The 55518-nt window shown below is 70.1% G+C and carries 58 protein-coding genes (1 of these 58 only partly in view); 30 read left to right on the top strand and 28 right to left on the bottom strand.

Going from position 1 to position 55518, the window contains the following annotated elements; genetic code table 11:
- Positions 1-89 precede the first annotated feature (89 nt).
- The gene (locus ABZU76_RS18585; protein ID WP_354870889.1) at positions 90-680 is read right to left on the bottom strand and encodes a TetR/AcrR family transcriptional regulator; all 591 of its coding nucleotides are present in this window, start codon (positions 678-680) and stop codon (positions 90-92) included.
- Between the two features lie 47 nt (positions 681-727).
- Between ABZU76_RS18585 and ABZU76_RS18590 the strand changes: the two genes are divergently transcribed.
- Complete coding sequence (locus ABZU76_RS18590) at positions 728-1504, top strand: class I SAM-dependent methyltransferase (RefSeq protein ID WP_354870892.1); 777 nt, start codon at positions 728-730, stop codon at positions 1502-1504.
- A gap of 1 nt (position 1505) precedes the next feature.
- On the opposite strand, the gene ABZU76_RS18595 is transcribed toward ABZU76_RS18590, so the two are convergent.
- Genes ABZU76_RS18595 through ABZU76_RS18610 form a run of 4 tightly spaced genes read right to left on the bottom strand, consistent with a single transcriptional unit; the run spans position 1506 to position 5375 of the window.
- Complete coding sequence (locus ABZU76_RS18595) at positions 1506-1700, bottom strand: ferredoxin (RefSeq protein WP_354870894.1); 195 nt, start codon at positions 1698-1700, stop codon at positions 1506-1508.
- Positions 1701-1740: 40 nt separating this feature from the next.
- Positions 1741-2946 carry a cytochrome P450 gene (locus ABZU76_RS18600; RefSeq protein WP_354870897.1) on the bottom strand — a complete coding sequence of 402 codons (1206 nt, stop codon included), beginning with the start codon at positions 2944-2946 and terminating at the stop codon, positions 1741-1743.
- A 10-nt stretch (positions 2947-2956) separates the two neighbouring features.
- Complete coding sequence (locus ABZU76_RS18605; protein ID WP_354870900.1) at positions 2957-4153, bottom strand: cytochrome P450; 1197 nt, start codon at positions 4151-4153, stop codon at positions 2957-2959.
- A 10-nt stretch (positions 4154-4163) separates the two neighbouring features.
- Positions 4164-5375: a cytochrome P450 gene (locus ABZU76_RS18610; protein WP_354870903.1), complete on the bottom strand. Its 1212-nt coding sequence runs from the start codon at positions 5373-5375 to the stop codon at positions 4164-4166.
- Between the two features lie 200 nt (positions 5376-5575).
- Here ABZU76_RS18610 and ABZU76_RS18615 point away from each other — a divergent pair, with 200 nt between their 5' ends.
- Both ABZU76_RS18615 and ABZU76_RS18620 read left to right on the top strand, forming a co-directional pair.
- Positions 5576-6208: a TetR/AcrR family transcriptional regulator gene (locus tag ABZU76_RS18615; RefSeq protein WP_220246246.1), complete on the top strand. Its 633-nt coding sequence runs from the start codon at positions 5576-5578 to the stop codon at positions 6206-6208.
- A gap of 237 nt (positions 6209-6445) precedes the next feature.
- Positions 6446-7015, top strand: a complete 570-nt coding sequence (locus tag ABZU76_RS18620; protein ID WP_354870906.1) for a DUF4232 domain-containing protein — start codon at positions 6446-6448, stop codon at positions 7013-7015.
- A 72-nt stretch (positions 7016-7087) separates the two neighbouring features.
- Here ABZU76_RS18620 and ABZU76_RS18625 read toward each other — a convergent pair whose 3' ends face one another.
- From ABZU76_RS18625 to deoC, 3 genes are read right to left on the bottom strand one after another with little or no spacing between them, the layout of a single operon-like run.
- Positions 7088-7972, bottom strand: a complete 885-nt coding sequence (locus ABZU76_RS18625) for an aldehyde dehydrogenase family protein (RefSeq protein WP_354870909.1) — start codon at positions 7970-7972, stop codon at positions 7088-7090.
- On the bottom strand, positions 7965-9398 hold the full coding sequence (locus tag ABZU76_RS18630; protein WP_354870911.1) for an aldehyde dehydrogenase family protein: 1434 nt from the start codon (positions 9396-9398) through the stop codon (positions 7965-7967). The genes ABZU76_RS18625 and ABZU76_RS18630 overlap by 8 nt, the downstream gene beginning before the upstream one ends.
- Before the next feature lies 1 nt (position 9399).
- Positions 9400-10374, bottom strand: a complete 975-nt coding sequence (deoC, locus tag ABZU76_RS18635; RefSeq protein WP_354870914.1) for a deoxyribose-phosphate aldolase — start codon at positions 10372-10374, stop codon at positions 9400-9402.
- 365 nt (positions 10375-10739) lie between these two features.
- Between deoC and ABZU76_RS18640 the strand changes: the two genes are divergently transcribed.
- Positions 10740-10976, top strand: coding sequence for a hypothetical protein (locus tag ABZU76_RS18640; RefSeq protein ID WP_354870917.1), 237 nt, complete (start codon positions 10740-10742; stop codon positions 10974-10976).
- A 67-nt stretch (positions 10977-11043) separates the two neighbouring features.
- Here ABZU76_RS18640 and ABZU76_RS18645 read toward each other — a convergent pair whose 3' ends face one another.
- Positions 11044-11670 carry a DUF1707 domain-containing protein gene (locus ABZU76_RS18645; RefSeq protein WP_220247358.1) on the bottom strand — a complete coding sequence of 209 codons (627 nt, stop codon included), beginning with the start codon at positions 11668-11670 and terminating at the stop codon, positions 11044-11046.
- 106 nt (positions 11671-11776) lie between these two features.
- Between ABZU76_RS18645 and ABZU76_RS18650 the strand changes: the two genes are divergently transcribed.
- Positions 11777-12223: a protein-tyrosine phosphatase family protein gene (locus ABZU76_RS18650; RefSeq protein WP_354870919.1), complete on the top strand. Its 447-nt coding sequence runs from the start codon at positions 11777-11779 to the stop codon at positions 12221-12223.
- Here the strand turns inward: ABZU76_RS18650 and ABZU76_RS18655 are convergent.
- Positions 12207-12446 (bottom strand): DUF397 domain-containing protein, encoded by a 240-nt coding sequence (locus ABZU76_RS18655; RefSeq protein ID WP_354870922.1) that lies wholly within the window; start codon positions 12444-12446, stop codon positions 12207-12209. The genes ABZU76_RS18650 and ABZU76_RS18655 overlap by 17 nt on opposite strands.
- 17 nt (positions 12447-12463) lie before the next feature.
- On the bottom strand, positions 12464-13312 hold the full coding sequence (locus ABZU76_RS18660) for a helix-turn-helix transcriptional regulator (protein WP_354870924.1): 849 nt from the start codon (positions 13310-13312) through the stop codon (positions 12464-12466).
- A gap of 118 nt (positions 13313-13430) precedes the next feature.
- Between ABZU76_RS18660 and ABZU76_RS18665 the strand changes: the two genes are divergently transcribed.
- The 4 genes from ABZU76_RS18665 to ABZU76_RS18680 all read left to right on the top strand — a co-directional run bounded on the left by ABZU76_RS18665 (position 13431) and on the right by ABZU76_RS18680 (position 16166).
- The gene (locus tag ABZU76_RS18665) at positions 13431-13631 is read left to right on the top strand and encodes a hypothetical protein (RefSeq protein WP_220246255.1); all 201 of its coding nucleotides are present in this window, start codon (positions 13431-13433) and stop codon (positions 13629-13631) included.
- A 5-nt stretch (positions 13632-13636) separates the two neighbouring features.
- Positions 13637-14260, top strand: a complete 624-nt coding sequence (gene upp, locus ABZU76_RS18670; RefSeq protein ID WP_220246256.1) for a uracil phosphoribosyltransferase — start codon at positions 13637-13639, stop codon at positions 14258-14260.
- 113 nt (positions 14261-14373) lie between these two features.
- Positions 14374-14913 carry an RNA polymerase sigma factor gene (locus ABZU76_RS18675; RefSeq protein WP_354870928.1) on the top strand — a complete coding sequence of 180 codons (540 nt, stop codon included), beginning with the start codon at positions 14374-14376 and terminating at the stop codon, positions 14911-14913.
- Positions 14910-16166 carry a hypothetical protein gene (locus tag ABZU76_RS18680; protein WP_354870930.1) on the top strand — a complete coding sequence of 419 codons (1257 nt, stop codon included), beginning with the start codon at positions 14910-14912 and terminating at the stop codon, positions 16164-16166. The genes ABZU76_RS18675 and ABZU76_RS18680 overlap by 4 nt, the downstream gene beginning before the upstream one ends.
- Before the next feature lie 31 nt (positions 16167-16197).
- Here the strand turns inward: ABZU76_RS18680 and ABZU76_RS18685 are convergent, their stop codons facing one another.
- The gene (locus tag ABZU76_RS18685; protein WP_220246258.1) at positions 16198-16803 is read right to left on the bottom strand and encodes a TetR/AcrR family transcriptional regulator; all 606 of its coding nucleotides are present in this window, start codon (positions 16801-16803) and stop codon (positions 16198-16200) included.
- A 203-nt stretch (positions 16804-17006) separates the two neighbouring features.
- On the opposite strand from ABZU76_RS18685, the gene ABZU76_RS18690 reads away from it, so the two are divergent.
- The 9 genes from ABZU76_RS18690 (at position 17007) to ABZU76_RS18730 (ending at position 26795) form a co-directional block, all read left to right on the top strand.
- Positions 17007-17408: a MerR family transcriptional regulator gene (locus ABZU76_RS18690; protein ID WP_220246259.1), complete on the top strand. Its 402-nt coding sequence runs from the start codon at positions 17007-17009 to the stop codon at positions 17406-17408.
- A complete protein-coding gene (locus tag ABZU76_RS18695; protein ID WP_354870934.1) occupies positions 17405-18385 on the top strand; it encodes an aldo/keto reductase in 981 nt (326 codons plus the stop codon). Before ABZU76_RS18690 ends, ABZU76_RS18695 begins: the two co-directional genes overlap by 4 nt.
- Positions 18386-18451: 66 nt before the next feature.
- Positions 18452-19453: an aldo/keto reductase gene (locus ABZU76_RS18700; RefSeq protein ID WP_354870936.1), complete on the top strand. Its 1002-nt coding sequence runs from the start codon at positions 18452-18454 to the stop codon at positions 19451-19453.
- 163 nt (positions 19454-19616) lie between these two features.
- Positions 19617-21170, top strand: coding sequence for an NAD(P)-binding domain-containing protein (locus ABZU76_RS18705; protein WP_354870938.1), 1554 nt, complete (start codon positions 19617-19619; stop codon positions 21168-21170).
- Between the two features lie 3 nt (positions 21171-21173).
- Complete coding sequence (locus ABZU76_RS18710; protein WP_354870941.1) at positions 21174-22217, top strand: alpha-hydroxy acid oxidase; 1044 nt, start codon at positions 21174-21176, stop codon at positions 22215-22217.
- Positions 22214-23599 carry a cytochrome P450 gene (locus ABZU76_RS18715; RefSeq protein ID WP_354870944.1) on the top strand — a complete coding sequence of 462 codons (1386 nt, stop codon included), beginning with the start codon at positions 22214-22216 and terminating at the stop codon, positions 23597-23599. The genes ABZU76_RS18710 and ABZU76_RS18715 overlap by 4 nt, the downstream gene beginning before the upstream one ends.
- Positions 23599-24879 (top strand): cation:proton antiporter, encoded by a 1281-nt coding sequence (locus ABZU76_RS18720; RefSeq protein WP_354870946.1) that lies wholly within the window; start codon positions 23599-23601, stop codon positions 24877-24879. Before ABZU76_RS18715 ends, ABZU76_RS18720 begins: the two co-directional genes overlap by 1 nt.
- Before the next feature lie 87 nt (positions 24880-24966).
- The gene (locus ABZU76_RS18725) at positions 24967-25614 is read left to right on the top strand and encodes a response regulator transcription factor (RefSeq protein ID WP_220246266.1); all 648 of its coding nucleotides are present in this window, start codon (positions 24967-24969) and stop codon (positions 25612-25614) included.
- A gap of 2 nt (positions 25615-25616) precedes the next feature.
- A complete protein-coding gene (locus ABZU76_RS18730; protein ID WP_354870948.1) occupies positions 25617-26795 on the top strand; it encodes a HAMP domain-containing sensor histidine kinase in 1179 nt (392 codons plus the stop codon).
- Positions 26796-26887: 92 nt separating this feature from the next.
- Here the strand turns inward: ABZU76_RS18730 and ABZU76_RS18735 are convergent, their stop codons facing one another.
- A complete protein-coding gene (locus ABZU76_RS18735; RefSeq protein WP_354870950.1) occupies positions 26888-27724 on the bottom strand; it encodes a class I SAM-dependent methyltransferase in 837 nt (278 codons plus the stop codon).
- Between the two features lie 157 nt (positions 27725-27881).
- On the opposite strand from ABZU76_RS18735, the gene ABZU76_RS18740 reads away from it, so the two are divergent.
- Together ABZU76_RS18740 and hisS are read left to right on the top strand one after the other, a co-directional pair.
- Positions 27882-28265 (top strand): hypothetical protein, encoded by a 384-nt coding sequence (locus ABZU76_RS18740; protein WP_354870952.1) that lies wholly within the window; start codon positions 27882-27884, stop codon positions 28263-28265.
- Between the two features lie 30 nt (positions 28266-28295).
- The gene (hisS, locus tag ABZU76_RS18745) at positions 28296-29591 is read left to right on the top strand and encodes a histidine--tRNA ligase (protein WP_354870954.1); all 1296 of its coding nucleotides are present in this window, start codon (positions 28296-28298) and stop codon (positions 29589-29591) included.
- A 113-nt stretch (positions 29592-29704) separates the two neighbouring features.
- On the opposite strand, the gene ABZU76_RS18750 is transcribed toward hisS, so the two are convergent.
- From ABZU76_RS18750 to ABZU76_RS18785, 8 genes are all read right to left on the bottom strand, one after another.
- Positions 29705-30499, bottom strand: a complete 795-nt coding sequence (locus ABZU76_RS18750) for an alpha/beta hydrolase (protein WP_354870956.1) — start codon at positions 30497-30499, stop codon at positions 29705-29707.
- Positions 30496-32163 (bottom strand): FAD-binding dehydrogenase, encoded by a 1668-nt coding sequence (locus ABZU76_RS18755; RefSeq protein WP_354870958.1) that lies wholly within the window; start codon positions 32161-32163, stop codon positions 30496-30498. Before ABZU76_RS18755 ends, ABZU76_RS18750 begins: the two co-directional genes overlap by 4 nt.
- Before the next feature lies 1 nt (position 32164).
- Entirely contained in the window at positions 32165-32785 is a 621-nt protein-coding gene (locus ABZU76_RS18760) for a TetR/AcrR family transcriptional regulator (protein ID WP_354870960.1), read from the bottom strand.
- 117 nt (positions 32786-32902) lie between these two features.
- Positions 32903-34051 carry an amidohydrolase family protein gene (locus tag ABZU76_RS18765; RefSeq protein WP_354870963.1) on the bottom strand — a complete coding sequence of 383 codons (1149 nt, stop codon included), beginning with the start codon at positions 34049-34051 and terminating at the stop codon, positions 32903-32905.
- Between the two features lie 2 nt (positions 34052-34053).
- Complete coding sequence (locus ABZU76_RS18770) at positions 34054-35157, bottom strand: MAB_1171c family putative transporter (protein ID WP_354870965.1); 1104 nt, start codon at positions 35155-35157, stop codon at positions 34054-34056.
- Positions 35154-35678: a hypothetical protein gene (locus ABZU76_RS18775; protein ID WP_354870967.1), complete on the bottom strand. Its 525-nt coding sequence runs from the start codon at positions 35676-35678 to the stop codon at positions 35154-35156. Before ABZU76_RS18775 ends, ABZU76_RS18770 begins: the two co-directional genes overlap by 4 nt.
- Positions 35675-36079: a helix-turn-helix transcriptional regulator gene (locus ABZU76_RS18780; RefSeq protein ID WP_354870969.1), complete on the bottom strand. Its 405-nt coding sequence runs from the start codon at positions 36077-36079 to the stop codon at positions 35675-35677. The genes ABZU76_RS18775 and ABZU76_RS18780 overlap by 4 nt, the downstream gene beginning before the upstream one ends.
- Positions 36080-36511: 432 nt before the next feature.
- Entirely contained in the window at positions 36512-36964 is a 453-nt protein-coding gene (locus tag ABZU76_RS18785; RefSeq protein WP_220246276.1) for an NAD(P)H-dependent oxidoreductase, read from the bottom strand.
- 85 nt (positions 36965-37049) lie between these two features.
- Here ABZU76_RS18785 and ABZU76_RS18790 point away from each other — a divergent pair, with 85 nt between their 5' ends.
- Positions 37050-37373 (top strand): hypothetical protein, encoded by a 324-nt coding sequence (locus ABZU76_RS18790; RefSeq protein ID WP_354870972.1) that lies wholly within the window; start codon positions 37050-37052, stop codon positions 37371-37373.
- Here the strand turns inward: ABZU76_RS18790 and ABZU76_RS18795 are convergent.
- Positions 37333-38964: a phospho-sugar mutase gene (locus ABZU76_RS18795; protein WP_354870975.1), complete on the bottom strand. Its 1632-nt coding sequence runs from the start codon at positions 38962-38964 to the stop codon at positions 37333-37335. The genes ABZU76_RS18790 and ABZU76_RS18795 overlap by 41 nt on opposite strands.
- A 4-nt stretch (positions 38965-38968) precedes the next feature.
- On the bottom strand, positions 38969-39508 hold the full coding sequence (locus ABZU76_RS18800) for a helix-turn-helix domain-containing protein (RefSeq protein WP_354870977.1): 540 nt from the start codon (positions 39506-39508) through the stop codon (positions 38969-38971).
- A gap of 103 nt (positions 39509-39611) precedes the next feature.
- Here ABZU76_RS18800 and ABZU76_RS18805 point away from each other — a divergent pair, with 103 nt between their 5' ends.
- Complete coding sequence (locus ABZU76_RS18805; RefSeq protein ID WP_354870979.1) at positions 39612-40490, top strand: TIGR03564 family F420-dependent LLM class oxidoreductase; 879 nt, start codon at positions 39612-39614, stop codon at positions 40488-40490.
- A gap of 33 nt (positions 40491-40523) precedes the next feature.
- The gene (locus tag ABZU76_RS18810; RefSeq protein ID WP_354870981.1) at positions 40524-41672 is read left to right on the top strand and encodes a glycosyltransferase; all 1149 of its coding nucleotides are present in this window, start codon (positions 40524-40526) and stop codon (positions 41670-41672) included.
- Between the two features lie 49 nt (positions 41673-41721).
- Here the strand turns inward: ABZU76_RS18810 and ABZU76_RS18815 are convergent, their stop codons facing one another.
- The 3 genes from ABZU76_RS18815 to ABZU76_RS18825 form a co-directional block, all read right to left on the bottom strand.
- Entirely contained in the window at positions 41722-42507 is a 786-nt protein-coding gene (locus tag ABZU76_RS18815) for a purine-nucleoside phosphorylase (protein WP_354870984.1), read from the bottom strand.
- Complete coding sequence (locus tag ABZU76_RS18820) at positions 42504-42929, bottom strand: ABA4-like family protein (RefSeq protein ID WP_354870987.1); 426 nt, start codon at positions 42927-42929, stop codon at positions 42504-42506. Before ABZU76_RS18820 ends, ABZU76_RS18815 begins: the two co-directional genes overlap by 4 nt.
- A 124-nt stretch (positions 42930-43053) precedes the next feature.
- Complete coding sequence (locus tag ABZU76_RS18825; protein WP_354870990.1) at positions 43054-44004, bottom strand: hypothetical protein; 951 nt, start codon at positions 44002-44004, stop codon at positions 43054-43056.
- 163 nt (positions 44005-44167) lie between these two features.
- Here ABZU76_RS18825 and ABZU76_RS18830 point away from each other — a divergent pair, with 163 nt between their 5' ends.
- On the top strand, positions 44168-44794 hold the full coding sequence (locus ABZU76_RS18830; RefSeq protein ID WP_220247362.1) for a MerR family transcriptional regulator: 627 nt from the start codon (positions 44168-44170) through the stop codon (positions 44792-44794).
- Between the two features lie 4 nt (positions 44795-44798).
- On the opposite strand, the gene ABZU76_RS18835 is transcribed toward ABZU76_RS18830, so the two are convergent.
- A complete protein-coding gene (locus ABZU76_RS18835; protein ID WP_354871583.1) occupies positions 44799-46514 on the bottom strand; it encodes a serine/threonine-protein kinase in 1716 nt (571 codons plus the stop codon).
- Between the two features lie 209 nt (positions 46515-46723).
- On the opposite strand from ABZU76_RS18835, the gene ABZU76_RS18840 reads away from it, so the two are divergent.
- The 5 genes from ABZU76_RS18840 to ABZU76_RS18860 all read left to right on the top strand — a co-directional run bounded on the left by ABZU76_RS18840 (position 46724) and on the right by ABZU76_RS18860 (position 54264).
- Complete coding sequence (locus ABZU76_RS18840) at positions 46724-48589, top strand: methylmalonyl-CoA mutase subunit beta (RefSeq protein WP_354870992.1); 1866 nt, start codon at positions 46724-46726, stop codon at positions 48587-48589.
- A gap of 82 nt (positions 48590-48671) precedes the next feature.
- Entirely contained in the window at positions 48672-50840 is a 2169-nt protein-coding gene (scpA, locus tag ABZU76_RS18845) for a methylmalonyl-CoA mutase (protein ID WP_354870995.1), read from the top strand.
- A 3-nt stretch (positions 50841-50843) separates the two neighbouring features.
- A complete protein-coding gene (gene meaB, locus ABZU76_RS18850; RefSeq protein ID WP_354870998.1) occupies positions 50844-51839 on the top strand; it encodes a methylmalonyl Co-A mutase-associated GTPase MeaB in 996 nt (331 codons plus the stop codon).
- Positions 51840-52447: 608 nt separating this feature from the next.
- Positions 52448-52762: a hypothetical protein gene (locus ABZU76_RS18855; protein ID WP_220246288.1), complete on the top strand. Its 315-nt coding sequence runs from the start codon at positions 52448-52450 to the stop codon at positions 52760-52762.
- A gap of 200 nt (positions 52763-52962) precedes the next feature.
- A complete protein-coding gene (locus tag ABZU76_RS18860) occupies positions 52963-54264 on the top strand; it encodes an amidohydrolase (RefSeq protein ID WP_354871000.1) in 1302 nt (433 codons plus the stop codon).
- A gap of 396 nt (positions 54265-54660) precedes the next feature.
- Here ABZU76_RS18860 and ABZU76_RS18865 read toward each other — a convergent pair whose 3' ends face one another.
- Positions 54661-55113 (bottom strand): gamma-glutamylcyclotransferase, encoded by a 453-nt coding sequence (locus ABZU76_RS18865; protein ID WP_220246290.1) that lies wholly within the window; start codon positions 55111-55113, stop codon positions 54661-54663.
- 131 nt (positions 55114-55244) lie between these two features.
- Between ABZU76_RS18865 and ABZU76_RS18870 the strand changes: the two genes are divergently transcribed.
- Positions 55245-55518, top strand: the 5' end (the start) of a protein-coding gene (locus ABZU76_RS18870) for an NAD(P)H-quinone dehydrogenase (RefSeq protein ID WP_220246291.1). It continues 1130 nt past the right edge of the window; only the first 274 of its 1404 coding nucleotides appear in the window; the start codon lies at positions 55245-55247; its stop codon lies beyond the right edge, outside the window.

Raw genomic sequence — 55518 nt, forward strand, 5'->3', positions numbered from 1 at the left:
TGTGGGGTTGGGTCCCAAACACCCCCCCGAACGCCACATTGGGTGCGTTCAACGCAACCAATGCCACATTGGGGCGGTGGGGGAAGGCGCTAGGGGAGGGCGTCGGACAGTAGTGAGGTGGTCATGCGGCGGACGGTGGCCGGTTCCGGTGGCGTGCCGGTGCGGTCGGCGAAGAGCAGGTGGCCCGTACCGACCAGGGTGGCGGCGAGGGTGTCGACGTCGGCGGCGGCGGAGAGGCGGCCGAGGGTGCGTTCGGCGGTGAGGTAGCGCGCCAGCATGAGGGCGGCGTCCGTGGCCAAGGGGACGCCGGGGCCGGGGCGGGCGGCGCGCAACCGCGAACGCAGGTCGTCGCGGAAGGTGATCAGGGCGACGATCGACACGGCGACCGACGAGAACACCTCGGTGAGTACGTCCGCGACCGTGTCGACGACCGAGCCGGTCCCGGCGGCCGCGACGAGCGAGTCCGAGCGGGCCTCCACGTGTGCGATGCGGTCCAGGACCAGCTCGGCCAGGAAGCCGTCGAAGTCGGTGAAGTGCTTGTGCAGCACACCTTTCGCACAGCCGGCCTCGTCGGTCACGGCGCGGCTGGTCAGGGCGCTGGGGCCGGAGCGCAGCAGGACGCGTTCGGCGGCCTCGAAGAGCTGGGTGCGCACGTCGCGGAGGTGGACGCCGGTCGGCAAAGCGAGACTCCTGGCTCTAGTGGGCACGTGCCCACTAGAGTGGGCGCATGCCCACATTACCGGAGCCGCATGAGTTGAGGGCGACCGCCGAGTCGTTCGGGATTGACGCGCAGCGCTACGACCGGGCGCGACCCCGGTATCCGGCCGCGTTGATCGATCGCCTGGCGGCGGCCGGGCCGAAGGTGCTCGACGTCGGCGCGGGGACCGGGATCGTCGCGAAGCAGCTGCAGGACAGGGGCAACGTGGTGCTCGGCGTGGAGCCCGACGAGCGGATGGCCGAGTTCGCGCGAAAGCAGAACCTCGACGTCGAAGTGGCCACCTTCGAGACCTGGGACGCGAACGGCCGCACCTTCGACGCCGTCGTCTCCGGGCAAGCCTGGCACTGGGTCGACCCCGTCAAGGGCGCCGAGAAGGCGGCCGAAGTGCTCAAGCCCGGGGGAGTGCTCGCGTTGTTCTGGCACCTCTTCGTGCCACCGCAAGACATCGCGCGGGCGTTCGGCGAGGCCTTCACCCAAGCCGTCCCGGAATCACCGATCAAGTTCGACGGGAAACGAGTCCCGACGCCCGACGCGTACCGGCCGTTGATCGAAAAGACCTTCACCGGCACCGATTTCGAAGAACCCCAGCGACACGAATACCACTGGCACCAGAACTACACCCGCGACGAGTACCTCGACCTGCTCCCCACCCAGGGCGGCCTCACGCGCGTGTCCGAAAAGCAGCGAAAGGCAGTACTGACCGCCGTGGGCGCCGTCATCGACGCTCGCGGCGGCCAGTTCGCCTGCGACTACACGACGGTGCTCTTCACCGCCGTGAAGAGGTGACTCAGTCCTGCAACGAGAGCGCCTGGCTCGGGCAGACGTTCACGGCCTCGCGGGCCTTGTCCACGAGCTCACCCTCGGGCGTCTCGTTGAGCACGATCACCGTGCCGTCGTCCTCGCTCTGGTCGAACAGGGCGGGCTCGGTGAGCACGCACTGGCCGGCGCCGACGCACTTGCCGGTGTCCGCGATGATCTTCATGACTTCCTCTTCCTGGCTCGTGGTGGGAGCAGACTGATCTCTACCAGGTCACCGGCAGCCGGTACAGCCCGTAGATCGACGCGTCTTCCTTGAAGGGCAGGTCGTCGACATCGGCGGCCAGCTTGAGACCAGGGATGCGGCGGAACAGCGTGTCGAACACGATCTGCAGTTCGGCGCGGGCCAGGTTCTGCCCGAGGCACTGGTGCGGGCCGAAGCCGAAGGCGACGTGGTGGCGCGCGCCCCGCGTGATGTCCAGCTTCGAGGGCTCGTCGAACACCGTCGGGTCCCAGTTCGCCGTGTACCCGAGCGCGAGCACACCTTCACCCGACCGGATGGTGATCCCGCCGAGCTCCACGTCCTCCACCGCGACGCGCGCGGTGGCCGTGTCGACGATCGTGAAGTAGCGCAGCAGTTCCTCCACCGCGTCGAGCGTCTTGCCGGGGTCGGCCTTGATCGCGTCGAGCTGCGAAGGGTTCTGCAACAGTCCGACGGTGCCGAGCGAGATCATGTTCGCCGTGGTCTCGTGTCCCGCCAGGAGCAGCAGGAACGACAGGCCGACGACCGCGCGGTGTTCGTATGTGCCTTCCTCGCGCAGCTTCACGATCTGCCGGCCCAGCAGGTCGTCGCCCGGGTCGGCCTCCTTGGTTGTGACGAGCTGGTCGAGGTAGCCGCGCACGCGCTCGAACGCCGTGCGCCGCTCCTCGAAGCTCACCGTGCGCTTGAGCAGCTTCGCCGTGTTCTCCTGGAAGAAGTCGTGCTCGGAGTAGGGCACGCCCAGCAGCTCGCAGATCACGAGCGACGGGACCGGCAGCGACAGTTTCTCGACCAGGTCGACAGGCCCTTCCGACGCGAGGATCTCGTCGATCAAGCCGTCGACGATCTCCTGGATCCGCGGCCGCATCGCGTTCACGCGCTTCACCGTGAACTCGCCCAGCACCGACTTGCGCGCGGGGCCGTGTTCCGGCGCGTCCATCGTGATCATGGTGCGCTCGGCGTTGGTCTGGCGGAAGACGTTGCCGCCCTTGACCAGGATCGGGAAGTTCGGGTTGAAGCGGTCGGAGGAGAAACGGCGGTCGTTGAGCACCGTCCGCACGTCCTCGTGCCGCGAGACCACCCAGGCGTCTTTGCCGTCGGGGATCTTCACGCGCGTGATCGGCTGTTCCTCGCGGATCTGCGTGTACTCCTCGGGCGGTGCGAACGGGCACTTTCGCGCCACCGGCAGTTCGATTTCCTCGGCCGTGGTCATCGCTCCTCCTTCACCGGGTCACGGGCAGTTCGTAAAGGCCGTAGATGAGCGCGTCGTCCTTGAACGGCAGGTCGTCGACGTCGACGGCCAGCTTCAAGGAGGGGATCCGGCGGAACAGCGTGTCGAACACGATCTGCAGTTCCGTCCGTGCGAGGTTCTGGCCGAGGCACTGGTGCGGCCCGAAACCGAACGCCACGTGGTGGCGCGCCCCGCGCTCGATGTCGAACGCCGACGAGTCCTCGAACGCCTCGGGGTCCCAGTTCGCCGCGTACGTCATCACCACCACGCCGTCGCCGGCGGGGATGGTGACGCCGCCGATCTCGACGTCTTCCTTCGCCATACGCGTGGTGTTGTCGACGATGGAGAAGTAGCGCAGCAGCTCCTCGACGGCGGTCAGCGTCTTGGCCGGGTCGGCTTTGATCAGCGCCAGCTGCTCGGGGTTCCGCAGGAACGCGACGGTGCCGAGCGAGATCATGTTCGCCGTGGTCTCGTGCCCGGCCGCGAGCAGCAGGAACGCGAGGCTGACGAGCTTCGCCCGGTCGTACGTGCCGTCTTCGCGCCGCTTCGCGATCTGCCGGCTGATGAGGTCGTCACCAGGGTCGGCTTCCTTTTTCGCGATGAGCTCGCCCATGTACCGCTGCACGCGCTCGAACGCGGCGCGCCGGTCGTCGGCCGAGGTGGCGCGATTGATGAGCTGCTTGGTGTTCTCCTGGAAGAACTCGTGGTCTTCGTAGGGGACGCCGAGCATTTCGCAGATCACGAGCGAGGGGACCGGCAGCGCGAGCTTCTCCACCAGGTCGACGGGCCCGTCGGCTTCGAGGATGTCGTCGATCAGGCCGTCGACGATCTCCTGGATCCGCGGCTTCAGCTCCGCGACACGCTTGACGGTGAACTCCCCGAGCACCGCCTTGCGTTCCGGGCCGTGCTGCGGCGCGTCCATCGCCAGCATCGTGCGCTCGGCCTCGGTGCGGCGGATGACGTTGCCGCCCGGGACGAGCGTCGGGAAGTCGGGGTGGAGGCGGTCGGCGGAGAACCGCGGGTCGTTGAGCACGGCCCGCACGTCCTCGTGCCGCGAGACCGTCCAGGCTTGCTTGCCGTCCGGGATCTTCACCCGGTGCACTGGCGCCTCTTCGCGCGTGGCCGTGTACTCCTCCGGCGGCGCGAACGGGCACTTCCGGGCGACCGGGAGTTCCTCCATCGTGCTCATGCTTCCTCCCTCACCAGGTGACGGGCAGACAGTGGAGACCGAAGATCGCGGAGTCGTGCTTGAACGGCAGCTGGTCGACCGGGGCGGCCAGCTTCAGGGTCGGGATGCGGCGGAACAGCGTGTCGAACACGATCTGCAGCTCCATGCGCGCGAGGTTCTGGCCGAGGCACTGGTGCGCGCCGAAGCCGAACGCCACGTGCTTGCGCCCACCACGGGTGATGTCGAGCTTTTCGGGCTCGGGGAAGGCATCGCCGTCGAAGTTGGCGGCGTAGCTCAGGCCCAGCACGCCCTCGCCGGCCTTGATCGTGACGCCCGCGATTTCCACGTCCTCGACCGCGACGCGGGTGGTCGCGAACTCGGCGATGGTGAAGTAGCGCAGCAGCTCCTCGACGGCGTCGAGCGTCTTGCCGGGGTCGGCCTTGATCGCCTCGAGCTGGTCGGGGTTCTCCAGCAGCGCGACGGTGCCGAGCGAGATCATGTTCGCCGTGGTCTCGTGACCGGCGATGAGCAGCAGGAACGCGAGCGACGTGAGGTCGTTGCGGTCGTACTCGCCTTCTTCGCGCTTCTTCGCGATCTGGCGGCCGAGCAGGTCGTCGGAGGGGTTCTCCTCCTTGCCCGCGACCAGCTTGTCGAGGTACTCCTCCAGGGCGAGAACGGATTCCAGCCGCTCGTCGGAGGTGACCTCGCGGTTGAGGATGCGCGAGCTGTGCTTCTGGAAGAAGTCGTGGTCGGCGTAGGGGACGCCGAGCTGCTCGCAGATCACGAGCGAGGGCACCGGCAGCGACAGCGCAGAAACCAGGTCGGCGGGCTGGTCGCCGGCGAGGATCGCGTCGATGTGCTCGTCGACGATCTCCTGGATGCGCGGCTGAAGTGCCTTCATCCGCTTCACAGTGAACTCGCCGACGACCTCGCGGCGCGCGGGGCCGTGCTCCGGCGCGTCCATGTTGATCAGCGACGGGTTGAGCTTGCGCTCGCGCCGCGGCGCCCCGTCGCGGAACAGGACCGGGAAGCCCGGGTTGAAGCGGTTGGAGCTGAACCGGGGGTCGTTCAGCATCGAGCGCACGTCTTCGTGCTTCGACAGCACCCAGGCGCGCTGGCCCGAGTCGAGCTCGACGAGCTTCGCGCGCTCGTCCTCGAAACGCTCGTATTCCGGCGGCGGCGCGAACGGGCACGTGCGCGCCATCGGGAAGCTGGCGAGCTCGGGTTCGGCAACTTCTGTCATGGTGTGATCCCCTTTTGGTGGTTTTGAACCTTTACGCAATGTATGTGGAGGATTACATTCCGGTTCATTTCCCACGGTACCGAAGCGGAGGATCTTCGTCCACTAGCAAAGGGGTGACGGGTTGTGGTCGCAGTGCGTGGAGCGCCGTCCATGCGAGAATTTGCGCGCGTAACGAGTTCCCGGCGAGCGGAAGGTGGGCCATGAGTGCGGATCCCCAGGTCCCCTTGCGTGCGGACGCGCGGCGCAACCGCGACCAGATCATCGCCGCGGCGCGCACGATCTTCGCGGAGTTCGGACCCGAGGTGCCGATGGAGGAGATCGCCCGCGCGGCCGGCGTCGGCGTCGGCACGCTGTACCGGCGCTTCCCCGACCGCGAAGCGCTGATCCGGGCGGTGGCCGTCGACAACTTCTCGCGGGTGCTGGACGACGCGCGCGAGGCGGCCGAGCAGGAGCCCACGGCTTGGCGGGCGCTGGTGCGGCTGCTGCACCAGTCCGTTGAGCTGCACCTTTCCGTGCAGCTGGCGATGTTGTCGAAGAAGGCGCACGAGATCCTCAAGGAAGACCCGGCGATCGCGAGGTTGCGCGAAGAGCTGCTGGTCGAGCTGGAAGCGATGGTGCAGGGCGCGCAGAACGAGGGGACGTTGCGCCCGGACGTCGCCGAGGGCGACGTGGCCATGCTGTTCGCGCTGCTGCTGCGGCAGCTGGAGTCCCGTTCGCCGGAAATCGCCCGGATGTCCACCGCACGCAGCATCGCGATCATGATCGACGGGCTGCAGGCCCGGCCGGGGACGCCGTTGCCGGGTCGGCCGCTGGGCCGGCACGACATCAACTGAACCACGCCGACGAGCTGAACGGCACCGGTCAACTGAACCGCGCCCGCGCGCGTGTTCACTCTTTGTGACGCTTCGGGGCGGCTGGGGTTGCGTTTCTGCGGCTGATCCCACAGCCGGACATCCCGCTTCTGGCGTGGACGTCTTTCCTGGTGAGAGCGACCGAGGGGAATGAATCACCAAAACGGTCGTTCTGCCGGGCGGAGAGGCTGCCCGGGATCGAACAGGGGAGAGTCCGAGATGACCACACGCAAGACCATCAGCCGCGTTGTCGCCGCCGTCGCAGTGGCCGGGATCGCCGCCGGGGCAACGGCTCTGGCTGCCGGCACCGCGAGCGCCGCGCCGGCTTCGGCTGCGTCGTCTGCTTCGTCGGTGCAGCCGTGCACGTCGAACCAGTTCACCTCGAAGCTCGTCTACGGCGGCGCGGGCGCGGGCAACCGCTACGGCGCCCTGCAGTTCACCGCCAACCCGGGCGAGCGCTGCTACCTGCCCGGCAACCTCGAGGTGGACCTCATCGGCGCGCACAACGTGCTGATCAACAACCAGGCCCCGGCCGACGCGCCCGCGGTGGCGCTCGTCGACGGTTCCTCGGCCTACGTGCCGCTGCACTGGACCGGCATCGAGCCCTACGCCCAGCAGCAGACGCCCAACGGGCTCAACGTCGTGGCGCCGTCCGACTCCAACCAGCACGGTGACTACATCAACCCGAACGTCAACGTGGACTGGACCCTCGGCGAGGTCGACGCCGACTCGGTCAGCCACACCATCGACGTCGGCGCGGTGACGCAGGGGCTCGCGCCGACTGCGTGACGGCTCTTGTTTCAGGGGCGGGCGGCACACCAGGGGGTGCCGCCCGCCCCTTTTCCGTTGGTCAGTCCGGGATCAGACGCCCAGCGGGTGCCAGACGGTCTTCGCCTCCAGGTACCGGCGCAGCCGCGAGAGGTCCGGCGTCGGCGTCCAGTCGGGTTCGGCGTCGGGGACCCTGAGCACGCGCTTGACCGTGCCCGCCGCCTCGCGCGCCAGCGTGATGCGGTCCTCCGGCGTGGCGCCGGTCGGGTCGAGCGCGTTGACGTCACCGTGCGAAGCCAGCCACGGGCCGAGCTCGGCCGCGCGGCCGGTCAGCACGTTGGCGACACCGCCGGGCAGGTCGGACGTCGCCAGGACCTCCGACAGCGTGATCGCCGGCAGCGGCCGCTCGGCGCTCGAGACGACGACGGCCGTGGAGCCACCGGCCAGCACCGGCGCCAGCACGCTCACCAGGCCGAGCAGTGACGACGCCTGCGGAGCGAGCACGCCGACCACGCCCGTGGGCTCGGGCACAGTGAACGAGAAGTACGGCCCCGCAACGGGGTTCGCCGCGCCGAGCACCGACGCGATCTTGTCCGTCCACCCGGCGTACCAGACCCAGCGGTCGATGGCGGCGTCCACAAGGGACTCCGCCTGGCTCGGCGCGAGACCTTCCGACGCGGCGACCTCGCTCACGAACTGCTCGCGCCGGCCCTCCAGCATCTCGGCGACGCGGTAGAGCACCTGACCGCGGTTGTAGGCCGTGGCGCCCGACCAGCCGGGGAACGCTTTGCGCGCCGCCACGACGGCATCACGCACGTCCTTGCGCGACGCGTGCGCCGCGTTGGCCAGGAACTTCCCCTGCGGATCGGTGACGGGGTAGACCCGGCCCGACTCCGAACGAGGGAAGGCCCCGCCGATGTAGAGCTTGTACGTCTTGGCGACGGATATGCGAGACTCGGACTGCTTTGAATCAGACATCGAGGTAGGCCTCCAGCCCAGTGCGCCCGCCCTCGCGGCCGAACCCGGACTCCTGGTAGCCGCCGAACGGCGCGGCGGGGTCGAAGCGGTTGAACGTGTTGGCCCAGACGACGCCGGCCCGGAGCTTGTTCGCCATCCAGAGGATGCGCGAGCCCTTCTCGGTCCAGATGCCGGCCGACAGTCCGTACGGCGTGTTGTTGGCCTTCGCGACGGCCTCGTCCGGCGTGCGGAACGTGAGCACCGACAGCACCGGCCCGAAGATCTCCTCGCGCGCGATCCGCATCGACTGGTGCACATCCGAGAACACCGTGGGAGCGAAGAAGAACCCGCGGTCGGGCACCGGGCACGGGCTGGTCCAGCGCTGCGCGCCCTCCGCGTCGCCCGATTCCACGAGCCCGCGGATCTTCGCCAGCTGCTCGGCGGAGTTGATGGCGCCGATGTCGGTGTTCTTGTCGAGCGGGTCGCCCATCCGCAGCGTCGAGACTCGGTAGCGCAGCTTTTCCATGACCTCCTCGGCCACGGATTCCTGCACCAGCAGCCGAGAACCCGCGCAGCAGACGTGGCCCTGGTTGAAGAAGATCCCGTTGACGATCCCCTCCACGGCCTGGTCCAGCGGCGCGTCGTCGAACACGACGTTGGCCGCCTTGCCGCCCAGCTCCAGCGTGAGCTTCTTGCGAGTGCCCGCCACCGTGCGCTGGATCAGCTTGCCGACCTCGGTGGAGCCGGTGAACGCGATCTTGTCGACGTCACCGTGTTCGACGATGGCCGCACCGATGTCCCCGGCGCCCGGCAGGATGTTCACGACACCCGGCGGCAGTTCGGCCTGCTGGCAGATCTCGGCGAACACCAGCGCCGTGAGCGGCGTGGTCTCCGCCGGCTTGAGGACGACGGTGTTGCCGGTGGCCAGCGCGGGCGCGATCTTCCACGCCAGCATCAGCAGCGGGAAGTTCCATGGGATCACCTGGCCCGCGACCCCCAGCGGCTTCGGGTTCGGGCCGTAGCCCGCGTACTCCAGCTTGTCGGCCCAGCCGGCGTGGTAGAAGAAGTGCGCCGCCGCCGTGGGGACGTCGGAGTCGCGCGATTCCTTGATGGGCTTGCCGTTGTCGAGCGACTCCAGCACGGCCAGCTCGCGCGAGCGCTCCTGGATCAGGCGAGCGATGCGGAAGAGGTACTTCGCGCGTTCGCTGCCCGGCATCTTCGACCAGACGGTGTCGTAGGCTTTGCGCGCCGCGCGCACCGCGGTGTCCACATCGGACACCGACGCCGTGCCGACCTCGGCGAGGATTTCCTCGGTGGCCGGGTTCACCGTCTTGAGCGGCTCGCCCGAACCGTCGACGAACTCGCCGCCGATGAACGGCCGGTAGTGGTCCTTGAGGTTCGCGATGTCGCGCGACTCGGGCGCGGGGGCGTATTCGAAGATGCCCATGTCAGTCCACCGTCACGTAGTCGGGGCCGCTGTAGTGGCCGTCCACCTGGGTGCGCCGCTGCAGCAGCAGGTCGTTGAGCAGGCTGGACGCGCCGAAGCGGAACAGGTCCGGGGTCAGCCACTGCTCGCCGGCCACCTCGTGCACGGCGACCAGGTACTTGATCGCGTCCTTCGCCGTGCGGATGCCGCCCGCGGGCTTCACGCCGCGCAGCTCGCCGGTCTGCTCGTGCCAGTCGTGCACCGCCTGCAGCATCACGTGGGTGACGGGCAGCGTCGCGGCGGGGGACACCTTGCCGGTGGACGTCTTGATGAAGTCACCACCCGCGAGGAGCGCGAGCCACGACGCGCGGCGGACGTTGTCGTACGTCGCCAGCTCGCCGGTCTCCAGGATCACCTTCAGGTGCGCTTCGCCGGACGCCACCTTGATCGCGCGGATCTCGTCGAAGACGTCCATGTAGCGGCCTTCGAGGAACGCGCCGCGGTCGATCACCATGTCGACCTCGTCGGCGCCGTACTCCACGGCCAGTCTCGTGTCAGCCAGCTTGACCTCACGACTGGTGCGCCCGGACGGGAACCCGGTCGCGACGCTCGCCACGTGCACGGCGCTGCCCTTGAGCGCGTCGACCGCGGCCTCGACCATGTCGGGGTACACGCACACGGCGGCCACGCGCGGGCAGTCCTGCCGCTCCGGGTCCGGGCGCAGGGCCTTCGCCGCCAGCCCGCGGACCTTGCCGCGTGTGTCGGCGCCTTCCAGCGTGGTCAGGTCGACCATCGAGATGGCGGTGTCGATCGCCCAGCGCTTGGCGTCTTTCTTGATGCTGCGTGTGCCCAAGGCCGCCGCTCGCTGCTCGACCCCGACCTGGTCGACGCCGGGCAGCCCGTGCAGGAACCGCCGCAGGCTCGCCTCGTCGCGAGTCACGTCCGCCAGCGGCGCCGGGGTGTCCGGCGCCGCGTTCGGGCTGGTGGTTGTGGTCATGCCTGTGAGTGTAGGTCGGCCACGTCCTGTGCCGGGTCACTCACGGAAATCTGTGGATGACTGCCCGGGGTCGGGTGGGTTGTCCACAGATCACGAAGGAGGTGTTGCGGGCCTGCGTGGGCCCGATGGCCGGTTCCTCTGTTCGGGTTACTTGCGACGGTTTGACCCCGCGGTGCCATCGTGCGAGGCAAGATCAACCGGCGGCGATACCCCCTCGGGTGACGCAGCGAGGAAACCGTCCCCGCATGGACGCGCACCTGTCGCAACGCTGAAACCGTTGGCGCAGGGGAAAGTTCCCTGCGGGCTTCGGCAGTTCGGTCGCTCACATCATGAGGGCACCGGCGATCACAGCCAGGGGAGAATCCATGACAGGCGTGACGAAGGGCCTCGGCCTGGGGGCAATCATCGTGATCACGGTCGGAGCGGTGGTGCTGTCTGTCGGATCCATCAGTTACCAGGCCTCTGACTCCGGAAATGGGGCGAACATCGGCGCCGACGTCGCGCTGACGTTCGGCCCCTATCTCGTCGCCCTCGGCCTGCTCTTGGGAATCGCGGCTGCCGTCGCCCACTTCACCAGCCGGGCACGCCAACCCCGCTCGTGATCAGTTCCCACGGGGTCGATGTCCACACCAGGTGGGCGTCGACCTTGTTGTGCTACCTGGCCTGCGTTCAGGATTCGATCTGCGGGTTGTCCTTCTTCGCCTTCTTGCGGTAGACGACCACGCCACCCCAGAAGGCGAGGCCGTTGATGGTCAGGGTGGGGGCTGTGGCCGGCGCGGGTGGGGCGCCGGATTTGTCTTCGAGGACGAAGCCGCCCATGAGGCCGAGGCCGGTGACGTCGACGTTGATGTCGTCGGGGACCGTGATCTCGATGCCGCCCATGATGGCGACGGCGGTGATGGTCGACTGTTTGTCGGCGAAGCGGGCGCTGCGCAGGTCGATCTCCGCGCCGCCCCAGAAGGCGACGCTCGTGTGCTGCGGCGGGAGTACCCAGCTGCCCTTGCGGATGGCGCCGGAGAGGACGCCGATCGAGACGTTGGAGCCCGGGTGGCCGCCGATGCGGCTGTCGGGGAGGCCGAGGGCGCGGCTGGTGGCCGGCTGCAGAGCTGTGGAGGGCGTGGTGGGCGTGGCGCCGATCGGCAGGTCGCGGGTCACGGGCTTCAGCTCGCCGATGGTCTTCGCCGCGTAGACGGTGGAGAGCCGTTCTTCGAGCTCGGTGATCGTGATGCGGCCCTCGGACAGGGCTTGGTGCAGAACCTGCGCGACCTGCTCGCGGTCGGCGTCGGAGGCCCGCATCTGGTCGGGGCTCGGAAGGGCTGCGTCGTCACTCACCCGGGGCAGCCTAGCCCGATCGGGGTCGCTCGGGGTCCATCGAACGACGGATAAGGGACAAGATGGGGCGATGGCATCTGCTCTGGTGGGGACCCTCGCACTGCCCGACGGCGCCCAGGTCCGCGGCCGCGGCCTCGGCCGGCCCGCGCCGGAAGGCCCGGCGCCTGGTTATGGTCTCTACCTGGGGTCGGGGCGATTGCGCCGCAAGTACGACGACGGGCTCACTTGGGACCACGACTGGATCCACTGGCCGGACTTCCTGCTGCCGCTGAACTGGGCTGATGCGCGGCGCAAGATCCTCGCGCTGCATACCCGCGCGCTGGCAGGGGAATCGGTAGAGGTGGCGTGTTACGGAGGGGTCGGCCGCACCGGCACGGTCCTCGCCTGCCTTGTCACGCTCTCCGGCCTCGGGGCCGACGACGCGGTGGCGTGGGTGCGCGAGAACCACCACCACCGGGCCGTCGAAACGGCCTGGCAGCGGCGGTGGGTTCGCTGGTTCGCTAGCGCGCGGAGCTGAGGAAGGCGACCCAGGCACCAGGCGAGACGGTCAGGTGACCACCTGCGCGGTCCTTGGTGTCCCGGATCCCGATCTCGACCGACGACGCGGCAACTTCGATGCAGTTGGACTGGTCGGTGCTGTGGCAACTCTTGTGCCAGGCCGCGAACTCGACGCAGTTGGACTCGTTGGTGGTGTAGGAGCTCTTGCGCCACGTGGCCTGGGTGAAGCTTGGGGCGATCATGGTTCGTACTCCTCCATCTAGGTCGGCTCGCCGATCATATCGGCAATCATCCGGGAGGAGTCGCTAGTTGACAGGGCGATCGAGCGAATGTCACGCCAGGTCAACTTGACTCTGTCGACAAAGTCATCCTCTTCAAGGAAGCTGCTGGTCCCGCGGCTCTCCACATGCGCGAGGGTCGGCTCATTGTCGAATTCGAGAAGGACGAACGGGCCGCTCAGGCCCGGATGCGCCCCGATCGCAAAGGGAACGATCTGCAACGTGACATTCGACCTTCTACCGAGGATCAGCAGGCGATGGATCTGGGCATGCATGGTCGCTTCATCGCCGATCGGCCGGTGAAGGGCCATCTCATCCACCAGAAGATGCACAATGGGCGCGTTGCTTCGACTGAGAATCAGCTGGCGCTTGGCCCTCGCGGCAACGAGGCTTTCGAGTTCTGCTTCTGTGAGCTTCGGATCGCCGCCGTGAAGTAGAGCGCGGGCGTACTCGGGGATCTGGGCGATGCCGGGGATCAGCAGGGTCTCGTAGTTCTTGATGGTCGAAGCCTGCTCCTCGAACCGGATCAGGTCCTTCCAGGTCGGTGGCAGCTTCCCGTTCACTTCATGCCAGTTGCGCTCTTCGCCACCCCTCACGAGGGCCATGAGCTCTTGCCGCAGATCCGACGGTGCTTGCAGGAAACCCAGGATCGCGGCGACGTCGTCGGGGTACAAGCCGCGGTCGCCCGTTTCCATGCGGCTGATTTTGCTCTCCGAGAAGTCCACGCCCTGCGCCACCTCTTTGCAGGTCATTTTGCGCAGCACCCGCAGCCGGCGCAGTTCCCCGGAAACTCTCCGCTGCCGAACGGAGACTCCTTTGTTCTTCGTCATGGGCACACTTTGTCCTCTTGCCACGGTGGCACGAAAGATCGCTCACCTGAAGGAAGGTTGCGTGCGGTTCTGGCATCGGGAGAACGTTTGGCTCGTGTTCTCGCGGAGGAGGAAACCCATGCGCCAGTCTTGGAAGATCAGTGGATCGTACGCCAACTGGAGGATGATTGTCTGCATCGAGCCGCCGGATGATGCGAACGTGGCGGATGTGCCGGCGTGGCCGTTCGACAAGCTGGCGCCCGTGGTGGGGCATTTCTTCGAGGCGGTGAACTACTACGAGATGAGCCGAGACGCGGACGACACCAGGCAGCTAAGTTAGGCGGCATGGATGTGCACGTCGTCGATCACCCGCTGGCCAAGGCCCGCCTGTCCACGATGCGTGACGCGCGGACGGACAGCGCGGCGTTCCGGGCCGCGCTGCACGAGCTGACCGTGATGCTCGTGTACGAAGCCACCCGCGACGTGCCGGTGCGCACCGAGCGGATCCACACGCCCGTCGCGCGCACGGAGGCCTACCGGCTGGCCAGCCCGCCGCTGCTGGTCCCCGTGCTGCGCGCCGGCTTGGGCATGGCCGATGAGGCGCACAAGATGATCCCCGACGCGCAGATGGGGTTCGTCGGGCTCGCGCGCGACGAGGAGACCCTCAAGCCGACGCCGTACCTGGAATCGCTGCCGGAGTCGCTGGCCGACCGGCCCGTGATGGTGCTCGACCCGATGCTCGCAACGGGCGGGTCGATGGAGTACACCATCCGGCTGCTGACGGACCGGGGTGCGACGGACGTGACCGCTATTTGCGCCCTGGCCGCTCCCGAAGGTCTGGCGCACCTGGAGAAGACCGGCCTGCCGGTGCGTGTGGTCACCGCGAGCATCGACGAGCGGCTCAACGACTCCGGCTTCATCGTCCCCGGGCTCGGCGACGCGGGAGACCGCCAGTACGGCGCGGTCTGAACCAAGCCGTCTAACAAGCCGTCTGAAGAAGCGGTCTGAACCACCAGCACAACACCCACAACACTTCGGAGGTTCCCGGCCACTTCCCGGGTGTGACCATCCAAGGGGCAACCGTGGACGCCGAGCTCTTCGGGCGCGCGGCAGGCGGGGACGAGAGGGCGTTCGGCGAGCTGTTCGAACGCCACGCGCAGGCGGTGTGGAACCACGCCTACCGGCTGACCGGGTCGTGGGCGGTGGCCGAGGATCTGACGTCGAACACGTTCCTGATCGCTTGGCGCAAGCGCGCCGAGCTGAAGCTGATCAGGGACAGCGCGCTGCCGTGGCTGTACACCGTCGCGGGCAATCTCGCGCGCACGGAGCGCCGCGGAGCGCGCCGGCGGCTGCGGCTGCTGAGCCGGATCCCGGAACCGCAGGTGGTTTCGGATCATGCCGAGGCCGTCGTGGCCCAGCTCGACGGTGAGGAACGCCTGAAGGCGATCCTCGACGCCGTCGCCGGATTGTCCAAGGCGCAGCGCCAGGTCGTGGAGTTGTGCCTGCTGGGCGACGTGCCGACCGCCGACGTGGCGGCGCTGCTCGAAGTCGCGGAGGTCACCGTCCGCTCGCACCTGTCCCGGGCGCGAGCCCATTTGCGTGCCCTTCTGGAGGACAAATGATCGACAACCTCCCCCCGCGCCGCGAACTGCCGCCCGAGGTGCGCGACCGCATGCGGCTGCGGATCCGCGCCGGGCTCGCCGACGAGAGCCGGCCCTCGCGCCGCCGTCCGATGTGGCTCGCGGCGGCGGCCGTCGTGGTGCTCGCCGCCGGTGCGGTGTTCGCGACCGGCGTACTGCGCGACGGCGCGAACGGACCGGTGACGCCCGCCGCGCCGAATAAGAGGAGTGACGCCGCGCAGGCGGTGCTCGACCGTTGCTGGAACGCGGCGAAGCCCTACAGCTCCGCCATCACCGATCCGCGGGGCTGGAACATCGAGTTGATCGCCGGCCACGGCGCCGCCATCGTGATCGCCGCGACGATCGGGGACAAGCCGGTGTTCTGCGAGGCGACGGCGACGTCGGTGACCGTCTCGGACCCGGGGGCGAAGCCGGTGCTGGTGCCCGGCACGAATACGAAGGTGCTCCTGCGCACGGTCGACGGCCTGGTCGCGGGGCTGGCGGACCCGTCATGGCAGAGCGTGCAGGCAGTTGCGCCGGGGTCCAACCCGCTGCTCGGCGGCCCTCCTGTCTCGACGGTTTCGTCGAGGTCCCACCAGTTCGCGGTGTTCACCGACTCTGCGCCGACCGTGCCGGTCGCCCTCGGACCGGTGCTGCCCCTCAGGCCGGTGGACGCGTCCGCTGTCGTGCCGGTGGCCCCCGCGCCGTTGGTGACGACGGTCGATCTCCCGGCACCGGCGGAGCGGACGTCGGAAGCGGGCAAGTTCCTCGGCGAGTGCCTGGCCGGTTCCCAGCGGCAGGTGCCGGACCGCGACGCCTACGTGGCGGGCGCCTACCTCAGCTGGAACAACCGCAGGTTCGTTGTCGCGCGGCTCGGGCAGCACGTGATCACCTGCTCGGCGCGCCCCTATCCGGGGAGGGCGGGGGACACCTACTACGCGGTCGACCCCGCCGGCGGGCAGGGTGAGCTGAAGCCGATCTCCGGTTTCGGGGCGCTGAGCTCGGTGCTGGCGCCGGTGAAGGAAACGGGTGAGCCCGAGCGGCAGGTGTTCGCCGGCGGTGTACCGCCGAACGTGACGCGGGTTTCGGTCACTTACCCGGGCCGGCAGCCGCAGGACGCGGTGCTGTCGCACGGCACCTTCGCGCTTTGGCACACCGACGCCGACAACTACCCGGATACGGACCCAGGGACGAAGGTGAAGGCCTACGACGCCGCGGGCAACGTGGTGATCGAAGCCCAGCTCAAGCTGACCTGACGGTGGCGGTGATCATCGCCCGCCGTGGCGTTCACGCCGGGTTCGGTCCCTTGAGCCAGCCAGAAGCGTTGGCGCGCAAGGCTTCCTCGTACGCGCCGCTCACGCTGAACTCCGGCGGCAGGTTCCCCGACAGCTCCAGTGACACCAGCCCGTGCACGAGTCCCCACGAGCTGACGATGATCACCTCGGGCGCCACGTCCGCGAACTGCCCCGACGCGATCCCGCGCCGGATGGTGTCCTCGAGCGGTTCGAGGGTGGTGCGGGCGAGGCGGTCGGCCTCGGCATTGGGCTCGAAGCCGGGCACGGAGCGCGTGAACATGATCGCGTACAGGTGCGGATCGGCCTGCGCGCTGGCGCGGTAGGCGACGCCGAGGCGCACCAGATCCGCGACGGCGTCGTCGGTCCGCTCCACGGCGTTCAGTCGCTCGCCGAAGCGGCGGAAGCCCTCGACGTACAGCGCGTTGACCAGGTCCGGCTTACTGCCGAACAGTGAGTACACGGCCGTGGTCGAGGTCCCGGCGTCGGCGGCCAGCTTGCGCAGGGACAGGGCCTTCGGGCCGTCGGCGGAGATCAGCTCGCCGGCCCGGTCCAGCAGCTTCAGCCGGAGGGCTTCGTCGTGCGTACGGGGACGGGGCATGCGCTCAGGGTAACGCAACGGTGTTACGGTACGCGACCGTCAGTCGGGTGATGTGGTCGGTCCGGGGTGTCGACGGATGGGCGTGAGAGGGCGGCCCGGCGCGCATTTCACGGGGGTTGACCGGTTGACCTGCGCAATCCGGGCATCACCCCACCCGGTCGGGATTTGACCTGGAGCGCACTCCAGGTCGTACTGTCGAGCGTATGAGCTACTCGATAGCGGAAGCCGCACGACGTAGCGGCCTGTCGATCGACACCCTTCGGTACTACGAGCGGATCAAGCTCCTGGACCCGCCGGCCCGCGACGCGGCGGGCCGACGCGCGTATTCGGACGACGATCTGAACTGGCTCGGGTTCCTCACCAAGCTGCGGCTCACCGGCATGCCCATCAAGAGCATGCGCGAGTACGCGTCACTGCGGCGCCACGGCGTCGCGAGCGCCGGGCGCCGCAAGGCGATCCTCGTGGAGCAGCGCCAGTCGGTAGCCGACCGGATCGCCGAGCTCCAGGGGTGCCTGGACATTCTGGATTACAAGATCAGCAACTACGACCAGGTGGAACGCAAGGTCCTCGGCCACGTGTCCGCCATGGAGGAGATCTCCGCGTGATCGCTACGAGGAAACTCGGTGAGCTGGAAGTAAGCGCCCAGGGTCTGGGCTGCATGGGGATGAGCCAGGCCTACGGCGTGCGCGACGACGACAGCGAGTCGATCGCCACCGTGCACCGCGCGCTGGAGCTGGGTGTGACGCTGCTGGACACGGCCAACGTGTACGGGGCGGGGGAGAACGAGAAGCTGGTCGGCCGCGCGATCGCGGACCGGCGCGATCAGGTGGTGCTGGCCACCAAGTTCGGCATCGTGTGGAAGGACGGCGGCATGAGCGCGCGCGGCGACGCCGCGTACGTGAAGCAGTGCTGCGACGAGTCGCTGCAGCGCCTGGGTGTCGACCACATCGACCTCTACTACCAGCACCGCGTGGACCCGGATACGCCCGTCGAGGAGACGTGGGGCGCGCTGGCCGAGCTCGTGGCTGCCGGAAAGATCCGCTACGCCGGGATTTCCGAGGCAAACGCCGCCACGATCCGCCGCGCCCACGCGGTGCACCCGGTCACGGCGCTGCAGAGCGAGTGGTCGCTGTGGACGCGCGGCATCGAGGACGAGATCCTCGCGACCTGCCGTGAGCTGGGCATCGGTGTGGTGCCGTTCTCGCCGCTGGGCCGCGGTTTCCTGACCGGCGCCGTGACGTCGGTGAAGGACCTGCCCGAGGACGACATGCGCCGCGGGATGCCGCGCTTCGCCGACGGCAACTTCGAGCGGAACATGGCCATCGTGGACGCTTTGCGCGCGCTGGCCGAGGCGAAGGGCGTGACCGCCGGGCAGCTCGCGCTCGCGTGGGTGCAGGCGCAAGGCGCCGACGTGGTACCGATTCCGGGCACGAAGCGGCGCAAGTACCTCGAAGAGAACGTCGCCGCGGCGCAGCTGGAACTGTCCGAAGAGGACCTCGCGGCGATCGAGCAGGCGGCTCCGGCCGACGCCGTGGCCGGGGCTCGTTACCCCGAGCGGCTCGCGCGCGCGGCCGGCAAGTAGACCACTTTCAGTGAAGGGCCCCAGGGACTTCCGGGGCCCTTCACAGACCGAACTCCAGGAGAAAACATGGCTGGATCGACGCTGCCTGCCCGCCGCCTCGGTACGCTCGAAGTGAGCGCGCAGGGCCTCGGCTGCATGGGGATGAGCGAGTTCTACGGCGAGGGTGACGACACCGAGTCGATCGCCACCATCCACCGCGCGCTCGAACTGGGCGTGACCCTGCTCGACACCGCCGACATGTACGGCATGGGGGACAACGAAGAGCTCGTCGGCCGCGCGATCGCCGACCGGCGCGACCAGGTGGTGCTGGCCACGAAATTCGGCTTCGTGCGCGACGCGAACGACCCGAGCAAGCGCGGGGTCCGCGGCGACGCGGCGTACGTGCGCGAGGCGGTCGAGAACTCGTTGCGGCGCTTGGGAATCGACCACATCGACCTCTACTACCAGCACCGCGTGGACCCGAGCGTGCCCATCGAGGAGACGGTCGGGGCCATGGCCGAGCTGGTGCGGCAGGGCAAGGTGCGCCACCTGGGCCTGTCCGAGGCCGGCGCCGAGACGATCCGCCGCGCCCACGCCGTGCACCCGATCTCGGCCGTGCAGACGGAATGGTCGCTGTGGTCGCGCGACATCGAGGACGCCGTGGTGCCGGCGTGCCGGGAGCTCGGGATCGGCCTCGTGCCGTACTCGCCGCTCGGCCGCGGGTTCCTGACCGGCAAGTTCACCTCGGCCGCCGACTTCGGTGACGACGACTTCCGCCGCCAGACGCAGCCGCGCTTCGCCGAGGGCAACCTCGAGAAGAACCTCGCGATGGTCGAAGCGCTGCGCGCACTGGCCGAGCGGAAGGGCGTGACCGCGGGGCAGCTCGCGCTCGCGTGGGTGCAGGCCCAAGGCGACGACGTGGTGCCGATCCCGGGCACGAAGCGGCGCAAGTACCTCGAAGAGAACGTCGGCGCCGTCGCGCTCGAACTGTCCGAAGAGGACATCCGGGCGATCGAGACCGCCGTGCCCGCCGCCGAAGTGGCCGGCACGCGCTACTCCGAGACGGCGATGAAGCTCCTGTCACGCTGAGCCACCTGACCGTGAAGGGCACCTTGAGGGACGTTGAATCCCGCAAGGTGCCCTTCACGGATTTTCGCCCACCCACTGATCGGGATCTCTGAGCCTTTTCTGAGATCTCGGGTTCAGGCTGTCGGCCGTCAGACGATGAAGATCGAGCCTGGAGGCCGGTGTGGTGGACGACGTTCTGGACTATCTGGTGGTCGGCGCGGGGCCCGCGGGCCTGCAGCTCGGCCGGCAGCTCGAACAGGCGGGTCACCGCTACCTCTTGCTCGAAGCCGGCCCCACGCCGGCCACGTTCTTCACGAGGTTCCCGCGTCACCGCACGCTGATCTCGATCAACAAGAAGCACACCGGCTGGACCGACCCGGAGCTCAACCTGCGCGTCGACTGGAATTCGCTTCTCGACGACGGTCCCGACCCCCTGTTGTTCACCGACTACAGCGCCGAGCTCTTCCCGCCGGCCGAGACCTTCGTGCGCTACAACGCCGACTACGCGGCGAAGCACAAAGTCGCCATCCGCTACGACACCCGGGTGACGCGGATCAGTCGTGACCAGGAAAGCGCTCTCTTTACGATCACCGACGGCGACGGGAATACCTACACCACCCAGCGCCTGATCATGGCGACCGGTGTGACGAAGCCGTACATCCCCGACGTTCCGGGCATGGAGCTCGTGGACCAGTACGCCGACTTCGACACCGACCCCGTGCAGTTCACCAACGAGCGCGTGCTCATCCTGGGCAAGGCCAACTCAGCCTTCGAGACCGCCGACAGCATCAACGCGTACGCGGCCGTGCTGCACGTCGCCGGTCCGCGGCCGGTGAAGCTCGCCTGGCGCACGCACTTCGTCGGCCACCTGCGCGCGTTCAACGCCGGCGTGCTCGACATGTACCAGCTCAAGTTGCAGCACGCGATCCTCGACGGCGACGTGCGGGAGATCCGCAAGGACGAAGACGGCTACCACGTGAAGTTCGCCTTCGCCCGCGCCGACGAGGTCGTGAAGGAGATCCGCTACGACCGCGTGATCGCCGCCACCGGCTTCCGCTTCGACGCCTCGATGTTCGACGAGGACTGCCGCCCCGAGCTCACGATCAACGACCGCTTCCCGGCGCAGACGTCGTCGTGGGAGTCGGTGAACGTGCCCGGCCTGTACTTCGCCGGCACGATCACGCAGGCCCGCGACTTCAAGAAGGCCACCAGCGGGTTCATCCACGGCTTCCGCTACGGCGTGCGCGCGCTGTCGAAGGTGCTCGACGAGCGCTACCACGACAACGAGTGGCCGCAGACCGTGCTCAAGGCCGAGACCGGCGAGCTGGTCGACGCAGTGCTCAAGCGGATCAACCGAACCTCCGGGTTGTTCCAGCAGTTCGGTTTCCTCGCCGACATCCTCGTCGTCGAGGGCGGCCAGGCGCGCTACCTCGAAGAGATGCCGGTGGCCCGCTTCGCCGACACTCCGCTCAACGACGCCGAAAACGCCTTCCTCGTCACGCTCGACTACGGCCCGGACCACGACAAGGTCGACCCGTTCGACTTCACCGTGAAGCGCGCGAGCCAGGACGTTGCCAACGACAACGGCGAGGGCCACTACCTGCACCCGATCGTCCGTCACTACCGGCGCGGCGAGCTCGTGGCCACCCACCACGTGACGGAGAACCTCGAGAACGAGTGGGACCGCCCTGTGCACGTGGACGCGCTCACCAAGTTCTTCACCGACCAGCTGGCCTGACCCGTGCGCACGATCGCGGAACTCGAAGCCGCGGCGCGCGAGCGGCTCGACCCGGCGCACTACGACTTCTACGCGGGTGCCGCCGGCGACGAGCTGACGCTGCGGGCCAACGAAGAGGCGTTCTCCCGGCGCGTGCTCGTGCCCCGCGTGCTGCGGGGCGCGGCCAAGCGCGACCTCGCGACGGAGCTGGTCGGCTCGCCGCTGTCGATGCCGGTGCTGGTGTCGCCGACGGCGTTCCACCGGCTGGCGCACCCCGACGGCGAACTCGCGACGGCGAAGGCGGTCGCGAAAGCCGGCACGGTGCTGGTGGTGAGCATGGCCGCGACCACGGCCGTGGAGGACATCGCCGACGCCGCGCGCCAGGCCGCGGCCGACCCGGCGCTGTGGTTCCAGCTCTACCTGCAGCCGGACCTGGAGTTCACGGAGTCCGTGGTGCGCCGGGCCGAACGCGCGGGCGTGCGGGCGTTCGTGGTCACGGTCGACTCGCCGGTGTTCGGCCGGCGTGAACGCGATCACCGCAACGGTTTCCACGACCTGCCGCCCGGGCTGGTCGTGGAGAACCTGCGCGACGGCTCGGGCCGCGTGCGCGACATCGAGATGTCGGCCGAGTTCACGTGGGAGCACGTGGCGTGGCTCAAGCGCACGACGGCGCTTCCCGTGCTGCTCAAGGGAGTGCTGCACCCGGACGACGCCCGCCTCGCGGTCGGTGCCGGCGTCGACGGGCTCGTGGTGTCGAACCACGGCGGCCGTCAGCTCGACACCGCCGTGTCTACTGTGGACGCCCTGCCCGCGCTGGCCGAGGCCGTGGCGGGCGCGATCCCGCTCGTGCTCGACGGCGGCGTGCGGCGGGGCACCGACGTGGTGAAGGCGCTCGCGCTGGGCGCCACCGCCGTCGGCGTCGGCCGGCCTGTGGTGTGGGGCCTCGCCGCGGCGGGTCAGGAAGGGGTGACGGAAGTGCTGGAACGCCTCCGGGAAGAGACCGACCACACGCTCGCGCTGTGCGGGGCCGCCGCGCTCGGCGACCTGACCGCGGACCTCATCCGATGAGGCGGCTGCTCACGGCCGCGCTGGCGGCTGGGCTCGTCGGTTCGCTGCCGAAATGGCTACCCGGCCGCGTGGTCGCGTTGCGGGTGAAGATCTTCGCGCTGGTCAACGGCGACGAAGGCCTGCCGATCCCCGGCGAGCGCGTGGGCGTGAAGAACTTCCGCCGCGTGTACGCCGACCCGGCGGCCAACGGGCGCAGCAAGGGCGCGGCGCTGTCGGACCTGTTCTGGTACTGGCTCGCGCCCGGCCCGGAGGTCCACCAGGAGCACCTGGAGGCGGGGCCGCGCTACGACGAGGTCGCCAAGACCACGCGCCACATCCTCGTGAAGACGCGCGCGGAGTCCGAAGAGCTCACGCGCCGCGTGACCGAGCACGTGCTCGACGGCCTGGAGATCGGCGACGGGCGGCTGATCCGGCTGCGCGACGAGATGATGCCGATCTGGGCCGAGCTGTACTACGAGCTCGTGTTCGGCGAACCGTGCCCGCCCGAGGCCCGCGACCTCATCGTGGGCCACGCCGACGACGTCGTCTCGGCGCTGAAGTGCGTGCGGCCCCGCAACATGCGCCGCCGCGCGAAGCTCACGAAGTACCTGCGGCGTCGCCTCGGCGACATCCCGCACGCGCTGCCGACCCGGCTCACTCGCGACGAGCAGGTGTTCTACCTGCAGGGCACGTTCTTCAACACCGCCGTGGTGCAGATGTCGGAGGCGATGGCGCACCTGCTGATGATCATCGCGCAGCACCCCGACGTGCAGCGGCGGCTGGCGGCCGACCCGGACGACGACGAGTACCTCGACCGCGTGATCGACGAGGGCCTGCGCACCTACCCGCTCTTCGGCATCGCCCACCGCATCACCACCGGCGACATCGAGCTCGACGACACGACGATCGACGCCGGCACCGTGCTCCTGTTCAGCTACCCCGACTTCCACCACGCGGCGGGCTTCGAGCGGCCCGACGAGTTCGACCCGTCGCGCTGGGAGCCGCCGGTCGGTTGCCCGGCGCACGCAGCAGGTTCCAGCAAAGCGCCCGCCAAGAAGGACGTGAACTTCCTGCCCTTCGGCGTCGCGCAGAACCGCGCGTGCCCGGCCCGCGGGCTCGCGCCGATCACGATGCGCGTGGTGACGCGGGAGTTCCTGCGCCGCTACTCCGTCGCGTCGAGCGCGGCCCACACGCGCTCGATCCCCAACCGCGGCCCGGTGTTCCTCACCCCGCGCGGCTCGGCGCGCTCGACCCGCGGCCCGCTGGCGTACCTCGCCGTGCGCGACCGCTGGGAAGACGTGTGGCGCAGCCTCGCCCAGCTCGTGTTCGGCACCTACATGGTGCTCGACGCGCGGCAGAAGCGTTTGTGCGTGAACTACTTCGCGAACCACGGAGGCGAATGATGTCCGCGTCAGAGGCGGCTCCCGCGTTTTTCCTCGCGGCGGTGGTGATCCTGGTGGTGGTGCGGCTCGTGACCATGCTCGCCGTGAAGCTCGGGCAGCCGCCCGTCGTCGGCGAGATGGTGTCGGGGGTGCTGCTCGGGCCGTCGCTGCTCGGGCTCCTGCTGCCGGGCGTCCAGTCGTACCTGTTCCCCGACACCGTGCGCACGCTCGTGTACCTGGGCGGGCAGATCGGGCTCGTGCTCTACATGTTCGGCGCGGGCTACGAGTTCCGCACCAAAACGGTGCGGGAGTCCTCGAAGCTGGTGGCCGCCGTGTCGAGCGCCGGCACGGGGATTCCGCTCGTGCTGGGGATCGGCGTCGCCGTGCTGGGCACGGGCTGGGTCGGCATCACCAAGCCGGGCGTCTCGCCGGTGGTGTCGGCGGCGTTCGTCGGGGTCGCTATCGCGATCACGGCGTTCCCGATGCTCGCGCGGATCATCACCGAACGCGGCCTCACGAAAACGCGCTTCGGCTCGCTCGCGCTGGCGTGCGGCGCGGTCGACGACGTGCTCGCGTGGATCCTGCTGGCGGTGGTGGTCGGCATGCACGCGGGCTCGGCCGGGCCGATCGCGCTCGCGCTGGGCGGCGGCGTGGTGTTCGCGCTGTTCGTGTGGATCGTGGCGCGGCGGGTGTTCGCGAAGATGTTCACCAGCTCGCGGATGTCGGTGGACCAGCGGCTGCTCGTCACGGCGATGATCCTGTTCGCCGCCGCGTGGTTCACCGACGAGATCGGGCTGTACGCGGTGTTCGGCGCCTTCGTCACCGGCATCGCGTTCCCGCGCGGCGAAGCGGCCGACGCCGTGGTCTCGAAGCTGCTGCCGGTCGGCAACATCGTGTTCCTGCCGCTGTTCTTCACCTACTCCGGCCTGAACACGCGGTTCGCGCTGCTCGCGGACCCGAACCTGCTGCTGTTCGCGCTGCTGTGCGTGGTGGTGGCGATCGTCGGGAAGCTCGGGGCGTCGTGGGGCGCGGCGCGGCTGGCCGGGGAACCGCAGCCGGTCGCGTTGCGGATCGGGGTGCTCGTGAACGCGCGGGGGCTGATGCAGCTGATCGCGCTGAACGTGGGGCTGCAGGCGGGCATCGTGTCGCCGGCGCTGTTCACGGTGCTCGTACTGGTGGCGCTGGTGACCACGATCATGACCGCGCCGGTCCTGAGCTGGCTCGACCGGCGGGACCGGAAGAAGTACTCCTCCGATCAGCTGCCGGAGTTCCTCCTTTCGGCCCAACCGGCTGGTAAATGATCGATTCCCTACGAAAGTTGAGGGTTCAATCGGCGCGCTGACTGCGAGTATGAACACGTGCACGAAGAGGCAGGAAGCGCAGCCCGAGTGCTCCTCGTGGAGGACGATCGTGAACTGGCCGGAATGCTGTCCGAGCTGCTCACCGACGAGGGCTACGAGGTCGAGCTCGCCCACGACGGGCAGCGCGGCCTGCACCGCGGCCTCACCGGCCACCACGACGTGATCATCCTCGACCGGCGGCTGCCGGTGATGGACGGGCTGGAGGTGCTCGCCGGGCTGCGACGCCGGGCCGTGACGGCGCGCGTGCTGGTGCTCTCGGCGCTGGGTGAGCTGGCCGACCGCGTCCACGGTCTCGACGCGGGCGCCGACGACTACCTGGTGAAACCGTTCGAGACCGACGAGCTGCTGGCCCGGCTGCGCGCGTTGTGCCGGCGGGACCTCGACGGTGCCGAGTGCCTGCCGCTCGGCACCGCGGCGCTCGACCTGCTGCGCCACGAGGTCGTGCTGCCCCGCGGCGAGCGCGTGACTCTGTCGGGGCGCGAGTTCGAGCTGCTGCGCACGCTCGCGCAGCGGCCGAAGGCCATCCACCCGCGGGAGGCGCTGCGCACCCACGTGTTCGCCGACTCGACGGGGGAATCCATTGTGGACACCTACGTGTACTACCTGAGGCGCAAGCTGGGTCGCGAGGTGGTGAAGACCGTCCACGGCCTGGGTTACCAGATCGGGGCCATGTGACGGTGATCGTCGATCCCGACACGCGGGCGCTGCGGCGCGCGCGGCGGACGATCGCGAGCCAGATCGCCGTGGTGATCACACTGGTCGTGCTTGCCGCCGGCGCCATCGCGTACTGGGTGCTGGTGCACGGCCAGGGCGAGGAGGTCGACCGGCAGATCGACTACACGCTGGCCCAGGGCCTGTCGGCGACGCCGCCGGGCTGTGTGTTCCTGGTGACGCCGGCCGGGCACGTGCCCGCCGCGTTGCCGTTCGCGCCGCCGTCCGCGCCCGCCGTGCCGCCCGGCGGTTCCGTGACCACGGAACAGGAACTGGCCGGCTCGACGTTCACGGTCCGCGCCGTCGACCACGGCGGCCAGGTGTGGCAGGTCTTCGTCGACCAGCGCTACCAGGCCGCCGACCGGCAGCAGCTGCTGATGGGCCTGGTGATCGCGGAACTGGTGGTACTGCTGGTTTCCGTCTTCAGCGGCTACGTCCTGGCCGCGCGCGCGATCCGGCCGCTGGGCGAGGCGTTGCGGCGCCAGCGCACCTTCGTCGCCGACGCGTCGCACGAGCTGCGCGCGCCGCTCACCCGCCTGCACACGCGCGCGCAGCTGCTGGCGCGGCGGGCACGGGTGACGCCGGTGCCCTCGGACGACCTGGACCTGCTGGTCTCCGGCACACGCGAGCTGGGTGAGGTCGTGGAGGACCTGCTGCTGTCGACGCAGGCGTGCAACGAGCGGCCGTTGCTGGAGCCGGTGGAGCTCGGTCTGCTGGCCGAGCAGGCGGTGGAGGCCGAAGCCGTGCGCGCGGGGGACCGGCGCGTGCGGATCGAGGTGCGCCGTTCGCCGGGACTGCTCGACGTGGTGCCGGGCGTGCCGGCGGCGTTGCGGCGGGTGCTGTCGGCGTTGCTGGACAACGCGATCGGCCACACCCCGCCCGGCGGGTCGATCGAGGTGACGCTGGAGAACCCGGACGACCGGCACGTCGAGATTCGCGTTGCCGACACCGGAGTCGGCTTCGCGCAACGGGACGCGGAGCGGCTGTTCGAGCGGTTCGCCCACGGCGGCCAGGGTGAGGGCCGCCGGTTCGGGCTCGGCTTGGCGCTGGTGCACGAAGTCGTGACGGGCCACGGCGGAACCATCGCCGCGGCCGGGGTTCCGGGCGTCGGGGCGACGTTCACTCTGAGGTTCACGAGGGCCTGAGCGCGAGCGGCCGGCGCCCCGGAACCCGGCTGCGCCGCCTCCCACCTCACTCCCGGCAACTGCGATCGATCTCGTTCCCGAGCCGTCCGCGACTACGCACCACCACCCACCAGCCGAGTAGCAGCAACGTTGATCCCCATCGCCCACGGCACCAAGCCATCCACCGCGAACGGTTCGACCTCCGCCAGGAACCTCTCCCGCAACTCGGCCACCTCATCCTTCGGCACCACGGACAACTCGTAGAACGTCTCCGCGTTGTCCTGCCACACCGCCAGCGGGGTACTGCGGTGCCGGATGGTGATCCGCTCCCATGTCACCGGCGCGAACCCCACCGGCCCGAGGATCTCGTCGAGCCCCTCCCTGGTCCGACTGCGCTGATCACCGAACCTCGGCAACAACCCTTGCCCGCGAGCAGTCCGAAAGAGCGGCAGGGCGAGCGACCGGAACACCTCGAGGGCAGCACTTCCCTCGGCACCACCGCTTCCCGCCGCGATCGCGAACCGCCCACCGGGCATCAGCACTCGCGCCGATTCCACCGCAACCTGCTCCGGCTCGCTCATCAGCATGAACGCCATGTGCGACACCACCGCATCGAACGACTCGTCTTCCCAGGGCAGCTCCTGTGCCCGACCTACGCGAAGATCCGCGTGCTGCAGCTCCGGCCGCCGGCGTGCGAACGCGAGCTCGTTCACCGAAAGATCGATCCCCGCCAACCGCTGCGCTCCGCGATCGGCGAACACGGACAGCAGCTCCCCGTCCGCCCACCCGAGGTCGAGCACCCGATCGGCGTCGCCGACGCGGTCGGCGAACGCCTCATACGCCGTGCGGCCGTCCGGAGTCAGGACTTCGCGAATGCTCACCGACTGCTTGCCAGGGTCACGGTCGTGAAAGGTCCGGAGGAACTGCTCGCCGGAAGGCCGTGAAGTCATCGGTCGACCCTATTCGCCGGGACGGCGACCGAATCTCACCGCTGCGCCGCCGCCGACGTCGAGCGGGCGCGCCGGTGGGCGTTGCGAAGCGCGTATCGTGACAGTGTTTTAAAACGGTGTTATGGTTACTTTCAGAACGCTCTGGGAGGAGAAAGCCATGCACGGACCGGTCCAGCTGTTCACCGTCATCGCCCTCGTGTCGCTGCCCACCGTGATGTACGGCGGCTACGCGCTGATGGGGCTACTCAAGCGCGGGGTGCTCAACGACCAGCAGAAGAGCTTCTTCCGCGCCGGCCACGCGCACGCCGGGGTGCTGCTCGTGCTCGCGCTGGTGGCGTTGCAGGTGCTCGACCGCAGCGGGCTGTCGGATTCGCTGCGGTGGGTGGCGTGCTTCCTGCTGCTGTTCGGCGTGCTCGCGCAGTCGGGCGGGTTCTTCCTGGCGATGCTGCGCACGCGGGTCGGCATGTCGATCACCACCGCCGGAGCCGTGCTGCTCGGCGCGGCCATGCTCATCACGGCGTACGGGGTGGCCTTCCTTTAACGGCTGGGCGCGGTCGTTAAGCTTGATGACGTGCCTGAATACCTGTCGACCGCGCCTGTCAAGGGGACCCGAGACTTCGTCCCCGCCGAAATGTCCGTTCGCACGCAGGTGTTCGGCCATCTCTACGACGTCCTGGAGCGCTACGGCTTCCTCCGCTACGACGCTCCCGTGCTGGAGCCCGCCGAGATCTACGAGCGGAAGTCGGGCCAGGAGATCGCCGACCAGCAGCTCTACACGCTGACGACGAAGGGCGGCGAGCGCCTCGCGCTGCGCCCGGAGATGACGCCGTCGGTGGCCCGGATGATCGCCGGCAACGCGAAGTCGCTGTCGTTCCCCGTGCGCTGGTACAGCCACCCGAACTGCTTCCGCTACGAGCGCCCGCAGCGTGGCCGCGTGCGGGAGCACTGGCAGATCAACGCGGACATCTTCGGTTCCGAGAGCGCGAACTGCGAGATCGAGATGTTCGAGCTCATCCACGACCTCATGGAGTCGGTGGGTGCGTCTTCGGACATGTTCGCCGTGCGCGTGAACGACCGGAACCTGCTGACGTCGGCGCTCACCGACGTCGTGGGCGTCTCCGCGGAGCACCTGCCGGCCGTGTTCGGCTTGGTGGACCGCTGGGAGAAGACGTCGGCGGAGGAGCACGCTTCGTCCGCCGAGGAGATCGGGCTCACGGACAAGCAGTTCGAGAAGCTCACCGAGGCCCTCGGCTCCGGCGCCGCGCTGCTCGACGAGCTGCCCGCGGAGGTCAAGGAGCAGTCGAACCTGGTGCGCGTGCTGTCCAGCTCGGCCGCGAGCCTGGTGAAATTCGAGCCGATGATCGTGCGCGGGCTGGCCTACTACACGTCCACCGTGTTCGAGGTCTTCGACACCTCGCCGAAGAACCGCCGCGCCCTCTTCGGCGGCGGCCGCTACGCCGACCTCGCCTCGCTCTTCACCAAGGAACGCATCCCGGGCATCGGCTTCGGCATGGGCGACGTCACGCTCATGGACTTCCTCGACACCCACGGCCTCACGCCCGCCCCGCGCACCGAGGTGGACGTCATGGTCATCCCGGTCACCGAGGAACTCGCCGACGCCGCTCGCCAGGTCGCGACCTCCCTGCGCCGCGCCGGCCTCCGCACGTCGACCCCGATCGAGCACCGCAAGCTCGGCAAGGAGCTCACCCGCGCCGACAAGGCCGGCGCCGCGGCCGTGGTGATCGTGGGCCAGGAGGACTGGGACGGTGGGAATGTGACCGTCCGGAGCCTGGCCACGCGGGAACAGCAGCAGGTCGCGCTGGCCGACGTTGCCGCGACCGTGGGCGGGCTGGTTACGCCGGCTTGAGTTTTTCCTTGTAGATCACCGAAAACAGCCCCGCCCGGCGAAAGCCCGGCGGGGCTGTTTTCGTGTCTCCCTTGCAGCCGCTGCAGCGGTTCCGCCCCCTCGGCGGGGCCGGGTCAGGGTCGGAGGGAGAAGGAGGCGACCAGCGAGGCGACTTCGGCCGGCTGGTCGACGAACGGGGTGTGGCCGGAATCAAGGAAGGTGACGTCGGCGCCGGCGGAGCGGTAGCGGGTGGCGGCGGAAGTGTGGTCGTAGAGACGGTCTCGGCGGCCGAGGATCGCGAGGGCGGGCAGGCCGAGCGCGGAGATCTGCGCGTCGAGCGGGTTGGTTGCCAGGAGGCGGCGCCGTTCGGTGAGGACGGCGTGGGCCATGGCCGGGCTGGTGGCGGAGAAGTCGGCGTGGGCCTGGCGCAATGGGGTGGGGCGCAACACGAAACCGACAGGGGCCGACGAAGCCAAACGGTGCAGCAAGCGGCCGGCGAACGGCGCCGCGAGCAAACCGTTGCCCGGCGGGAAAGTGGCGTGGCTGTAGTCCGGCGCCTGTCCGATGAGGACGGTCCGGGTCACGGCCCCCGAAAGCGAAGCCAGCGCCAGCACCACGTCGGCGCCGAAGGAGTGGCCGACGGCCGTCACGTGACCGGCGCCGATCAGCTTCAGGGCGCCGGCCAGGGTCGTGGCCTGGGAGACGGCGTCGAGGCCCGTGTGGCCGCCCGTGCAGCCGTGGCCGCGCAGGTCGGGACGCAGCACGCGGAAGCGGTCGGCCAGCAGGGGCGCCAGGCGGTCGAAGGAGTGCAGCGAGCCGCTGAAGCCGTGCACGAGCAGCACGGCCGGCGCGTCGGCGGGGCCGTCTTCGCGCAGGTGCAGGGCGATCCCGTCGACGTCGAGGACCGTGCCGGTCGTTCGCCGCGTCACTTCACCGCCCGGGCTATGGCGCGCCCGGCGGCGCGGCCGGAGAAGATGCAGCCGCCGAGGAACGTGCCCTCCAGCGCGTTGTAGCCGTGCACGCCACCGCCGCCGAAGCCCGCGACCTCGCCCGCCGCGTACAGCCCGGGCAGCGGCGCGCCGTCGGCCCGCAGCACGCGCGAGTCCAGGTCCGTCTGCACGCCGCCCAAAGTCTTGCGCGTGAGGATGTTCAGCCGCACGGCGATCAACGGCCCGTGCGCCGGGTCGAGGATCCGGTGCGGCTTCGCCACGCGCGCCACGCGGTCGCCGACGAACTTGCGCGCGTTGGCCACCGCCATCAGCTGCAGGTCCTTCGAGTAGCGGTTCCCGACCTCGAGGTCCCGCGCCACGATCTGGCGCTCCAGCAAGGAAACGTCCAGCGCCGGCCCGCGAGCGATCTTGTTCATCCCCTTGACGAGCGTCGCCAGATCGTCGGCGACCACGAAGTCGACGCCGCGGCGCTTAAACGCGTCCACCGGCCCCGGCGCGCCCTTCGCGGCGCGGCTGAGCAACGTCTGCTTCAGGCTCTTCCCCGTGATGTCCGGGTTCTGCTCGGAGCCCGACAGCATGAACTCCTTCTCGAGGATCGACTGCGTGAGCACGAACCACGAGTAGTCGTAACCGGTCGAGAGCACGGCCTTCAGCGTCTGCAGCGTGTCGAACCCCGGGAAGTTCGGCGCGGGCAGCCGCACCCCGTTGGCGTCGAACCACATCGACGACGGCCCGGGGATGATCCGGATCGCGTGGTCCGGCCAGATCGGGTCCCAGTTGTGGATGCCCTCCACGTAGTGCCACATGCGGTCCCGGTTCACCACGCGCGCGCCCACGGCCTCGCTGATGCCGATCATGCGACCGTCCACATGGGCCGGAACGCCGGGGATCATCGTCGCCGGCGCCGGGCCCAGCCGGTCGACGGGCCAGTTCTGCCGCACCAGTTCGTGGTTGTGGCCGATGCCGCCGGAGCTCACCAGCACCGCCGGCGCCGACAGCTCGAACTCACCGGCGGCGACCCGCGAAGACTTCTTGCCCCGCGGCAGATCACTCGGCTCCAGCACGGTCCCGCGCACACCCGTGACCACGCCGTCGGTCTCCACCAGCTCGTCGACCTGGTGCCGGAACGCGAAGCGCACCTGGCCGCGCTGCTCCGCCGCCAGCACCGGCTCGGCGAACACCCGCACCACCTCGGGCCCGGTGCCCCACGTCAAGTGGAACCGCGGCACGGAGTTGCCGTGCCCGCCCGCCTTGCCGCCGCCGCGCTCGGCCCACCCGACCAGCGGCGTCACGCGCAGGCCCAGCTCGTGCAGGTAGTCGCGCTTCTCGTACGTGGCGAAGCGAACGTACGCCTCGGCCCACTTGCGCGCCCACAGGTCCTCGTCCTCGCGGTCGAAGCCGGCCGAGTCGAGCCAGTCGCGCAACGCCAGCTCGTAGGAGTCCTTTATCCCCAGCCGGCGCTGCTCGGGGCTGTTCACGAACAGCAGCCCGCCCAGAGACCAGAACGCCTGGCCGCCCAGGTTCGCGCGGTTCTCCTGGTCCAGCACGAGCACGCGGCGACCGGCCTTCACCAGCTCGTGGGTCGCGACCAGCCCGGCCAGACCGGCGCCGACCACGATCGCGTCCGCTGAAGAGGCGTCCAACTCAAGCCACCTCGGTGTAGGCCGTGATCACCTGTACGCACAGGTCACGGCGCCGCTGCCACACGAGCGGGTTGTCGGGGTCCATCAGGCATTGCGCGCTGGTGCCGTCGTGCATCGCGACGAGCGCCTGGCCCAGCGCCACGGGATCGGGGATCGAGCGGCCGGCCCGCGCGAGCAGCTCGACCATCAGCGGCATCAGCGCTTCGGCGATGGCTTCCTCGCGCGCGGTCATCACGCGCCGCAGGCTGGGGTTACGCAGGGCGTGGGCGGTGAACTCGGCGCTCACGCGGAACCACGCGTCGTCCACGGGGATCGCGGGCAGCACGCGCTCGACGACCGCCCGCACGTCGGGCAGATCGACCGGCGTGAACGCGTCGAACGCCCCGCGCACGGCCGCGATCATCGCCGCCGACCGCCCTTCCCACATGGCCAGGAACAGCTCGTCGAGCGAGGCGAAGTTCGAGTAGAACGCACCGCGTGTGTAGCCCGCGCGCTCGCAGATCTGCTCCACTGTGGACCGTCCGAACCCCTCTTCGGCGAACACCGGGAGAGCGGCTTCGAGCAGGCGCCGGCGGGTCTCCGCGCGACGGCGTGGCACGCGGTCCGCCGTCGGTTCGATCATCAGGCCTCCCGCTTTCGATACGCCAGCGTACTCAATGCACAGATGTATCGAAAGGGAGCGTGAGCAAGGTCAAGATCGACCCTGTTCAGTAACTCAGGACTTCAGTAAGTGAGCAGCTCAGGAAGCCGCGACGCCCCGCGCCATGACCAGCAGCGGCTTGCCCAGCGCCGCCAGCTCGGCCAGCGGGTCACCGTCGACCACCAGCAGGTCGGCCGCCAGCCCGGGCTCCAGCCGGCCCGTGACCGAGCCCAGGCCGAGGCCCGCCGCGCTGTCCTCGGTGGCGATCTCGAGGATCCGCCGCCGCGAGAAGCCGAGCCATTCGTACAGCTCCAGCGCGCCCACGGGGTCGTCGAACGTCGAGCCGGGCAAGCCCGCGTCGGTGCCGGAGAGCAGACGCACGCCGTGCTCCTCCAGCCACGGCAGCCGCCCGTAGACGCGGCGCGCGAGGTCCTCGCCCATACGCTCGACCATCATCCGCCAGTTGCGGCTGCTCGTGGAGCACGCCGAGACGCCGCCCTTGGCCATGCGGCGCGCGACCTCCGGGCGCAGGTCGGTCTGCTGCGGGCCGGTCATGAACGTGCAGTGCTCGATCGTCGAGACGCCGGCCTCGACGCAGTCGGCGATCGCGTCGGCGCCGTGGGCGTGCGCGGCGACCGTCAGCCCGCGCCGCGCGGCCTGCGAGACGACCACGCCGAGCTGCCGCGCGTCGAACTGCGACTCCCACATCTCCGCGCCACCGGGCGTGATCTGGCCGCCGCCCGCCATCACCTTGATCACGTCGGCGCCCGCGGCCGCGTTGGCGTCGATCCGCGCGCGGATCTCGGCGTCGGAGGAGACCACGCCGCCGAAGAAATGGCAGTGTCCATCCGGGACGGTCAGCGGCGGCCCGGCCGCGAGCACCCGCGGTCCGCCGGCCGGCTTCACCACGGTGCGGCCGCCGAGGTCGCGCACGGTGGTGACGCCGCTGCGCAGCAGTTGCCCGAGCCGTTCCTCCGCACCGTTCGCGACATCGGTGTCAGCACTGGCCAGGAAGTTCGGCAGCATCTCGCGCGTGGCGTCGAAACACAGGTGCACGTGGGAGTTGAACAGCCCCGCCAGCACGGTCGCGTCGGGGAAGTCGCGCACCACGGGGTCGACGGCCGCCGCGGCCACCTCGTCGGGCCGTCCGACCGCGACGATCTCGCCGTCGCGCACCAGCACGGCGCCGCCGTCGATAGGGGTCGAGGGCCGGGGCAGCACCCGGGCAGCCGTGATCAGGGTGTCCACGTTCAGCTTTCCTTTCCCACAAGCGTTGCCGACAGCGACAGCAGCGGCCGCACGTCCGATTCCAGGTCCGCGCCGCCGCCCGGCAGCACGAGCTTGGCCCGCCCGTCGCTCACCTCACCTGAGGCCTGGCGGGCCAGCGCGGTCCGCAGTGCCGCAGCCGCGGCGGACGGATCGTCGGCCGCGAGCGAGGCCAGGTCCGTATCCAGGTAGGGGCTCAGCTGCACCAACCCGTCGCGGATCTCGATCACGCGCCGGTAGTAGCGGCGGTGCACGGCGAACCGGTCGCGCAGGCCGTTGCCCGGCGGCGTCCGCAGCACGATGCTCGGGTAAGCCGCCACGAGCAGTGTCCACAGTGGAGCGAGGCGGTGGTGGTCGGCCCGGTGCCGGCGTCGCCGGACCACAGCCGCCACGCGAGCCCGCACACCGGGATAGGTGATGCCCGCGAGGAACAGCACGCTGCCGAGGATCACCAGCGGCACCCCGAGCCACAGCAACGCCGGCACGGTCACGTCGAACACCCACGCCACCACCAGATACAGCGCCCGCAACACGCTGCCGGCGGCCGCCGCGACGAGGCTCGCCGCACCGATGCGCAGGCCCGTGCGCAGGTGCGGGTCGGCCACGCGCTGGTAGCGCACGATCCACACCGCGCACGCCGTGATCGCGTAGATCAGGTACGCCCCGCCACTGAAGTAGAACAACGCGATCCCGGGCGCGTGCACCGTGTCCGGCCCGAGCGCGGCGCCCCGCAACGGGACCGGCGTGATCGCCAGCGCGCTGGTCATCACGGCGATCGCGGCGGTAAGCGGCACGAGCTCCAGCGCGACGCGGCGCGCCTGGCGCGGGCCGAGCGCGGAGCCGAGGAAGAAGATCAACAGCGAGCAGACGCCACACGAGAGCAGCACGTTGTTCGCCAGCCGCGCGCCACCCGGCGCGGTCAGGCCGTCGAACCACGTGGTGACCCCGCGTTGCTGGGCGAGGAACGCCAGCGCGAACGCGGCGATGGTGACCGTGACGGCCCAGTTCGGCAGCCGCGGCGAGCGCACCAGTTGGTAGACGCGCCAGGCGAGCGCCGCGGTGAAGAGGGCGAAGAAGGCAGCGGTCACAGCCAGCCCTGGTGGTCGCCCAACGTGCCTTGGATGCGCCGCAAGTCGTGGTCGGCCGCGGCCCGCGGGATTGTGTAGTTCAGCACCGACGCCCACTCGAGGATGATCGTGGCGACCGTCTCGGCCTCCCACTCGTGGGCCTCGTCGTAGGAGGTGCGGCGCAACGCGCGGCGCACGGCGTCCCCGTCGAGGCTTTCCACGGCCGGGCCCCGCAGGAAATCGGCCGGTTCCGCGTCTCCGCCCGGTTCGTGGTCGGCGAGCAGGTGGCCGAGCTCGTGCAGGATGATGTGGTCCTGGTGGGCTTTCGTCGTTTCCTGCTGGAAGAAGATGTAGTCGGCCGAGGCGGTCGCGATCCAGCAGCCGAACGGGCCGGGCACTTCGAGCGGGTAGGCCATGAGCCGGATCGGGCGGCCGCGGCGCTCGCCGAGGCGTTCGCAGAGCTGTCCGACGTCGAGCGGCGGGCTGATGTCGAGGTCCTTCAGCAACCGCCGGCAGCGTTTGCGGAGTTCGCGTTCCTTCACGGTCCGCTGTGGCCTTCCCGTTCGGCGCGCTCGTAGCGCTCGACGAGGTCGAGCAGGTCCATGACCTGACGGCGGCCCTGCGGCGAGAGCTCCTGCGCGCGCATGGCCATCAGCTTGGCCTCGACGGCCGGCGCGTCTCCGGAGGCGCGCTCGTCCTCGTCGCCGAAGAAGTACGTGACCGGCACTCCGAACAGCTTCGCCAGCGCCTCGACGTAGTGGATCTTCGGGTTGATCCGCTTTCCGGTGGCCAGCTGCTGCAGGTACGCCGGCGACATCGCGGGCCCGCCCGCGCGCTCGATCGCCGCCGACATCTCCCGGTAGCTGTGCGGTGCGCGGCCGTCCGCCCGGGATGAGTCGATGAGCGTGCTCAGCTTCTCCGCGAAGGTGCGTTGCCGTGGCATCACCGCCCCCTTCCCCTTGTCCGGATAGTAGTGTGCCGTCTGTTACCAATCCGACCACAGCCACGGCGGGAATGGTTGCCAGACGCGGGAGCGTCCGGCTCGGTGCCCGCCTGCTTTTGGCCGGATTGGTAACGGCGTGTCTACTGTACGCACCTGTTGACACGGCCTGTATGCAGTGGTTTACAGTGGCCGCGTCCCGCTCCGGACACGTCCGCACTCTGGGGGTGTTCGGAACCCGGAGCGGGATCTTGTCCTGCGCCTGGCTCGCTGTGATCAGCCATTTGTAGTACGCTTGAGTGGTCAAGGTTGATCGCCTCGTAGCGAACCCTTGATCTGGCCTGTTGCCGGAGGTCGACCCCCAGGGCTTCCGGTGACAGGCCCCTTACTTTTCCAGGGCTGGTCCTTCGGGGTGGCCTGCCTGCGAGTGGCCGGTCAGCCCATGAGTGTCGCGGCCACCGTCGCACCCAGCTCCTGCAACGCTTCCAGCGCGGCCTTGTCGGGTTCCCCCGTGAGCAGCACGGGGTCCGCGACCTGTATCCAGCCCAGCCCCGTGGTGATCGACGCGAGCTGGCGCGCGGTGCCGGCCGTGTCGTTGTTCCCGTGCACGTACGCGCCGAACGGACGGCCGCGCGTCGAGTCGAGGCACGGGTAGTAGACGGTGTCGAAGAAGTGTTTGAGGGCGCCGCTCATGCTGCCGAGGTTCGCGGGGGTGCCGAGCAGATAACCGTCGGCGGCCAGCACGTCGGCGGCGGTCGCGCCGAGCGCAGGGCGGCGGACGACGTCGACGCCCTCGATGTCCGGGTGCTTCGCGCCGGCGAGCACGGCTTCGAACATCGCCTGCATCGACGGCGACGGGGTGTGGTGCACGAGTAACAACGTGGCCATGAGCGCAGCCTGCCACTTGTGCCCTTGTCCACGCGCGGGCAGGCTGGGTCCGGTGATGGGGGACAGACTGCGGCCCCATCTTGCGGTGGCCGCATTCGTACTGCTCGGCTTGGCCGGGCTCGTCAGCACGCTGGCGCTGGTTTTCGCCGCGTTCACCGACGCGATCTTCGCGCCCCAGGGCTGGGCCAGCGAGATGGACCGGCTGTGGCCGTGGATGGTGCCCGCGGTGGTCGGCCTGCTCGCCGCCATCCTCTCGCGGCGGCGGGAGTTCATCGCGGCGTTCGTAGTGCTGCTGCTATTCGACGTCGTCGGCCTGTTCGGAGCGACCCTGGTCGGCCGCGACGTCGAACCGGGCCCCCCGGTCCCGGTCAGCTCAGCAGCGTGTTTATGTCCTCCCGCACTGCGCTGAGGCGAGTGGACGCGGTTTCGCGCGCCGCCGCGAGGTCACCGGTCACCGGCGTGACCACCTGCAGGTAGGCCTTCAGCTTCGGCTCGGTGCCCGACGGGCGGATCACCACACGCAGGCCGTCGCCGCGCAGCCGCAGCACGTCGGCGTCTGGCAGGAGGTCTTCCTGCGTGACAGGTGTGCCGCCGAGTGTCACCGGCGGCTCGGCGCGCAGGCCCGCCATCAGCTTGCCGCGCACGGCAAGGTCGGTGACCCGCAAGGAAACCTGGTCCGTCAGGTGCACGCCGTGGCCGGTGGCGATGTCGTCGAGCACGTCGAGGGGCGTGCGGCCCGCGGCCTTGAGCGCCGCGGCGAACCCGGCGGCGAACACGGAGGCGGCGATGCCGTCCTTGTCCCGCACGAAACCCGGGTTCACGCAGAGGCCGAGCGCCTCCTCGTAGGCGAAGATCAGGCCTTCGCCGGCGCGCACCAGCCACTTGAAGCCCGTGAGCGTCTCGGCGTAACGCGCGCCCGCGGCCTTCGCCAGCTCGCCGAGCAGCGAGGACGACACGATGGTGGTGGCCACGAGCGGATCGGGATTGTCCGTTGTGGACAGCAGGTGTGAGCCGAGCAGCACGCCCGTCTCGTCGCCGCGCAGCATGCGCCACTCGCCGTCGCGGCCGCGGACGCCGAGGGCGCAGCGGTCGGCGTCCGGGTCGAGCGCCACGGCGAGGTCGGCGTCCACTTTGGACGCGAGTGCCAGCAGCAGGTCGGTGGCGCCGGGTTCCTCGGGGTTGGGGAACGAGACGGTGGGGAAGTCGGCGTCGGGCCGCGACTGCTCGGCGACGAAGTGCACGTCGGTGAACCCGGCCTGCGTGAGCGCCGTTTCCAGCGTCGCCGCGCCGACGCCGTGCAGCGCGGTGGCGGCGATCCGCAGCTCGCGCTCCGGGCTTCGGGGCAGGTTCGCGACGTCGGCGAGGTACGCGGCGCGCGGGTCGACGACCTCGGCCCCGGGTGCGCGCGGCACGTCGACCGCGGCGCGCGCGGCCTGGATGGCGTGCTCGATCTCGCCGTCGGACGGCGGCACGATCTGGCCGCCGGTGCTGTCGTAGAGCTTGTACCCGTTGTCCGCGGGCGGGTTGTGCGACGCGGTGATCTGGATTCCGGCGATCGCGTCGTAGTGCTTCACCGAGTACGCGAGCAGCGGCGTCGGCAACGGCAGCGGCATCGTCTTCACGGCGAAGCCCGCCGCGGTGAGTACTTCGGCGGCCGCCTGCGCGAACGCTTCCGACCCGTGCCGCGCGTCGCGCCCGACCACGACCACGCCACCCGCGAGGCCCTTTTCGGTGAGCCACTGCGCCACGCCCGCGGTGGTCCGCGTGACGACGGCGACGTTCATCCCGTTCGGCCCCGCCCGCACCGGCCCGCGCAACCCGGCCGTGCCGAACTCGAGCGGTCCCGCCATCCGGTCGGCGACGTCGTCCGCCGCGGTGGCGTCGCCGGCGAGGGCGCGGTCGAGCACTTGCCGCAGCTCCTCGCGCGTCGACGGGTCGGGGTCCTCGGCGATCCACCGGTGGGCGGCGTCGCGCAGCTCGGGAGTAATCGTGTTCTGCACCGGGTCAGCGTACGGGTTTCGGCCGCCGGACCCCGGCCACGACCAGGGTGAGCAGGGCATCGGCACGGTCCGCGTCGTCCTCGGTGGCGAGGGAGATCGCGTTGACGAGCAGGAGCAGGTCGTCGATCCCGGTGGCTTCGTTCGCCTCGCCCGCCTGCTGCGCGCGGGCCAGGAGGCGGTGGCCCGCGTTGAGGATCTTCGCGTGGTACTCGCGACCTTCCTTGGCGCCGAGCAGCAGGGCCGCGCCGAGGCCGCGGGCGGCGGAGGCGTGGGCGACCACAGCGCGCAGCCACGTGACCAGAGCGTCGCCGGGGCTCGGGGCGGTGGCCAGCTCCGCGGCGAGGGTGCAGAGGTTCTCGACGCGTTCGCGGAACACGGCTTCCAGCAGCGCGGCGCGGCCGGGGAAGTGGCGGTGCAGCGTCGCGGAGCCGACGCCGGCGCGTCGAGCGATCTCTTCGAGCGAGGCATCTGCGCCCTGCTCCCCGACGACCTCGACGGCGGTCGCGAGCAGCCGCTCGTAGTTGCGGCGGGCGTCGGCGCGCATGGGCTTGCCTCTCGTCGCTGGTGGCTGCGTGGTTGCAAAACGGGGTGGTCCTCCGTATCGTACCGGTCTTGAAACGGGGTGGTACCCCACTTAGGAGGATCAAGTGGAAATCGGGATCGCGGTCGGGGATCTGCGGGGTCCGACCGGGGCCGTGGAGCTGGTCGAGCAGACGCGGGTTGCGGCAGGCGCGGGGTTCGCGACGGCGTGGGTGAGCCAGGCGCTGGGGTGGGACGCGATGGTTGCGTTGGGTGCGCTCGGGCCGGTGCCGGGAATCGCGTTCGGGACGGCCGTCGTGCCGGTGCCGCAGCGGCATCCGCTGGTGCTGGCCGGGCAGGCGCTGAGCGTGCAGGCGGTGACGGGCAACAGGCTGACGCTCGGAGTCGGGGCGGGGATCGCGGGAATGGTCGGGTCGATGTTCGGGCTGCCGGTGGACCGCCCGGCGCGGCGGATGCGGGAGTACCTGGAGGTGCTGATTCCGTTGCTACGAGGGGAAAGTGTCGCGTTTTCCGGGGAGACGCTCACGGCTTTCGGATCCGTGGCGGTGCCGGGTGCGCGGCCGCCGTCCGTGGTCGTGGCGGCTCTCGGGCCCGCGATGTTGAGGGTCGCGCGGGAGCTGGCCGACGGCACGGTGACGTGGCTCGCGGGGCCGAAGACGTTGGGGGAGCACGTGGTTCCGTCGATCGGGAAGGCGGCCCGCGTGATCGCCGCGCTGCCGGTGTGCGTCACAGCCAAGGAAAGCGGTGTGCGGGAGCGGATTTCGGCGGATTTCGCCTTGGCGGCGCAATCGCCGGAATACCGCGCGGTGTTCGACCGTGAGGGCGTGGCCGGGGCGGGTGACGTCGCAGTGGTGGGCGACGAGGACGCGGTCGCCACTCAGCTCGGCCGGCTGCGCGACGCCGGCGTGACCGAATTCTTCTTTTCGCCCCAAGGATCCGCCGCCGAGCAACAGCGGACGGTGGAAGTCCTTGCGGAATTCACCTGACGGGGCGGCACACAAGTCGCTACCGTCGCAGTGGTGCGACTTGTGTTCACCTCCCTCGCGTCCCACGGTCACCTCTACCCCCTGATCCCGCTCGCGGTCGCCGCGCGCGGCGCCGGGCACGACGTCGTCTTCGCGACAGCGGAGGACTTCCATCCGGTGCTCGAAAAGGCGGGCCTGCGGCCGGAGAAGGCCGGCCTGACGATCTACGACGCGTTCGCCTCGAAGTACGCCGGCGATCCGGCGCAGCGCCGGCGGGAGGCGTCGGAGGAGGAAATGACCGAGGTCATCGGCCAGGTGTTCGGCCGCGTGCTGCCCGAGCGCTTCGTCGCCGACCTCGGCGCACTGTTCGAGCGCGAGCGGCCCGACCTGGTGATCTACGAGGTCGGCAACTCCGGCGGCGCGTTCGCGGCCAGGAAGGCCGGCATCCCGGCCATGGGCCACGGCTTCGGGCGCGTCTCGGCCGACGGGCTGATGACGGAGATCCGCGGCGCCCTCGACGACTACGCCGCCGAACTCGGCATCACCGGCGGAGACCGGCCTTCGTGGGGCAACCCGTTCGTGGACATCTGCCCGCCGTCGGTGCAGTCGCCCGAGTTCATCGCGCGCGCCCGGAGGCTGCCGTTGCGGCCGGTGGGCTGGAGCGAGCCGGGCGACCTGCCCGCGGGGGTCCTGGACCACGGCCGCCCGCTCGTCTACCTCACGCTCGGCACCACGCCGATGAGCCAGGCGCACATCCTCACCGCGGCGATCACCGGGCTCGCGGCGCTCGACGTCGACGTGCTGGTGGCGACCGGACCGTCGGTCGACGTCGCTTCACTCGGCGAGGTGCCGGCCAACGTGCGGCTCGAAGCGTGGGTGCCGCAGTCGGAACTGCTGCCGCACGTCGACCTCGTGGTGCACCACGGCGGCAGCGGCACGACGATGGGCGCGTTTTCCGCCGGGGTACCGCAGCTCGTGTTGCCGCAGGGCGCCGACCAGTTCACCAACGCCGAAGCCGTCGCCGGGTCCGGCGTCGGCGAGCGACTCCTCGGCGACGCGGTGACGGCCGACGCGGTGCGGGAGAGCGCGCGGCGGCTTCTGGCCGACTCGGCGGTGGCCGACGCCGTGCGGGCGCTGGCGGCTGAGGTGGCGGCGATGCCGTCGCCGGACGAGGTAGCCGCGCAGCTGCCCGACTACGTCTGACGACGGGTGAAGGGCACCTCGCGTTCGAGGTGCCCTTCGCAGCACGTCGTCACGCGCGGGCGATGAGCTCCTTGAGCAGCGAACCCATGCGCGTGGCCGCCTGGCGGCCGGCTTCGAGGACCTCTTCGTGGTTGAGCGGCTCGCCCGTCATGCCGGCGGCGAGGTTGGTGACGAGCGACAGCCCGAACACCTCGACCCCGGCGGCGCGGGCCGCGATGGCCTCCAGAACCGTCGACATGCCGACGAGGTCCGCGCCCATCGTGCGCAGCATGCGGATCTCGGCGGGCGTCTCGAAGTGGGGGCCGGTGAGGCCGGCGTAGACGCCTTCCTCCAGCGAGCCGTCGATCTCCTTCGCGACGCCGCGCAGGCGGGCGGAGTAGAGGTCGGTGAGGTCCACGAACTTCGCGCCGACGATCGGCGAGCGGGCTGTGAGGTTGAGGTGGTCGGAGATCAGCACCGGCTGCCCGACGCTGAAGCCCTCGCGCAGGCCGCCGGCCGCGTTGGTGAGCAGCACGGTGCGCGAGCCGGCCGCCGCGGCGGTGCGCACGTTGTGCACCACCGGGTCGATGCCCTTGCCCTCGTAGAAGTGCGTGCGGCCCAGCAGCACCAGCGCGCGCTTGTCGCCGATCTTCAGCGACCGGACGGTCCCGCCGTGCCCCACGGCGCCGGGAGTGGTGAAACCGGGCAGCTCGCCGAACGGGATCTCCGCCTCGGCCGTCCCGATCACGTCCGCGGCCGGGCGCCAGCCCGAGCCCAGCACCACGGCGATGTCGTGCTTCTCGACGCCGGTCCGCTCGGCGATGGCGGCCGCGGCCGCTTCCTCGTGGTTGGTCATGGCGCCGAGCGTATCCGGGCACTGCGCAGCGCCAGGAACACCACCAGCCCGAACGGAGACAGGAAAATCGTCAGCACCAGCACCGGGCTGACCTGCCGCCACGGGATCCCCCGCTCGCGCGCCTCGAAGAACATCCACCGCCCGAGGAACAGGTCGAACGCGATCAGCTGCGCCCACAACAACGCCGCCCCCGCCGACGACCCCGCAAACGCTTGCAGCAGGGCGAGGTCCGGCCGGCTCACCGCCTGCCACAGCTCCCCGAAGTGCGGGATCGCGATGGCGAAGTAACAAGCCAAGGGTAGCAACGGCACCCACGGCGACGCCATGATCTGCCGCGTCCGCCGCCACGTGGGGGCGAAGATCATCAGCGCCCAGAACGGCGTCGCGAGGGGGAAGGTCCAGGTGAACAACTGCTGGGTCATCGCACGAGCTCCCGATGGGGTGGGCGGCCAGCCGACTGCGCGGCGGCCCGGCCGGGGCGCCGCCGCGGAGTGCGGGCGCCGAAGGACGGCTCGCCCCCGCTGCCGACGGTGACTGCGAGCGCGGTCATCGCACGAGCTCGCGGATCGGGCGGTACACCGAGGCGAAGCCGCCCAGCGCTACCGCGGCGAGCAGGGCGCCGGCGGCCGCGAGGGTCGGGGCGCTCGGGTGGATCAGCGACTCGCCGCGCAGCGCCTGCCAGGTCACGAGGCCGACGAGGCCCGCGTAGCCGAATGTCGCGACCCATACCAGCCGGACACGAACTGCACTGTCGCGAAGGCGCGGCACCCGAGTGGCGAGCAGGCCCAACCCCAGGGCAACCAGCGGCAGCAGCTGCAGCGCGTGCATCCCGGTGAAGTGCGGGATCCGCAGGTCGCCGCCGGTGGTGCTCCAGCCGAGGATGGGCAGGCCGGGGCCGCCGTCGGGCACGCCGACGCTGTGGGCGCCCACGAGAGCTGACACGCCGGTCGCGTTCAACTCCTGCCGCTGCGCGGCGGTCGGGCCCGTCATGAGGGCGCCGAGGCCGATGCCGATGAGCGAGATGACCGCGCCGGTACGGACGGCCCAGTGGGTGGCGCGGTCTTCGAGGCGCGTGAACATGAGGAGCACGGTGAGCACGAGCGTCGCGATCCAGATGGTGGCGACCATGCCGCCCATGAGCTGGAACAACGTGTTGTCCAGGGGCGTCGCGTTGTTGAAGTGGCTCGGCCGGCCGCGCACCGCCTGGAAGACCATCACCACGTACTCGGCGGCGAACAGCACGATCACCACGGTCGTGGCGACGTGCGCGGTCCGGCGGAAGCGGGGCAGCAGCGACACCAGCCAGCCCCACGTGAAGAAGTACAGCGCACCCGAAATGGCGAACTTCAGCAGCTTCGCCCACACGGGCGCGCCGAGCACCGTGCGCTGGTCCACCACCATCGCGACGACGCAGGCCAGCGCGGTGACGACGAGTCCCGCCGCGAAGAGCGTGGACGGCCGATGCCAGGTGTTCGTTCGGCTCGGAAGCAAGGTCATGATGTCCTCCCAGGATGGATAGTCATAGTATCCATTATGGGAAGCTAGACTATCCAAGCTGAGAAGTCCTCAGGGTTATCCCTGAAATAACCAGAGTCCTGAGATGACCCGAGTCCCGAACCAACCCGAGTCCTGAGTTCAAGGAGTTGATGCGGCCGTGCGGATGGCCGAACTGAGCGCCGAGTCCGGCATGCCGGTCGCGACGATCAAGTACTACCTGCGCGAAGGCCTGCTCCACCCGGGCGAGCGCACCAGCCCCAACCAAGCGCGCTACGGCGACGAGCACGTGCAGCGCCTCAAGCTCATCCGCGCGTTGCTCGACGTCGGCGGCCTGTCCGTGGCCACCGTCGGCGGCGTACTCGCGGCCATCGACGCGGGCGAGCCCACCAACGACGTCCTCGGCGTCACCCAGCGCGCCCTCGTGGGCGGCACGTCCGACGTCGACGACGAGGCCCGCGCGTGGGCGCTGGACCTGCTGGAAAAGCTGACCGCCGCCCACGGCTGGAAGTTCGCGCCCGAGCACCCCGCGGCGCCCGGGCTGATCACCACGCTGTGCACGATCCGCGCGCTCGGTCACCCCGCGCTGCTCGACCGCATCGAGGACTACGCCACGCTCGCCGACCGCATCGCCGAGGTCGACCTCGACACGCTCGCCGCCCATCCGTCGCTGGACCGGATCGTGGAGGCGGCCGTGGTCGGCACCGTGCTGGGCGACCGGCTGTTCGCGGGCCTGCGCCGCCTCGCGCAGGCGGCCGAGTCGGGCCGGCGTTACCCGGACGGCCTGGGCTGAGGCCCTACTGGTCGCCCGGGAACGACAGCGTCTGCTTGATCCGGTCCCACGTTTCGCCGCCGTCGGGCTCGATCTCCGGCGGCACGGTGAGCGAGACGGCCCACAGCGACTCGCCCGAGGTCTTCAGCAAGGCGAAGGTCGTGCGGGTGATCGAGGAATCGGGGCCCCTCTGCGCGGAATCGCCGTGCTCCACGGTGCGGTAGATCATCTCGGTCCCGGCGTCGGTCTGCACGGGGACCTTGGCGAACGCGAACCCGCCCGGGTCCGCTGAGGCCCGGAGACTCCCCTCGTAGGCCGCGACGTCGTGCTTCTTGAGGAAGTTCGGGAAGCGTTCGATGCGCAACGACTGGTGCCCGTCCGGCGACACGTACTGCACGACCGTGGACGCGCCGACGCTGTTCGAGGACCGGCCGGCGATGAAGCGCTGCCAGCCTTCCGGCACTGAGATGACGTACTCGGTGTCGCGCGTGGAATTGGCTGTTTCGCTCGCGTGGCCGCGCTGCTGCACCAGGTTCACGTCCTGCGGTGGCGGCACCGGCGCGCCCGGCGCACCGGCGGACGCGGCGCTGCCGGCGGGCGGGATCAGCGACTGCCCGCTGATCAGGCGCGCCAGCGCGAACCCGCCGATACCGGCGACGAGGAACAGCACCACCGCCGCGACGGCCAGCAACGCCGACGCGCGCGGGCTGCGTCGCCGCGAAGCAGAAGCAACCGGAGCGGCGACAACAGGAGCCGGAGCCGCGCCCTGCCGCAGGAACGGCAACGGACCCGGGTCCGCCGCCAGTGCGCCACTGGCCTCCGACTTCTTGTCGGTCGGCGCCACCGTCTCCAAGACCTGGGTGTCGGTCGCGTCGAGCTGCGCCGAAGTCTTCTTCCCGTCCGGCGTGCGGAACAGCTCCGGCCCGAACAGGTCGAGCGCCGTCTTGCCCTGCAACGGGTACAGCCGGTGACGCACCTCGCGCAGCGAGATCCGCTTCTCCGGTTCCTTCTTCATCAACGCGGCGATCACGTCGGCCAGCGGGCCCGGCTTCGGCTTGGGCACCGAGCCGTTCACGACCTTGCCGACTGTCTCCAGTGGATCGCCGTCCGCGTCGTACGGCGGCGCGCCCTCGACGGCGGCGAACAGCGTCGCGCCCAGGCCCCACAGGTCGGCCGCCGGCGTGACCGCGCCACCCGACGCGACCTCCGGCGCGATGTAGGCGGGCGAGCCGAGCATGATCCCGGTGCGCGTCATCGTGGCTTCGGAGACGTTGCGCGCGATGCCGAAGTCGGTGAGCTTGATCCGCCCGTCGCCGGCCACGAGCACGTTGCCCGGCTTCACGTCGCGGTGCGTAATGCCCGCGTCGTGCGCCGCTTCGAGCGCGGCGGCGACGGCGATGCCGACGGCGGCCGCCTGCTCCACGTTCAACGGCCCGTGGTCGCGCAGGATGTGCGCGAGGCTGCGTGACGGCAGCAGCTCCATGACCACGAACGGTTCGTCGTTGTCGCGCGCGACGTCGTGAAGGATGATCACGTTCGGGTGGGACAGCACCGCGATCGCGCGCGCCTCGCGCAGCGTCCGCTCACGCAACTCGTCCGCTTGCGACGCCGGGACGCCCGGCGGCAGCTTCATCTCCTTGACGGCCACCGGCCGGTGGAGGAACTCGTCGTAGGCCGACCACACCGTGCCCATCGACCCCGAGCCGAGCACGGATCGCAGCCGGTAGCGTCCGGCGACCACACGGGACTGCGGCTCGGCTGCGCTCGACTGTGCTGGGCTCGGCTCTTCCTTCGAGGAGGACACCCCCTGATTGTGTCGTAAGACAGCGACACTCTTCGACCCAGTGTGCAAGACCTGCCCACCCGTGTTCCGCCGATACCCCTGAACACTCTGGTGGGGCGACTAGAGTCACAGGTGCCGGCACTGGCGTGCCTCTACCATCACTGGGTATGACGAACGTGGCTGGGCCGGAGTCGGTGCCGATCTCCGAACCCGAGCTCGCGCTGGCGGCCGGGTTTCCTGCCGCCGACCGGGCCCGGTGGCAGGAACTCGTGGCGGGAGTGCTGCGCAAGAGCGGCCGCCTGCCGGAGGACTTCGCGGGGGCGCCCGAGAGCAAACTCGTCACCCACACGTACGACGGCATCGACATCCAGCCGCTGTACACGCGTGAAGACGCCGCCGGCGAGCCCGGCTACCCGGGGCTGCCGCCGTTCGTTCGCGGCGCGCGGCCCGAAGGCGTGATCGGGACCGGGTGGGACGTGCGCGTGCGCCACCTGCGGGCCGACGCCAAGGCCACCAACACCGCGATCCTCGCCGACCTCGAAGGCGGCGCCACGTCCGTGTGGCTGCGCGTCGGTGGCGAAGCGCTCCCACTCGGCGCGCTGGCCGACGCGCTCAACGAGGTCTACGTCGACCTCGCGCCGGTGGTCCTCGACGCCGGGGCGGAGTACGCCGCCGCGGCCGACGCTCTGCTGGACGTGTTGGCCGAGCGTGAAATTCCGCCCAGTGAGGCCGTCGCCGTGCTCGGCGCGGACCCGATCGGCGTCGGCGCGCGGACGGGCGAAGCGCTGCCTGTCGCCCCCGCCGCCGAGCTGGCCGCGCGCGTCGCCGCGAAGTACCCGAAGGTGCGCACGCTCGTGGCCGACGGCCTGCCGTTCCACGAGGCCGGTGGTTCCGACGCGCAGGAGCTGGGCGCGACGATCGCCGTCGGTGTCGCGTACCTGCGGGCGCTGACCGAAGCAGGTCTGGACGTCTCCGCCGCGGCCGCGCAGCTGGAGTTCCGCCTGGCCGCCACGGCCGACCAGTTCCTCACCATCGCCAAGTTCCGCGCCGCCCGCCGGCTATGGGACCGCGTGCTCGAAGTTTCGGGTGCGCCCGCCGGCGCGCGTGGTATGCACCAGCACGCCGTGACCTCGCCCGCGATGCTGACTCAGCGCGACCCGTGGGTGAACATGCTGCGCACCACCGTCGCGTGCTTCGCCGCGGGAGTCGGCGGCGCCGACGCCGTGACCGTGCTGCCGTTCGACTCCGCGATCGGCCTGCCCGACGCGTTCTCCGCGCGCATCGCCCGCAACACCAACGCGGTGCTGCTGGAGGAGTCGAAGCTGGGCAGCGTGATCGACCCGGCCGGTGGCTCCTGGTACGTCGAGCAGCTCACCGACGAGCTGGCGAAAGCCGCGTGGACCGAGTTCACCGCGATCGAAGGCGCGGGCGGCATCGAGGCCGAGCTGGCGTCGGGCGCGTTGGCCGCGCGGCTGGCCGCGACGTGGGACAAGCGCGCGAAGCGCCTGGCCACGCGCCGAGACCCGATCACCGGCGTGAGCGAGTTCCCGAACCTGGCGGAGAAACCCGTGACCAGGGAATCGGTGAGTTCCACTGTGGACGGTGGCCTGCCGCGCCACCGCTACGCCGAAGCGTTCGAGCAGCTGCGCGACGCCTCCGACAAGTACCTGGCCGAGCACGGCGAACGGCCGAAGGTCTTCCTCGCCACGCTCGGTCCCGTCGCCGCGCACACCACGCGCGCCGGGTTCGCCGCGAACCTGTTCCAGGCCGGCGGCCTCGAGGCCGTGAACCCGGGGGCGACCGACGACCTGCCCGCTGCGTTCCGGGAAAGCGGTGCGCGCATCGCGTGCCTCTGCGGCACCGACGCCGCGTACGAAGAACAGGCGGCCGACGTCGCCGCGTCGCTCGGCGCCGAGAAGGTGCTGCTCGCGGGCAAAGCGAGCTACTCCGGCGTGAGCGGCAACGTCTTCGCCGGCTGCGACGCGCTCGAAGTCCTGACCGGCATCCACGTACAGCTGGGAGTGTCCGCATGAGCGCGGCTTGCAAGCGAATCATCGGTATTCATGCCGGCGCCTCTGGGCCAGCCGGCGTGCAACTCCTCATGGAGGCGTCGGCATGAGCATCCCGAATTTCGCCGACGTCCCGCTCGGCACCCCCGAGCCGGGGGACCGCGCCGCGTGGGCGCAGGCCGTGCAGGACGCCACCGGCAAGGCTCCCGACGCGCTGGCCTGGGAGACGCCCGAGGGCATCGGCGTGAAGCCGGTGTACACGGCCGAGGATCTGTCCGATGTGGACTTCCTGGGCACCTACCCGGGCATCGCGCCGTTCCTGCGCGGGCCGTACCCCACGATGTACGTGAACCAGCCGTGGACGATCCGCCAGTACGCCGGGTTCTCCACCGCGCAGGAGTCCAACGCCTTCTACCGCCGTAACCTCGCGGCCGGCCAGAAGGGCCTGTCGGTGGCGTTCGACCTGGCCACCCACCGCGGCTACGACTCCGACCACCCGCGCGTGTCCGGCGACGTCGGCATGGCGGGCGTGGCGATCGACTCGATCTACGACATGCGCCAGCTCTTCGACGGCATCCCGCTCGACAAGATGAGCGTGTCGATGACGATGAACGGCGCCGTGCTGCCGGTGCTCGCGCTGTATGTGGTCGCGGCGGAGGAGCAGGGGGTGAAGCCGGAGCAGCTCGCGGGGACGATCCAGAACGACATCCTCAAGGAGTTCATGGTCCGCAACACCTACATCTATCCGCCGCAGCCCTCGATGCGGGTCATCTCCGACATCTTCGCGTTCACCTCGCAGCACATGCCGAAGTACAACTCGATCTCGATCTCCGGCTACCACATGCAGGAGGCCGGGGCGACCGCCGACCTGGAGCTGGCGTACACGCTGGCCGACGGCGTCGAGTACATCCGCGCCGGCGTCGACGCGGGGCTGGACGTGGACAAGTTCGCGCCGCGGCTGTCGTTCTTCTGGGCGATCGGCATGAACTTCTTCATGGAGGTCGCGAAGCTGCGTGCGGCTCGGCTGCTGTGGGCGAAGCTGGTGAAGCAGTTCGATCCCAAGAGCGAGAAGTCGCTTTCGCTGCGCACGCACTCGCAGACGTCGGGCTGGTCGCTGACCGCGCAGGACGTCTACAACAACGTGGCGCGCACCTGCGTCGAGGCGATGGCCGCGACCCAGGGCCACACGCAGTCGCTGCACACCAACGCGCTCGACGAGGCGCTCGCGCTGCCCACCGACTTTTCCGCGCGCATCGCCCGCAACACGCAGCTGCTGCTGCAGCAGGAGTCGGGCACGACGCGGGTGATCGACCCGTGGGGTGGCAGCGCGTTCGTGGAGAAGCTGACGTACGACCTCGCGCGCAAGGCGTGGGGCCACATCACGGAGGTCGAGAGCGCGGGCGGCATGGCGCGCGCGATCGACGAGGGCATCCCGAAGCTGCGCATCGAGGAGGCCGCCGCGCGCACCCAGGCGCGCATCGACTCCGGCCGCCAGCCCGTGATCGGGGTGAACAAGTACCAGGTCACCGACGACGAGCAGATCGACGTGCTGAAGGTCGACAACGCCGGCGTGCGCACGCAGCAGCTGGAGAAGCTGCGGCGGCTGCGTGAGGAGCGTGACTCGCAGGCCACGGAGGACGCGTTGCGCCGGCTGACCGAGGGTGCTCGGGGTGATGGGAACCTGCTCGCGCTGGCCATCGACGCGGCTCGCGCGAAGGCCACCGCCGGCGAGATCTCCGACGCGCTGGAGAAGATCTGGGGCCGCCACTCCGGGCAGATCCGCACGATCTCCGGCGTCTACCGGGAAGAGGTGGGGAAGTCGGACAACGTCGACAAGGCGCGGGCGCTGGTCGAGAAGTTCGCCGAGAACGAGGGGCGCCGGCCGCGCATCCTGATCGCGAAGATGGGCCAGGACGGCCACGATCGCGGCCAGAAGGTGATCGCCACCGGCTTCGCCGACCTGGGCTTCGACGTCGACGTCGGCCCGCTGTTCTCCACGCCCGGTGAGGTCGCGCGGCAGGCGTCGGAGGCCGACGTGCACGTGATCGGCGTGTCTTCGCTGGCCGCCGGGCACCTGTCGCTCGTGCCGGCGCTGCGCCACGAGCTGGCCGAGCTCGGGCGGTCGGACATCATGGTCGTCGTGGGCGGCGTCATCCCGCCGCAGGACTACGACGAGCTTCGCGCCGCCGGTGCCGCCGCCATCTTCGGGCCCGGCACGGTCATCGCCGACGCGGCGATCGGCCTGCTGGAGCAGCTCGCGCACCAGGAGTCCTGAGCCTTGCCTCGCAGGATCGACGTCGCCGCCTACGCGAAGGGCGTGCTCGCGGGCGACCGCGGCACCCTGTCCAAGGCGATCACGCTGGTCGAGTCGCACCGGGCGGACCACCGGGCGCAAGCGCAGGAGCTGCTCGTCGAGCTGCTGCCGCACGCCGGGGGCGCCCAGCGGGTCGGCATCACGGGCGTGCCCGGTGTCGGCAAGTCGACCTTCATCGACCAGCTGGGCACGGACCTCACGGCGGCCGGCCACCGCGTCGCCGTGCTCGCCGTGGACCCGTCCTCCACCCGCACGGGCGGCTCGATCCTCGGCGACAAGACGCGCATGTCGCGGCTGGCCGTGGATCCCCGCGCCTTCATCCGCCCGTCTCCGACGTCGGGGACGCTGGGTGGAGTCGCGCGGGCCACCCGCGAGACGATCGTGCTGATGGAAGCCGCGGGCTTCGACGTGGTGCTGGTGGAGACCGTCGGCGTCGGACAGTCCGAGGTCGCGGTGGCCAACATGGTCGACTCCTTTCTGTTCTTGACGTTGGCCCGCACGGGCGACCAGCTGCAGGGCATCAAGAAGGGCGTGCTCGAACTGGCCGACGTCATCGCCGTGAACAAGGCCGACGGCCCGCACACCCGCGACGCCGCCCGCGCCGCCCGCGAGCTCTCGGGCGCACTGCGGATGATCTACGGCAAGGACGCACCGTGGACGCCACCCGTGCTGACCTGCAGCGCACTGGAAGGCTCCGGCCTGGACGAGGTGTGGGCGACCATCGGCCGGCACCGCTCGCTGATGCAGGAGTCCGGTGAGCTTTCCAGCCGCCGCCGCCAGCAACAGGTCGACTGGACCTGGTCGATGGTGCGGGAGCAGTTGCTGGACCGGCTGACGTCGCACCCTTCGGTGCGGGCCCAGGTCTCGGACATCGAACGCGCGGTCCGCGACGGCGAACTGACGGCGACGCTGGCGGCGGAGCGGATCTTGACGGCGTTCGGGGAGCCAACGGACGGCTGAGCTGTCTTTTGTGGCAGACAGCCCTCGCCCGGCAGACAGCCCCCGCCCTCCCTTGGGGGGCGTCCCCATCCCAGTCTATCGGCCCCTGACCTTGAAAAACGGCCGAAACGGAATCTGTGGACAACTCGGCCCACCGCGAGTGCCCTGTGGACAAAAGGAGAGCCGCCACCGGCCAACCCGTCGATGGCCGCGGAGCCGCGGCCCGCCTTCCCTGTGGATGACTGCGGAGCCGCCGCTCCCCATCCCCGCAGATGACTGCGGAGCCGCCGCCCCCATCCCCGCAGTCATCTGCGAAGCCACTACCGCCAACCCCGCAGATGACCGCGAAGCCACCACCCCCCAACCCCCGTTCGAGCAGCCGAGGCCACAAAAGGCCCGCCGAACCCACCCTCGGTGGCCCACCGGCCCCGTTCGGCTGACGAACGGTCCCCCGAAGTGACTTTGGTCTGACCTCATGACCGCTCCACGCTCCGTGACGACCGGTCACCGTGTGGAGATGCGGTCGGCGGGCGGTGGCGCGGGCTGAACGGAGCGTCTCCTCCGCGTGGCGGCTGACGTCGCGGCCGTTCGGCGGGCAGAATGCGACGCAGTGCCGTAGAAGGGATGTCATGGCGAAGGTGCGGGGACTGCTGCTGGTCGGCCTGCTGGGCGCGTTGTTCTACTGCGCGGCTCCGGCTCAGGCGGCCGTCGTCGAGGCGCCGGCTCAGGCTCAAGCCCAGGTCCAAGCGCAGACCGCGGCACCTGCGGAAGCGCTGCTCCCGGCCCCGCAGCAGGCGGCGCCGGGCCCGGTGCTGGACCCGACGCAGACCGACAAGGCCAACGCGCAGAAGACGCGGAACAAGCTGATCGCGGGCGGTGTCGCCGTCGTGCTGCTCGCCATCGTGTTCTTCGGGCGGCGGAAGCGTAAGAAGGGCAACGGCTGAATCGGCCCGGTTCACCCTGACCGAATTTCGTCGGGCCGTTCAACGCAGATCCGGTACCGGCCGTCTCGGGTCCCCCGTCGCGGGGCGCGGCTTGCCACCTGCATGGTGCACGATCATCTGCAAATGCGTACGACAGAGCGAACGGCACGGTGCGGGTCCCCAGGCGCGACCCGTGTTGCGGTAGCGGGAGGAGGTGCGGCGTGACTGTGCTTGACTCACGTCCGGACGTTCCAGGTGACCCCGAGGGTCGCATGGCCAACCCGATCGAGGCGCCCACCGCGCTGATCACCGAAGCCGGCGTCAGCATGGCACCTGTGGACGATCTCGGTGCGGGGCGTGGCCCGTTCTGGCTGGACGACTGGCTGCGGGCCAACATCACCGACGTGCTCGCGTGGCGCCGCCACATCCACGCCCACCCGGAGCTGTCGCGGCACGAGTTCGCGACCACGGAGCTGGTCGTGTCGCTGCTGCGCGCCGTCGGGCTCAAGCCGTGGGTGCTGCCCGGCGGCACCGGTGTGGTGTGCGACATCGGCCAGGGCGAACGTTGCGTCGCTCTCCGTGCCGACATGGACGCGCTGCCGCTCACGGAGGACACGGGTCTGCCGTATGCCTCCACCACGGAAGGCGCGGCCCACATGTGCGGGCACGACGCCCACACCGCCATCCTGCTGGGCGCGGCCCGCGCGCTGGCCGGCGCTCCCGAGCTGCCCGGCCGCGTGCGCCTGATCTTCCAGGCCGCCGAGGAGGTCATGCCCGGCGGCGCGCTGGACATGATCGCGGCGGGCGCGCTCGAAGGCGTCGAGCGGATCTTCGGCCTGCACTGCGACCCGCGACTGGAGGTCGGCAAGGTCGGCACTCGCGTGGGCGCGCTGACCTCGGCCGCCGACCTGATCGAGCTGCGCCTCACCTCGCCCGGCGGCCACACGTCGCGGCCGCACCTCACCGCGGACCTCGTGTACGCCCTGGGCACGGTCATCACGTCGCTGCCGTCGGTGCTGTCGCGCCGCGTCGACCCGCGCTCGGGCACGGTGCTCGTGTGGGGCGCGGTGCACGCCGGCCAGGCCGCCAACGCGGTCCCGCAGGACGGCGTGCTGCGCGGCACCCTGCGCACGGCCGACCACGAGGTGTGGACGGCGCTCGAACCGCTCGTCGCGTCGTCCGTGGAGTCGCTGCTCGCGCCCACCGGCGTCGGCTTCTCGCTCGACTACCGCCGCGGCGTGCCCCCGGTCGTCTCCGACCCGGAGTCCACGGCGCTGCTGCGCGCGGGCGTCGAAGCCGCTCTCGGGGAGCAAGGCCTGGCCGGCACGGAGCAGTCCTCCGGCGGCGAGGACTTCGGCTGGTACCTCGAGCACGCCCAGGGCGCGTTCGCCCGCCTCGGCGTGTGGCCCGGCCCGCCGGCTCCTCAGGCCGACATCCACCGCCCCACCTTCACCCTTGACGAGCGGGCGCTGATGGTCGGTGTCCGCACGCTGGTCCATACCGCGCTGGCCGCTCTCGCCTGAGTTGTCCACAGCCTCACCCGCTTGAGTTATCCACAGCTCGGCCGAGCTGTGGATAACTCAAGCGGGTGGTTTTTGCGTCCAGGCAAAGCCCTGTGAACACCGTTTTCACCCGGTCTCGTGAACCCTCATCGAGCCGTCGGGCCGCCTATTCACAGCGGGTGATCAACGGCCGCCCAGGCACTTCCGGGAAAGTGGTTGAAACGGGCGGTTTTACCTACACCCCAACGGGTCCACGCCGCCTATAAGCACCTTTGACAACTCGCACGACGGCCGCAAAACAAAGCGTCGCAAGCAGAAAACGTGAAGCCGTGTCAGAGCTTTACCGACTGATGGTGAACACCGTTCATGATGCCCAGGTCGGCGCGTAAATCCGCCGAGTTGTCCACAGGGCTGTGGTCAGCCGGTGATCCCGGAGCACGGCCGGGTGCGCAGGTCATCCACATAGTCGGCGGGGGCTCCGGCGGCCTCGGCCGCGTCGGCGAGCACGCCCAGGTAGCGCGCGGACGGCAGGCCGCCCTCGTAGGCGTCGAGCACGTACAGCCAGGCGAGCACCGAGCCGTCCATGGTCTGGACCCGCAGGCGGATCTTGTTGTGCATGCCGAGCTCGCCGCCTTCCCAGCGGTCGAGCCCGGTCTCGTCGAGCGAGGTCACGTCGTAGAGCACCACGAAGACCCGGGAGGCCGGGTCCTCGACGATGGTGGCCAGCGCGCCTTCCCAGCCGAGGTCCTCGCCCCCGAAGGTCAGCCTCCAGCCCTCCAGCCAGCCGGTGCCGGCCATCGGTGCGTGCGGGGCGCGCTCCAGCATCTGGGCGGGCTCCATGTTCGATCCGTAAGCGGCATACAACGGCACGGGCGACAGCCTAGCGACCCGCTCAGCGCACGAGCCGATGCACATGCCGTGTCCGGCCACTTCGCTTGGCGACGGACCCCTCCGCGTACCGTTGGACCCACCGGCCACACGCGTATCGAGGAGGACCTCAGGTGACCAGGATCGTGATCATGGGCGGGGGCCCGGCGGGTTACGAAGCCGCCTTGGTCGCCGCGCAGCACGGCGCCGACGTGACGATCGTCGAGCGTGACGGCCTGGGCGGCGCTTGTGTCCTCTACGACTGCGTTCCGTCGAAGACGTTCATCGCGTCGTCCGGCGCGCTGGCGAAGATGCACGACCTCGGTGAGCTGGGCATCAACACCGATCTGGCCGACACGAGCGTCGACCTGCCGACCGTCCACGGCAGGGTGAAGGGCCTCGCGCTCG

The sequence above is a fragment of the Amycolatopsis sp. NPDC005232 genome (genome assembly GCF_040607795.1).
GTDB lineage: Bacteria > Actinomycetota > Actinomycetes > Mycobacteriales > Pseudonocardiaceae > Amycolatopsis.

Coding starts and splice junctions, on each gene's coding strand:
- ABZU76_RS18595 (WP_354870894.1), bottom strand. CDS start 1,700: ATGAAGATCATCGCGGACACCGGCAAGTGCGTCGGCGCCGGCCAGTGC.
- ABZU76_RS18780 (WP_354870969.1), bottom strand. CDS start 36,079: ATGCCACGGCAACGCACCTTCGCGGAGAAGCTGAGCACGCTCATCGAC.
- ABZU76_RS18645 (WP_220247358.1), bottom strand. CDS start 11,670: ATGCGGGCCTCCGACGCCGACCGCGAGCAGGTCGCGCAGGTTCTGCAC.
- deoC (WP_354870914.1), bottom strand. CDS start 10,374: ATGACCACAACCACCAGCCCGAACGCGGCGCCGGACACCCCGGCGCCG.
- ABZU76_RS18830 (WP_220247362.1), top strand. CDS start 44,168: ATGGCCGAACTGAGCGCCGAGTCCGGCATGCCGGTCGCGACGATCAAG.
- ABZU76_RS18605 (WP_354870900.1), bottom strand. CDS start 4,153: ATGAGCACGATGGAGGAACTCCCGGTCGCCCGGAAGTGCCCGTTCGCG.
- ABZU76_RS18655 (WP_354870922.1), bottom strand. CDS start 12,446: ATGATCGCCCCAAGCTTCACCCAGGCCACGTGGCGCAAGAGCTCCTAC.
- ABZU76_RS18660 (WP_354870924.1), bottom strand. CDS start 13,312: ATGACGAAGAACAAAGGAGTCTCCGTTCGGCAGCGGAGAGTTTCCGGG.
- ABZU76_RS18720 (WP_354870946.1), top strand. CDS start 23,599: ATGTCCGCGTCAGAGGCGGCTCCCGCGTTTTTCCTCGCGGCGGTGGTG.
- upp (WP_220246256.1), top strand. CDS start 13,637: ATGGATGTGCACGTCGTCGATCACCCGCTGGCCAAGGCCCGCCTGTCC.
- ABZU76_RS18600 (WP_354870897.1), bottom strand. CDS start 2,946: ATGACCACGGCCGAGGAAATCGAACTGCCGGTGGCGCGAAAGTGCCCG.
- ABZU76_RS18820 (WP_354870987.1), bottom strand. CDS start 42,929: ATGACCCAGCAGTTGTTCACCTGGACCTTCCCCCTCGCGACGCCGTTC.
- ABZU76_RS18800 (WP_354870977.1), bottom strand. CDS start 39,508: ATGCGCGCCGACGCCCGCCGCAACTACGAGCGGCTGCTCGCGACCGCC.
- ABZU76_RS18625 (WP_354870909.1), bottom strand. CDS start 7,972: ATGTCTGATTCAAAGCAGTCCGAGTCTCGCATATCCGTCGCCAAGACG.
- ABZU76_RS18785 (WP_220246276.1), bottom strand. CDS start 36,964: ATGGCCACGTTGTTACTCGTGCACCACACCCCGTCGCCGTCGATGCAG.
- ABZU76_RS18760 (WP_354870960.1), bottom strand. CDS start 32,785: ATGATCGAACCGACGGCGGACCGCGTGCCACGCCGTCGCGCGGAGACC.
- ABZU76_RS18665 (WP_220246255.1), top strand. CDS start 13,431: ATGCGCCAGTCTTGGAAGATCAGTGGATCGTACGCCAACTGGAGGATG.
- scpA (WP_354870995.1), top strand. CDS start 48,672: ATGAGCATCCCGAATTTCGCCGACGTCCCGCTCGGCACCCCCGAGCCG.
- ABZU76_RS18620 (WP_354870906.1), top strand. CDS start 6,446: ATGACCACACGCAAGACCATCAGCCGCGTTGTCGCCGCCGTCGCAGTG.
- ABZU76_RS18680 (WP_354870930.1), top strand. CDS start 14,910: ATGATCGACAACCTCCCCCCGCGCCGCGAACTGCCGCCCGAGGTGCGC.
- ABZU76_RS18825 (WP_354870990.1), bottom strand. CDS start 44,004: ATGACCTTGCTTCCGAGCCGAACGAACACCTGGCATCGGCCGTCCACG.
- ABZU76_RS18685 (WP_220246258.1), bottom strand. CDS start 16,803: ATGCCCCGTCCCCGTACGCACGACGAAGCCCTCCGGCTGAAGCTGCTG.
- ABZU76_RS18715 (WP_354870944.1), top strand. CDS start 22,214: ATGAGGCGGCTGCTCACGGCCGCGCTGGCGGCTGGGCTCGTCGGTTCG.
- ABZU76_RS18735 (WP_354870950.1), bottom strand. CDS start 27,724: ATGACTTCACGGCCTTCCGGCGAGCAGTTCCTCCGGACCTTTCACGAC.
- ABZU76_RS18630 (WP_354870911.1), bottom strand. CDS start 9,398: ATGGGCATCTTCGAATACGCCCCCGCGCCCGAGTCGCGCGACATCGCG.
- ABZU76_RS18615 (WP_220246246.1), top strand. CDS start 5,576: ATGAGTGCGGATCCCCAGGTCCCCTTGCGTGCGGACGCGCGGCGCAAC.
- ABZU76_RS18700 (WP_354870936.1), top strand. CDS start 18,452: ATGGCTGGATCGACGCTGCCTGCCCGCCGCCTCGGTACGCTCGAAGTG.
- ABZU76_RS18855 (WP_220246288.1), top strand. CDS start 52,448: ATGGCGAAGGTGCGGGGACTGCTGCTGGTCGGCCTGCTGGGCGCGTTG.
- ABZU76_RS18640 (WP_354870917.1), top strand. CDS start 10,740: ATGACAGGCGTGACGAAGGGCCTCGGCCTGGGGGCAATCATCGTGATC.
- ABZU76_RS18590 (WP_354870892.1), top strand. CDS start 728: ATGCCCACATTACCGGAGCCGCATGAGTTGAGGGCGACCGCCGAGTCG.
- ABZU76_RS18815 (WP_354870984.1), bottom strand. CDS start 42,507: ATGACCAACCACGAGGAAGCGGCCGCGGCCGCCATCGCCGAGCGGACC.
- ABZU76_RS18610 (WP_354870903.1), bottom strand. CDS start 5,375: ATGACAGAAGTTGCCGAACCCGAGCTCGCCAGCTTCCCGATGGCGCGC.
- ABZU76_RS18650 (WP_354870919.1), top strand. CDS start 11,777: ATGGCATCTGCTCTGGTGGGGACCCTCGCACTGCCCGACGGCGCCCAG.
- ABZU76_RS18740 (WP_354870952.1), top strand. CDS start 27,882: ATGCACGGACCGGTCCAGCTGTTCACCGTCATCGCCCTCGTGTCGCTG.
- ABZU76_RS18690 (WP_220246259.1), top strand. CDS start 17,007: ATGAGCTACTCGATAGCGGAAGCCGCACGACGTAGCGGCCTGTCGATC.
- ABZU76_RS18840 (WP_354870992.1), top strand. CDS start 46,724: ATGACGAACGTGGCTGGGCCGGAGTCGGTGCCGATCTCCGAACCCGAG.